Raw genomic sequence first — 55,758 nt, 5'->3', positions numbered from 1 at the left:
GTATGCCCTCGAACACCGGCCGCCATGCCACGGCATATGACGGACGCTCGGTGAATCCCTGGTGAAGGCCTCGGGCGCGGGGGGCGGATACGCGAACCGGGCCCCGGACTGCGGTCCGGGGCCCGGTTCGGGGCGGGGTGGCGCGGCGCCGGGGATCAGGTCCCGTAGCGCCGGTGACGTGCCGCGTAATCGCGCAGGGCCCGCAGGAAGTCCACCTTGCGGAAGGCCGGCCAGAACACTTCGCAGAAGTAGTACTCGGAGTGCGCGCTCTGCCAGAGCATGAATCCGGACAGCCGCTGTTCGCCGCTGGTGCGGATCACCAGGTCGGGGTCGGGCTGGCCGCGCGTGTACAGGTGCTCGGCGATGTGGTCGATGTCGAGGATTTCGGCGAGCTCCTCGAAGGAGGTGCCCTTCGAAGCGTGCTCCAGGAGCAGCGAGCGCACGGCGTCCGCGATCTCCTGGCGGCCGCCGTAGCCGACCGCGACGTTGACCAGTATTCCGCCGCGGTCGAGGGTGGCCTCCTCGGCCTCCTTGAGCACGGACTGCGTGCGGGCGGGCAGCAGGTCCATGTTCCCGACGTGGTGGACGCGCCAGCGTCCGTCCGCGGCGAGGCCGCGCACGGTGTTCTCGATGATCGTCAGGAGCGGGCCGAGCTCGTTCTCGGGCCGGTCGAGGTTGTCCGTGGAGAGCATCCACAGCGTCACGACCTCGACGTCCGACTCGTCGCACCAGCCGAGCAGCTCGGAGATCTTCTCGGCTCCGGCCTGGTGGCCCTGTTCCGTGGTGCCCCCGGAGGCCTTGGCCCAGCGCCGGTTGCCGTCCAGGATCACGCCGATGTGCTTGGGCGCCGCGTCATGGTCGATGCGGCCTTCCACCCGGCGTGCGTAGAGCCTGTACACCAGGTCGCGCAGATTCACGATCTTCCAGCCCCTCCGTGCAAAGCCCCCGTGCGAATTGCGGTCCCCCCTCAAGGCCGCCACATTACTGCGCTTGCGGATGCCTCACCCAACTCGGTCGGTCACAAGTCCGTGATAGGGAGGACAACGTGACTGATACCAATCCCTATCGGGCAGAGCCCTCGCGCTACGACTCCATGGAGTACCGGCGCACGGGCCGCAGCGGCCTCAAGCTCCCCGCGATCTCGCTCGGACTCTGGCACAACTTCGGGGACGACGCGTCTCTGGCGAACCAGCGGGCGATCCTGCGGCGGGCCTTCGACCTCGGCGTGACCCACTTCGACCTGGCCAACAACTACGGGCCGCCCCCCGGCTCCGCCGAGCTGAACTTCGGCAAGATCTTCGCGCAGGACTTCGCGTCCCACCGCGAGGAGCTGGTCCTGTCCACCAAGGCCGGCTACCTCATGCACGCCGGGCCCTACGGCGAGTGGGGCAGCCGCAAGTACCTGCTCGGCTCCCTCGACGCCTCGCTCAAGCGGATGGGCGTGGACTACGTCGACATCTTCTACTCGCACCGCTTCGACCCGCACACCCCGCTGGAGGAGACCATGGGCGCCCTCGCGTCCGCGGTCCAGCAGGGCAAGGCGCTGTACGTCGGCGTGTCCTCCTACACGGCGCAGCAAACGGCCGAGGCCGTGCGGATCCTGCGCGAGATGGGCGTGCGTCCGCTGATCCACCAGCCCTCGTACTCCATGATCAACCGCTGGACGGAGGAGGACGGCCTGCTGGACACCCTGGAGGAGGCCGGCATGGGCTGCATCTCCTTCGCGCCGCTGGCGCAGGGGCTGCTGACCGGCAAGTACCTCAAGGGCATCCCGGAGGGCTCGCGGGCCACCCAGGGCAAGTCCCTGAACCCGGACCTGCTCTCCGAGGACGTGGTGCGCCGCCTGAACGGGCTGAACGCCATCGCGGCCCGGCGCGGGCAGTCGCTGTCGCAGCTGGCCCTGAACTGGGTGCTGCGCGACGAGCGGATGACCTCGGCGCTGATCGGCGCCTCCAGCGTGCGCCAGCTGGAGGAGAACGTGGCCGCGCTGACGGGCGCCGCGCTCACGGAGGAGGAGCTGAAGGAGATCGATGCGTACGCGGTCTCGACGCCCGGGACCAACATCTGGGCCCAGCGGGGGTGACCTGCGGGTTCCCCGTTCCCTCGGGTCCGGGGAGCCGGAGACGAAAAACGGGCCGGTCCGTGGGGGGGATACGGACCGGCCCGAGGGGGGGGTTCCACCATAACCCTTCGTAAAGCCTGCTGCGTGCATTGCCGCGCCACCACTACGCTCCGAATCCGCCGAGGAGCATTCCGGTGAGCGCGCCGGCCGCCATGAAGGGGCCGAAGGGGAAGGGGTCGCGGCCCCGCGCGCGGCCCCGCAGGACAAGGGCGAGGCCGTACAGGGCGCCGTAGAGGAAGCCCAGGAACGCTCCGGCCGCCCATACCCCCCACCCGTACCACCCAAGAGCGACCCCGAGGGGGAGCGCGAGCTTGACGTCCCCGAAGCCGAGCCCGGCCGGGTTGACCGCGAAGAGCACGAGGTACGCCGCCCCGAGCGCGCCCCCGCCCAGCAGCGCGAGCCGCCAGGACCCGGCGGCCCCGGGCAGCAGGGCCGCGACCCCGAGCAGCGCGGCCACCGCGGCGGCCAGCGGCAGGGTCAGCACGTCGGGCAGCCGGTGCACGGCCAGGTCCACCAGGGCGAGCAGGAGGAGTGCGGGCGCCAGCGCGACGAAGGCCGCCGTCTCGGGCCGGGCCCCGGCGGCCGCGGCCAACGCCGCGCAGACCAGCGCGGCGAGTACGGCCGTACGGGTGGCGCCGGGCCCGTAGGCGCGGCCGGAGCACCGCGCGGGCCCCAGCCAGCCGCGCACCCCGCGGCCCAGCGGGTGCCCCCGGGGGCAGCTCGCCCGCCACGGCTCCCCCGGCTCGACGCCGAGCCGGTAGGCCGCCCGCGGCAGGAGCAGCCCGGCGGCCACGCCGTACCCGGCGGCAAAGATGATCACGACCACGCCCATCCCGCCGACCGTAGGCCCCGGCGCGGCGGGGGTCATGGGCCCGGGGACCCATGGCCCGGCCGCCCGCCCCGGCGCAGACTGGTCCCGGCCGGGACCCCGCCGGCCGGGAGCGAGGGGACGCGGATGGCACGGCGTTGGCAGGACGGCCCGGGCACGCTCGGCCTCCCGGAGGGCGGCGCGGTACCGCTGGAGGTGGCGGCCTCGTACCGCGCCCGGACCCGGGGGCTGCTGGGGCGGGACGGGATCGAGGGGGCGCTGCTGCTGACCCCGGCCGGGAGCGTGCACACCGTCGGGATGCGCTTCGCCATCGACGTGGCCTACCTGGACCGGCGGCTGCGGGTGCTGGCGGTGCGCACGATGGTCCCGGGCCGCCTCGGGCTGCCGCGGCCGCGCTCGCGTCACGTACTGGAGGCGGCGGCGGGGGCGATGGCGGGGTGGGGGCTGCGGCGGGGGGTGAGCGTGCGGGTGGAGCGGGGCTCGGAAACGGGCTCGGAAGCGGGCGCGGGCCCGGGCTCGGAAACGGGCTCGGACCGGGGCTGACCGCGGCACTGGGACCCGCCCCCGGCGCACGGTAAGTTGGGACGGTTGGGCATCAGGCGGGGTGCGGGATCGTCGGGGAGCGGCTGTGGCAGAGAACGCGCAGGTCAAGGCGTTGGAACAGATCATGTCCGCGACACACGGCGCCGATGAGGACATCGACTGGCAGGCCGCCGAGGCGGTCTGGGGCACGCGCTTCCCCGCCGACTACGTCGCCTTCATGGGCCGTTTCGGCGCGGGAACCATCAACGGCGAGGCGGCCATCCTGCTGCCGCTGCCCAAGCCCGGGCCGCAGTGGGCCCCGGCCGAGATCGCCGAGGAGACCGCGAACGCCCGCGCCCTGTGGGCGGCGGAGGGCGGCCGGGCCGCCTTCGACATCGACCCGGAGTCGATCCTGGCCTGGGGCGTGGTCGGCGGCGCCGACATCCTCTGCTGGCTGACCACCGACCCCGATCCGGACCGCTGGCCGGTCCTGGTGTGCGGGCGGCACACCGCCGACGTCTTCGCCGTGTACCCGTACGGCATGGCGGAGTTCCTGCTGCGGATGTGCTCGGACGAGTTCGACATGAGCCCCGTCGGCATCACCTTCTGGGACGGCGAGCAGCTCGGCTTCGTGCACTGGCGCAAGGCCCAGCGCCGCTGGCAGGAGGGCCGCAACCCCGAGACGGGCGAGCCGGACCCGTACGCGGGCGAATTCGCCGACTGACGGGCCGCCGGCCCTCCATCGCCGTTTTACGGCCATCCCCGCTCGCCGAGTGCCCACCAAGCCCGTTTCCGGCCGGAAACGGGCTTTTCGGTATGTCTACGCGCGTCCGAATTGTTGATCACATATCGGAAAACACCAGGCTGAAAAGCGTGAGTTGGAGCATTGACCACAAGTTCCGCCCCAATGGAATCAATCCCCTTTCCCCAGGAGAGAATTCCGGCCAACGGGCCGAGTGGGACACCCCGGTCGGGAGCAACTCATAAGTAACGTCGGGCTACAAAAGAAACTCGGGGAAATCTCTCGTGCGACGAAGAACGTTCGGTTCGGCCGCGGGCGCGGTCGTGCTCGGTCTGCTCGTTCCGCTGGCCGGCTGCGGCTCCGGCGCAGGTGGTGGCGGTGACGACGTGACGCTGCGGTTGATCGCCGCCGAATACGGAGACGGTCCGGGCACCAGCTCCAAGTCCTTCTGGGACAAGATGACGGGCGATTTCACCGCCGGGCACCCGGGCGTCAAGGTCGAGGTCACCCTCATGCCGTGGACCGACATCGACCGCGAGGTCAGCAAAATGGTGAAGGCGGGCAAGGCCCCCGACATGGCCCTCATGGGCGGCTACTCCGACTTCGCTGCGCAGGGCAAGCTCTACTCGGCCGAGGAACTGCTGTCGGTTTCCGCCGAGGCGAACTTCCTGGCGCCACTGGCCGAGGCCGGTTCCGTCGGCAACACCCTCTACGGGCTGCCCTTCGTGGCGAGCAGCCGCCTCCTCTTCTACAACCAGAGCCTCTTCACGAAGGCCGGCGTGAGCGCCCCCCGGACCTGGTCGGACCTCAAGAGCGCGGCCAAGGCGCTCAAGGACAAGGGGGTGAAGTTCCCGTACGCGCTGCCGCTCGGCCCGGAGGAGGCCCACGCGGAGGCGATGATCTGGGAGCTGAGCAACGGCGGCGGCTACGCCGACAGCAGCGGCAACTACAGCCTGGCCTCCGACGCGAACGTCGAGACCTTCCGCTGGATCAAGGAGAACCTGGTCGTCCCGGGCCTGCTCGGGCCGGTACCGCCCTCGCAGCTCAACCGCCAGGACGCCTTCGCCGCGTTCCTGCGCGGCGAGGTCGGCATGCTCAACGGCTACCCGTCGCTCCTCCACGAGGCCAAGGCCAAGGGGATCGGCGTGGGCACGGTGACCATGCCGGTCAACGACACCCTGGGCAACGGCGAGACCCCGCCGGCCGTGGGTGTCGCCGACTGGATGATGGCCTTCAAGCAGAACGGCCACCGCGACCAGATCGGCCGCTTCCTGGACTTCGTCTACCAGGACAAGAACCTCAGCGCCTTCGCGGGCCGCTACCACCTGCTGCCCTCCACCATCTCCGCGTCCCGCACCCCCTCCGGCGACGGCCTCGACAAGGGGGACGAGCAGTTCCTCACCGCCCTGCGCGGCGCCCAGCTCTACCCGGTCAACGACCCGTCCTGGGTGACGGTCAGCGACACCATCAAGCGCAACATCGGCCACGCCGTGGACCCGTCGGGCGACCCGAAGGGCGTCCTGGAAGGCATCGCGGAGAAGGCCCGCGACGAATCCAAGCGCCACTGACCCCCGAGCCGTCCACCCCCGAACCGTCCACCCCCGGACCCAGGCACCCCGGGCCCCGCCGCCACCCACCCCGCGCGGCACGACGGCCCCCACGGCACCCCGGCACTCGACCCGAGTCACGCCCCGCCCGCCCGCCCGCCCGCCCGCACAGCGCCCACAAGGCGTCCGCGGCGCCCCGGGCCACCCGATGGCCTCGCCGCACTCCCGGGTCCACCCGGTCGGCACCCCGACGCTGCTGCAGACCGGACCACGGTGCCTAGTGCTGTCCGTTGTTGCCGGAGAAGGCCGTGCGGTACTGCTCGCAGCTGGAGTCCCAGCGCAGGCTGCCGTCGAGGGTGCCGTAGCCGGAGCGGGTGGCCGACCACTCGACCGTGTACTCGCCCGTGTCGCAGGCGATCCGCTTGTCCCCGCCGACCGTGGCGCGGCCGGTGGCCGGGCGGCTCCGGGAGTCGCTGCGGACCTCCGCCGCCTTCGTGCCGTCCGCCCTGCGCACCACCGCGTACAGGGTGATGGGGTGCTTGCCGTTCTTCGTGGTGACGGCCTTCTTCACCAGCGTGGAATCCGACACCGACCAGGCGAATTCGAACTTCGGCTGCCAGGCCAGCGTCTTGGGGTCGGCCTTCTGCGCCTCCCATTCCGAGGCGCCGGGCGGGCCGGGGGCGGTCACCGTCTTGTACTGGACCCCGGGGTGGAAGCGGAACTGCGCCTCCAGCTTGTGCATCTCGTCCTTCGTCCAGCGGGACTTCATCGTCTTCTCGCCGCCGGCCGGGTCCTGGAGGTACGACGCGACCTCGGTCGCCGAGGCCTCCACGAGGGCGGGCGCGAGGGCCGCGGCGGCGGTGGCGAGGGCGAGAGCGGCGATACGGGTGCGCTTCATGCGCTGCCCAACGGGCCCCCGTGGCGGGCCGGAACGACACCGGGCGCGCGTTCACTCGTACGGGAGCGCACGAGGTGACGGACTGCGGCGCGCCAGGAATATGACCCGACCGGGGCCCGTTGGCGCTGCTGGGACCACGCGGTGGTCGACGATCCACGACACAGCAGGGGGACGGCATGGCGGTTCGGGTGAGCGGGACGGTGGCGGTGGGCTGGGAGCCGGTGCGGGAGGAGTTCGCGGCCTTCGCCACGGCCGAGGCCGCCTCCCCCGAGGCCCAGCTGGCCGTGCACCACCGGGGCCGCCTCGTCGTGGACCTGTGGGCGGGCGAGGACACCGACGGGGACACCCTGACCGGCGTGTACTCCATCACCAAGGGCGCGGTGTACCTGATCGTGGCCCTGCTGGTGCAGGACGGCGTACTGGACCTGGAGGCTCCGGTGTCGCGGTACTGGCCGGAGTTCACCGGGGACGGCAAGGAGCGCCTGACCCTGCGCGGGCTGCTCTCCCACCGGTCCGGCCTGATCAACACCCCGGAGGGCTTCACCCTCGACGAGGTCGCGGACGACGCGCTGATCGCGGCCCGCCTCGCCGGGCAGAAGCCGTACTGGGAGCCGGGGACGGGGTACGGCTACCACGCCTTCGTGATCGGCGCGCTGACCGGCGAGGTCGTGCGCCGGGCGACCGGCAGGACCCTGCCGGAGATCTACGAGGAGCGGATCCGCGCGCCCTACGGGCTGGACCTCTACATCGGCCTCCCGGCGGAGCTGGAGGCGCGCTGGAAGCCGGTGCTGGCACAGGTCCCGACGAAGGAGGGGCTGGCGGCGCTGGCGGGCGGCCCGCCGCCGCCGAAGCTGATGGAGACCGCGTTCAACTGGCACATCCGGCCCCCGATGGACCTGGTGGCCTTCGCGAACCATCCCGCGGTGAAGACGCGCGGTCCCGCGTCGGCGGGCGGCATCGGCACGGCGCGCGGTGTCGCGGGGATGTACGCGGCGGCCATCGGCGAGCAGGCCGGGCGGCCCGCGCTGCTCACGCCGGAGACGGCGGCCGAGTTCGCGAGGCTCCACACCCCGGGTGACGACCTGGTGACGCCGGAGAAGGATCATTTCGGACTGGGCTTCGAGCAGCAGCCACAGGTCGGGCCGCAGGCCTTCGGCCACTGCGGAGCCTCGGGCGGTCTGGGCTTCGCCGACCCGGTGACCGAAGTGGCGTACGGCTACACGCGCCGCCGCTTCGGTTTCCCGGGCGGGACGGCTCCGGAGAACGGGCCGCTGACGGCGGCGGTGCTGGCGGCGGCCCGGGCGGCGGCTCAGGGCTGACGGGGGCGGCCTTCAGGCGTCAGGCCTGGCCGGTCTCGAAGCGGCTGATCCGGCCCGCGTCGGTGACCACGAACCGCCAGGAGGTGCGCATCTCACCCCAGGTGGAGTTGCGGTAGTTGACGACGAGGGCGTGCCCGTTGGGCGACTGGGACTCGACGTCCATGTGACCGTCGGAGGCGAAGATCTCCTTGTCGGTCCACTGCTGGACGTCGCGGTCCGAGCCGTCGTCGGACATGGTCGCGTCCGGGGTGAGGACCGCGAACACGGCCTCCCTGTCGCCGGCGTTGACGGCGGTGACGAAGGCGCGGACGGCCGGGTCGTTCAGCTGGTCGGGTGCGATGGTCACGGGGGCCTCCTGGTCGGCGTAAGGACGTACGGGGCGCGTACGGACGTACGGCGAGTACGGACGTACGGGCGTGGGGACGTACGGGCGTGCGGGCGTGCGGGCTCGGGGCGCGCCTACCCGCGGAACCAGGGAACACCGGAGTCGGCGGGCGGGAGCCGATCCTCACCCGTTCGCCACCCCGACGGCGTGTCAGGGGGCCGTCCGGGCCGGGAAGCCGGTGGGGCGGCCCTGTTCCCGCAGCCAGGACAGCACCTGGTCCAGGGCCTCGACGGTCTGCTCGCGGTTGCCGCCGCCGTCGTGGAAGAGGACGGTCGGGCCGCGCCGCAGCTCCTGCTTGACCGCGTTCACGATCGCGGCGGTGCCGGGCTTCCTGAAGTCCTTCGTGTCGACGTTCCAGCCGAGCGGGCGCATGCCCGCGGCGGCGGCGAGCGCCCGGCTCTCGGGGGTGAACGCCCCGCCGGGGGCCCGGTAGTAGTCCACCTGCGCGCCGCCGCCCGCCGCGGCCTCGATGAGCTTCTTCGCGGCCATGATCTGCTGCTTCTGGTACTCCACCGGCTTCTTGTCCATCCCGGTGTCGTGGTCCATGGTGTGGTCGCAGAGCCGGTGGCCGTCCGCGACGACCTGCTTGACCAGGTCGGGGTGCGCCTTGGCCTGCGGTCCGATCATGCAGAACGTCGCCTTCACCCCGTGCTTCCGGAGCACCTCCAGGACCTTCGGGGTCCAGGTCGGGTCGGGGCCGTCGTCGATGGTGATGTTGACGGCGTTCGCGCCCGCTTCGGAGGCGTGCGTGAGGGTGTCGGGGACCGCCCCCGGTACGCCCTCGGGGGCGCCCCCGCCCCGCGGATCCGCCGGGGCTCCGGCCGCGGGAGCTCCTTCCGCCGGGTCCCTCTGGCGGGAGACGTTCTCCTGGTCGTGCCCGCCGCCGTGCCCGCCGTCGTGGCCGTGCGCGGGCGCGGCGATCGTCGCCGCTCCCCACACCGTGGCCGCGACGGCCGCGGCCGCCGCGCCGACGGCTATCCGGGCCCGGATCCCGGGCTTCGTGATGCGTTCCATGAACCGTCCACTCCCCCTTCGCTGTTGAGCGTCTGTGGGGAAGGACGGCGGCCACGGCGGACGGGTTGCGGGCCATTTGGCCTTAAAGTCCGCGTAATGGGATCTTGGTCCTTGATCACCCGATTCCGGAGCCGGCGGAGGAGGCCGGGCGCCGGGACGGGCGCCGGGGGGGCGGGGGCCGCGGGCCGCGGCCCGCGGGAAACGGCAAAAGGCCCGGCCCCCGCGGAGGTGTCCTCCACGGGGGCCGGGCCGGGGCCGTACGGCAGGTGTCAGTGAGCCACGGTGGCCTGCGCGGCCGCGGCCGCCTCGGCGCCCTTGGAGCCGCCCGCCGCGGGACCGGCGCCACGCAGCGGCACCTCCTTGACGAACCAGGCGGCGGCGAAGCCGACCACCGCGATGCCCGCGCCGAGCAGGAACGCGGAGTGCGTACCGGCGGCCACCGCGTGCTGGTACGCCTCGCGCACCACGGGCTTGAGCTGCGCCAGGTGCGCCGCGTCGAGCTGCGCGGAGCCGGACTTGGCGGCGGCCTCCGGGCCGAGCCGGTCGGTCATGGTCTTCGTCACCTGACTGGTGAACAGCGAGCCCATCAGGGCCACGCCGAACGACCCACCGAGGGTACGGAAGAGGGTGGCCGAGGAGGACGCGACGCCCATGTCCTTCATGTCGACGCTGTTCTGCGCGACGAGCATGGTGATCTGCATAAGGAAGCCGAGACCGGCGCCAAGGACCGCCATGTAGACGCCGGACATCAGGCGGCTGGTGCCGGTGTCCATCTGCGAGAGCAGGAACAGCCCGACGACCATCAGGGCGCCGCCCGCGATCGGGAACATCTTGTACTTGCCGCTGTTGGTGGTGACGCGGCCCGCGATGAGCGAGACGACCATCATCGACAGCAGCATGGGCAGGAGCAGCAGGCCCGAGTTGGTGGCCGAGGCGCCCTGGACGGACTGCTGGAAGAGCGGCAGGTAGAGCACGCCGCCGAACATCGCGAAGCCGGTGAGGAAGCCGATCACGGACATCAGGGTGAAGTTGCGGCTGCGGAAGATGTGCAGCGGCATGACCGGTTCGGCGGCGCGGGTCTCGACGAAGAGGAACGCGGCGATGGAGACGAGGCCGACGGCGATCAGACCGATGATCTCGCCGGAGCCCCACGGGTACTCGGTGCCGCCCCAGGTGGTGACGAGGACGGTGGAAGTGATCGCGAGGGTCAGCAGGGCCGCACCCAGATAGTCGATCTTGCCCTGCGTCTTCTTCTTGGGCAGGTGCAGGACGGCGGTGACCATCGCGAGGGCGATCACGCCCAGCGGCAGGTTGATGTAGAAGGACCAGCGCCAGCCCCAGTGGTCGGTGATGGTGCCGCCGATGAGCGGACCGCCGATCATCGCGAGGGCCATGACTCCGGCCATCATGCCCTGGTACTTGCCGCGCTCACGGGGCGGGATGAGGTCGCCGATGATCGCCATCACGCCGACCATCAGGCCACCGGCACCGAGGCCCTGGATCGCGCGGAAGCCGATGAGCTGGCCCATGTCCTGGGCCATGCCGCTGAGCACGGAGCCGACCAGGAAGATCACGATGGACGTGAGGAACGAGCCCTTGCGTCCGTACATGTCGCCGAGCTTGCCCCAGATGGGGGTGGAGGCGGCGGTGGCGAGGGTGTAGGCGGTGACCACCCAGGACAGGTGCTCCAGGCCGCCCAGCTCGCCCACGATGGTCGGCATCGCCGTACCGATGATCATGTTGTCCAGCATCGCCAACAGCATGGCGATCATGAGCGCGAGCAGCACGACGCGCACACTGCGCGGCTTGGGCCCGTCCTGGGCCGACTCCGTCCCCGCTCCGGGCTTCGCCTCTGATGTCTTGCTCATGTCCGTCCCACTCCCCGATGGCGCCCGGGCACTTACTTGCCGCCCGGCTAGTTCACTACACTGGGGAAAGTAGACCCGTAACTAGCCGGGCGTCAAGTAAGTAAATGGAGCGTGCCCCATGTCCAGCAGTCCGCAGCCGCGCCGTGGCAACACGCGCCAGCTCATCCAGGACGTCGCACTGGAGCTCTTCGCCGAGCAGGGGTACGAGAAGACGTCACTCCGGGAGATCGCGGAGCGACTCGAGGTCACGAAGGCGGCGCTGTACTACCACTTCAAGACCAAGGAAGAAATCCTGATCAGCATCTTCGACGACACGACCCGCCCGATCGACGAACTGATCACCTGGGCCGGCGAGCAGCCGCGCACGCTGGAGACGAAGCAGGAGATGCTGCGCCGCTACAGCGAGGCGATGTGCTCGGGCGCCCAGCTGTACCGCTTCATGCAGGAGAACCAGGCCACGATGCGCGAGCTGAGCATCGGAGAGATCGTCAAGAAGCGGATGCTGAAGATGGTCGACCTGCTGCGCACGGACGAAGCCCCGCTGCCGGACCAGGTGCGCTGCGTCAGCGCGATCTTCACCCTGCACGCGGGAATGATGTTCCTCCAGCACGTGGAGGCCGACCCGGAGGAGACCCGGCTGGCCGCCCTGGAGGTCGCGACGGACCTGATCACCCGGGCCCACTCGCACGGGTAGGCCCGGGTCCGCGCCGGTCCGCCGCGCATGCCGGCCGGGTCCGCGGGCTCAGGGGGTGCGCAGGCGGCGTTCGGGCTCGGTGAGGGGGATGTCGTTGATGCTGGCCTCGCGGCGGTGCATCAGGCCGTCCGGGGCGAACTCCCACTGCTCGTTGCCGTGGCTGCGCCACCACTGGCCCGTCGCGTCGTGCCACTCGTACTCGAAGCGCACCGAGATGCGGTTGCCGGTGTAGGACCACAGCTCCTTGCGGAGGCGGTAGTCGAGTTCGCGGGTCCACTTGTCGGCGAGGAAGGCCCGGATCTCGGCGCGGCCGGTGAGGAAGCGGTCCCGGTTCCGCCAGACCGAGTCCTCGGTGTAGGCGAGGGCGACCCGGTCGGGGTCGCGGGAGTTCCAGGCGTCTTCGGCGGCCTGGACCTTGGCCCGGGCGGTCTCCTCCGTGAAGGGGGGCAGGGGCGGGCGGAGTGGGGTGCCGGCGGTGGAGGACGTGGGGGGCGTGGGGGGCGTGAGGGGCGTGGAGGGCGTGGAGGAGGACATGGCGGGGCCTTCCGATGCGGCGAGAGGTGGAGAACGTACGTTCTCACCGTAGAGAACGGGCGTTCTCATCGCAAGCGAAACTGGACTACGCTGCCCCCATGGACGACGAAGAGGCCCGGGCCCGGCTGCTGGACGCGGCGGAGGCGCTGTTCTACGCCGAGGGCATCCAGGCCGTGGGCATGGACCGCATCCGCGCGGAGTCCGGGGTGCCGCTCAAGCGGCTCTACCGGGTCTTCCCCGCCAAGGAAGCCCTGGTCACGGCCTACCTGGAGCGCCGGGACCAGCGGTGGATGGCGAGCCTGCGAGCGGCCGTGACGGCCGGGCCGGAGCCGGTGGCGGCGGTGTTCGACTGGCTGGCCGCATGGTTCACGGAGCCCGGCTTCCGGGGGTGCGCGTTCCTGAACGCGCACGGGGAACTGGGCGCGGGACCGGCCGGGGTGCGGGACGTCGTACAGCGGCACAAGGAGCAGCTGCGGGAGCTGCTGGGCGAGCTGGCGGTGGCGAAGGTGTCGGGGGCGAAGGTGTCGGCGGCGTCGGGGGCCGAGCCCGGGGCCGAGGCCGGGTCCGAATCTGCGTCCGCGTCCGCGTCCGAATCTGAGTCGACACGGCTGGCCGACCAATTGATGGTCCTGGTCGAGGGCGCGACGACGGTGGCGGCCCTGGATCCCGGCCCGGCGCCTGCCCTGCGGGCGCGCGAGATGGCGGAACTGCTCCTGGCGCGGAGCGGGTCCCGCTGACGTCGGTGGCGCGGCCGTGGGCCGGGCCGGCCGGGCGCTACTTGTCGCTGCCGCGCGGGAAGGTGATCTCCACGCGGCGGTTCTTCTTGCGGCCCTCTTCGGTGCTGTTGTCCGCGATCGGGTAGTCCTCGCTGTACCCGCGGATGTCGAAGACGACGCTGGGGTTGGTGACCGTCTTGGCCAGCTCGGCGTGCACGGCCTCGGCGCGCTGTTTGGAGAGCTCCTGGCCGTGCTCGTAGCTGCCCTGGTCGTCGGTGAAACCGAAGACGCGGACGCGCGTGGCCTTCTGCTGGTTGATCTCGTTGGCGATGGCCAATATGCGGGCCGCGGCCTGGGCGTTGAAGACGGCGCTGTTCTCGGGGAAGAGGACCTCCGACTGGAGGGCCATCATGACGTTCTGGTTGGTCTCCTGCCGCCGCTGCTCCCCGCCGAGGTCCTCGACGACCTCGGCGATGTCGAGCACCTTGGCGGGTGCGAGGGTGCCGCCCTGCGGGATCTTGAGCCCGGGGGAGTTCGAGTCGATGGGCACGGGGGCCGCGCTGGACGCCTCGGTCCCGGGGGGTACGGAGCCGGTGGGGGTGGCGCCGGGGGGTGTGGTGCCGGGGGGTGCGGTTCCGGGGGGTGGGCTGGGCGCGTCGTCGGCGTGGGCGCTCGTCGCGCCGAGGATGTGCCCCCCGGCGATGACGAGCGCGGCCACGGCGGTGGCGGCGGCTGCGCGGTGGCGTGTATGTGAGCGTGAGCGTGTGGTCATGGCGTCACCCGGAGATTTTGATGGTGGCCGTGGCGAAGGTGGGGAGGTTGAAGTCGACATCTGTGACGTTCGCGGGCGGTGCGGGGAACTGGGCGAAGAACGGAACGCTTTCTCCAGCACCGATGCGCGTGAGGCCGATCGTGCACAGGCACCTGCCTTCCGTGTCACGAAGCACGTAGTACCGCTTCTTCCCCGCCTTGTCGACCAACGTGACACCCGCCACCGATGCTGCGCTCGCGCTGCGTTCATCTCCACGCCAGGCAGCGGTCTCCACGAAGGCTTCACTGCCGCCGTTCTTGATCTGCCCGTTGACCGTGAGGAACCCAGCTTGATCGCGCGCGACCGAGTTGATCGTCAGCACCGTGCTCGAGGGGCCGTTCACGGTAGCGAGGACCTGGGGAGGTGCCGAACTCTGGCCCCCACTCGGCGCGGACGCCTGTGGGCTACCGCCCGGGGACGCCACAGACGACTTCTGCGACTCCTTCGGCTTGTCGTCACCACCGCCGCATCCGGCCAGCGTGAGGGCCAAAGCCACCGCAGTCACTACGGCCGCTCCCCCGCGGGCCTGCACCGCGTGCCGCATGCTCATGTGTGCCGCTTCCTTTTCTCTCGTTCGCTATCAGTCGACCAGTCGTACGCTGAACAGGCTTCTGGCCAGCGTGCTCCACGGCTTCGGATGAAGAGGGTCGAACTGGATGCTGCCGCTGTCATCACATTCGATCGCTACGGATGGAGGTGTCTGCGCACCCCCGCCGCCCGGCTCAGGTGTGCTCGACGGCGCCGGGCTGGGCTCTGTCGAGCCGGCGCCGAGGTGACAGCGGGGTTCGATCGCGGCGGTGGCCTTGGCCGAACCATGCATGTCTTCGGTACCGGGCACCACCGAACTTCCCACCGTGCCGTTCGTTCGCACCACCACGGCGAAGCGAAGCAGGCTGTGCGTACAGGTCGCCGTTGCGCCATTCACGCTGGCGAAGTCTCCCGCCCTGGCACAGGCCCCGTTGGTGTTCAAGAACGCCCCTTGAAGCAGCCGCTCCCAGTCCCCGGGCTTCAAGGTGGCGAGGTCCAGACCCGGCTGCAGGTTGTCCCTGGCCTGGCGCGCTGCGGCCAATGCGGCCGCATCGGCGGCTCCTTGCGCATCACTCCGCGTAACCGCCGCCTGTGCGATGACGAAGAAGGCGAGCGCAGCAAAGAGCAGGCCCGCCACCACCACGACATAGATGGGGAAGGCCTGCCCTCGATCGCGTCGTCCCGCTGCGATCAACTGCCGCCGGCCTTGATGCTCTCGACAGCCTTGGCGATCTTGTTTGTGATCGCCGTACCAATCCCCGAGCCCACGATCGCGCCGATGATCACTACGACCACCAGGATGATGCCCAGGTACTCGAAGGCCGTCTGGCCGCGGTCCCTTGTCTCGTAGCGCTTGCGGAGTTTCGTCGTGGCCGTGTTCGTCCATCCGCTGACGCGGATCTTCGTCTGCACGGTGGCCTTCAGCAGCGTGCTGTGTGACATAGAGGGGTCCTCCCGGTCCGGTGCCGCTGTCGATTTGCGGACCGTACGGGGTGGGGAGGGGGGAGCCCAAGGGTCCCGGGGCCCAATTGCGGGCCCAATGCGGGTCGTGGCTAGCCATGGCCGGTCACTCCTGGACGGGCGGTTCCGAGCCAGCGGGCTATGGCTTCGCTGCGGGTGCTGCTGTGGAGCTTCGCGAAGATCCGGTTGATGTGGTTCTTGACCGTCTTCTCGCTGATGAAGCAGGTGGCGGCGATCTGCTGGTTGCTCATTCCGGATGCGATCAGGTCCATTACCTCCACCTCCCTCGAACTCAGGCCGAATGCCGCGTGGTTGTGGTGCTGCATAGAAGACTGTGCCACAACTCGTTGCTGTTGCGAAGGGTCTCGGAGGTTTGCGAGCAGGATGCTCGACGGGGTCGAGGTGAAGTTCGCGCGGCCCTCGTGGGCGTCGCGGACCGCCGATGTCAGCTGGTCCGGGGTGAATTCGCCGTGGACCAGGTAGCCCGCGGCGCCCAAGAGGAGGGATTCGCGGATGACTTCGGACTCCCGGCTGTACGTCAGCATCAGTACGGGCGCCAGCTGGACCAGGTGCGGGAGGGCCGAGATGCCGTCCACGCCCGGCATCCGGACGTCCAGCAGGACCACGTCCGGGCGGTGGACGCGGGTCAGGTGGAGGGCGGCGCGGCCGTCGGCGGCCTCCGCCGCCACCGTGAGGTCGTCCTGGGTGGCCAGCAGGGCGGCCAGGCCCGCCCGGACCACCGGGTTGTCGTCCGCGATCAGGACGCGGAGGGGGCGGGGCGGCGGTGTCACGGCGCCCCCCTCTCCGGCACCGGCACCGGCACCGGCACCGTCAAGCGGACCTCCGTGCCCGTCGGGGCCGCGGCCCCGACGCGGAGGTCCGCGCCGATCGCCGCCGCCCGCTCCCGCATGCCGAGCAGGCCGAAGTGGCCCTCCGCCCGCAAAGCGGCGGGCCGCACGTCCACGGCGAGGCCGCGGCCGTCGTCCCGGACCGTGAGGGTGAACAGGCCGTCGGCGACGGACGCCGTCACCGTGGTCCGGGTCGCCCGGGCGTGGCGGCGGCTGTTCTCCAGGGCCTCGGCGGTGATGGCCAGGAGGTGGCGCCGTACCCGCGGGGGATAGTCCGGGAGCCCGGTCGGTGGCGGCGGCGACAGCACCGCCCCGGCGAACTGGCCGGTGCAGCACGCCAGTTCCTCCGCCAGCGGGGCCGCGGGGGCCGCGTCCGCATCCCGCAGGTCGCACAGCAGCTCCCGGGACTCCGCCGCCGCGCGGCGGGCCGCGTGGGCGATCAGGGCGGCCTGGCCGCGCACCGCCTCCGGGTCGGCCGTCCGGCCCAGCGCCTCCGCCGCCAGGGCCAGGCCGTGCAGGGTCTTGGACACCGAGTCGTGCATCTCCCGGGCCAGCCGGGCCCGTTCCTCGCGCACCGCCTCGGCGACCGCCAGCCGGGCCCGGGTCTCCGTCAGGGCCCGGCTCGCCTCCCCGACCCGGAGCAGCAGGCCGCGCAGGCTGGACCCGGCCGCGCCCGCCAGCAGACACAGGGTGGCCAGCAGGTACGCGGCCGGGACGTGGTGCGCCAGCGCGGCCACCACCACCGCCTGGAAGGCCGCGTACAGGGCCGAACCGCGCCACCCCTGGACCAGCCCGGCCAGCAGCGGGGTGCACACCGAGACGAAGCCGAGCGGGGATTCGGGGCTCGCGGTGATCAGCAGCAGGGCGCTGAAGGCCATGTCCACCGCGAGCAGCCACGGGTGGCGCAGCAGCCGGGGGCCGAAGCGCTCCCAGTCGCGGAAGAGGCCGTACGAGAACATGAACACGGTCAGCAGCGCCCCCGAGACCAGCCACAGCGGCAGGCCGGGCGCGGTGTGCGTGAGCGCCATCGGGGCGCCGAGGGCGATCATCACCAGCCGGAAGGCGAAGACCTGGCGGCAGAGCGCCTGAAGCGCGTTGACCTGCAGAGGCAGCGGCAGAGACAGCGGCAGGGACAGCGGCAGGGACGGAGCCGCCTCAGCGGCCCCCCGGCGGCGGCCGTGCGCCCCCCGGACACCCCGGACACCCCGGCCCACCCGGGCCCCCCAAGCCACCCGGGCCACCCGCGCCACCCAGCCGTCCGGCCCCGCGAACGACGGTGCGGACAGTGCGGCCATCGCCTCAGCCACCCCCCAGGATCGCGCCGAAGTCGACGTTCGCGCCGTAGACGAAGCCGCAGACCAGCAGGATCAGCGTCCCGGGCAGCATGAACATCGTGACCGCGAACGTCGCTTTCGGCACCGCGCGGGCGGCCCGGCGGCGGGCGTTCTGGGCGTCGGTGCGGCGCATGTCCTCGGCGATCGCGATCAGCGTGTCGACGATGGGCGAGCCCAGCTCCTCGCCCTGCTGGAGCGCGGTGACGAACTGCGCGACCTGCTCCGAGTCGTTGCGCCGCCGCAGCTCGTCGAAGGCCTGGCGGCGGCTCACGCCCATGTTCATCTGCTGGAGCGTGATGCGCACCTCGTCGGCCCACGGGCCTTCGTACTTGTCCGAGACCCGCTCCAGCGCCTGCCGGAAGCCGAGCCCGGCGCTGACCACGACCGCGAGCACGTCCAGGAAGTCGGGCAGGATCCGCTCGATGTGGTCGCGCCGGACCCGGATCGCCGACCAGAGGCCGGCCTCGATCCAGAACAGCCCGAACGCGACCATCAGCAGCGCCGCGACCAGCTGGCCGTTGATCAGCATCGCGAAGGCACCGAGCGCGCCGAGGAGTCCGTACACCGCGCGGCGCGCCGCGTAGCGGTCGATGGTCAGACCGGCCGGATTGCCCGCCATGTCGATCTGGCGGCGCTTGCGGGCCACCCGGTCCCGGCCCATCAGGCGCAGCACCATCGGTGCCCAGCGGATGCCCATCCGGTCGACGAGCGAGCCGACGGCGGTGGTCCGCGAGGCGCCGACCTCCAGGGCGAGGGCCAGGTCGGTGGGGAGTTTGGTGTCGGCGCGGTAGAGGCGCAGGCCGTGGAAGGCGCCGAAGACGCACAGGCCGACGACCAGGGCCAGTACGGGCCCGATCCAGCCGCTGGTCGCCACCGCGGCCGCCAGGGGAACAGCCATCGAGGAAGTCATCCGGCGGCCCTCACACGTCGATCTTGGACAGGCGGCGGATGAGGACGAACCCCAGGGCGAAGAGACCGAGCGAGACGAGCACCGCGGTCTGTCCGATGAACGCGCCCGTCATCCGGTCCAGCGCGCCCGGCATCATCGCGTCCACCAGCAGCAGCGAGGCCAGCCCGATCGCGGGCACCAGGTACGCCGTCACGGTGACCTGCGAGAGCTGCGTGCGGATCTCGCGCCGCGTCTCCTTGCGCTGCTCCAGGGTCACCGTCAGGTTGCGCAGACTGCCTACGATCGCCCCGCCCGCCCGCGCGGACAGCACCAGCGTGGACACCAGCACGACCAGCTCGCGCGAGGGCAGCCGCTCGGCGATCTCCCCCAGGGCCTCCTCGATGGAGTGCCCGATGGCCAGCCGGTCGGCGACCCGGGAGAGCTCCTCGCCCGCCGGGGCCTCCAGCTCCTCGGCGGCGATGCCGATGGCCGTGCGCAGGGCGAGGCCGGCCTGGGTGGCGTTGGCCAGGATGCGGGCCAGTTCGGGGAGTTGGTTGATGAAGCGTTCGGTGCGCCGGGAGCGCTGCCAGTTCAGGAAGGCGTTGGCCGCCCAGAGCCCGATCAGGCCCGCCACGGGGCCGAAGAAGGGGGCCAGGAAGGCGACGGACAGGAGCCACACCGCGGCGACGGCGGCCAGCATGTAGACGAAGAACTCGCCCGGGGTCAGGTCGAGTCCCGTCGTGGCGAGCTTCAGCTCGATCCGCCGGCCGAGCGTGGTCTTGCGCAGCCTGCGGTCGACACCGCGGAAGCGGCGCGCGCGGCCGGTGGGCGGGGGCTCGCCGCTCGCCGAGAGCCGTTCGACGAGGGCCGCGCGCTGGGCGCGTCCGGCGGCGTACGCGTGTACGCCGAGGACGACCAGCAGGCCGGCCAGCAGGGTGGCTCCGAGGGTGAGGAGCACGAGACTGTTCACAGGACGGTCCGGGGGTCGAGCGGATCCAGCGGATCGTGCGGGTGCAGCGGCTGGTGTGGCGGTATCGACTGGTGCGGCTGGTGTGGCGGTATCGACTGGTGCGGCTGATGTGTCGGGGTCGGCTGGTGCGGCTGATGCGGCTGGTAGGTCTGGTGCGGCTGGAGCGACGGGTACGGGGCGGCGCCGCCCGGCAGCGCGACCCCGAAGGCCTGCGGGACCGGCTGGTTGTTCATGTACAGCCGGTCCGCGATCCGGCGCGGCAGTGGGTAGTACTCGAAGTACCCGAGGACGCGGCCGTCCGGCCCGGGGGGCTGGGCGGCGTACCGGCAGACCGTGGTGATCCGGAACGGTTCGCGGCCGTGCGAGTCCAGGATCGAGATCTCGGTGATCCGGCGCGAGCCGTCGGCGAAGCGGGTCAGCTGGACGACGACGTTGACGGCGCTGTTGATCTGGTCCTGGAGGGCCTCGAAGGGGATCTCGACCTCGGACATCGACGCGAGGGTCTGCAGCCGCATCAGGGCGTCCTCGGAGCTGTTCGCGTGGACGGTGGCGAGCGAGCCGTCGTGGCCGGTGGACATGGCCTGGAGCATGTCGAGGGTCTCACCGCCGCGGACCTCGCCGACGATGATGCGGTCGGGGCGCATGCGCAAGGAGTTGCGGACGAGGTCGCGGATGGTGATGCGGCCCTTGCCCTCGACGTTGGCCGGGCGCGATTCGAGGCGGATCACGTGGGGCTGCTGGAGCTGGAGTTCGGCGGAGTCCTCGATGGTGATGATCCGCTCGCCCTCCGGGATCAGCCCGGAGAGCGCGTTGAGCAGGGTGGTCTTGCCGGTGCCGGTGGCACCGGAGACGATCACGTTCATCTTCGCCTGGACCAGCCCGGACAGCAGGAGCAGCATCTGCTCGTCGAGCGAGCCGAGGCCGATCATCTCGTGCAGGGTGAAGGCGCGCGGGAAGCGGCGGATCGTGAGGGTGGCGCCGGTCAGCGACAGCGGCGGGATGATGACGTTGACGCGCTCGCCGCTGGGCAGGCGCGCGTCGACCATCGGATTGGCCTCGTCCACACGGCGGTTGACGGTGGAGACGATGCGCTCGATGGTCTGCATCAGCTGGTCGTGGGAGGCGAAGCGCAGCGGGAGCCGCTCGACCCGGCCGCCGCGCTCCACGAAGATCTGGTCGGGGCCGTTGACCATGATCTCGGAGATGGAGGGGTCTTCCAGCAGCGGTTCGAGCACACCGAGCCCGAGGGCCTCGTCGACGACCCGGCGGATCAGCTGGGCGCGCTCCACCGTGGAGAGGACGGGCCCCTCGCGGCTGATGATGTGGCCGAGTACGCGCTCCAGGCGCGCCCGGCGCTCGGCGGGCGCGAGGGCGGACATCTCGGCGAGGTCGATCTCCTCCAGCAGTTTGGCGCGGTAGGCGGAGACCAGCCGGCCGTCCTCGCGGGGGGAGTGCCGGTCGTCGGGGGTGTTGACCCGGGAACGCAGGCTCATGGTGCGGTCACCTTCGGGTCGTCGTTGGGCATGACCGCGGTGCGGGTGGCGGGCGAGACGTCGAGCCCGGGCACGATGGAGTTGATGGAGATCGTCACCGTCACCGTCACCGCGTCGGCGTTCTTGGAGACCACGACCTGCGCGCGGGAGGCGAGGCCGCCGCTGATCGCCGCCCTGCCCGCCGCCTCGCCGCCACCGCCGGTACGGGCCTCCACGCGGGCGGCCGTACGGGCCGCGGTGTCGGCCTGCTCGTGGACGTAGCCGATCCAGCCCAGCTGAATCCCGCAGAGCCCGACGAAGAGCACGATGGGCACGAACCCGATGTACTCCAGGGCCACTTGGCCCCGGTCGCCGCGGCCCCTCCTGCGATGGCTCACCATGCCCCTCCTCACCTCGCACTCTCCTTCGCGGATCCGCCCTCGCCGACGATGGGGACCCCGATGTCCAGCCCCGGGTAGAGCACCGGGAGGTTGAGCGTGACGGTCGCCTTGTAGATGTCGCCGGAGGTCCGGCAGCTGGAGGTCATCCGCCAGGCGCCGCCGATGTGCCGGCTCGCCGCGGCCGCGCAGGCGCCGTCGCCGCGGGCCGCGCCCGCGCGGGCCGCCTCGTCGGCCGCGTTGCCCGCCAATGAGAACGCGTAGCCGATCAGGACGCACTCCCACACCGCGGCCACCAGCAGCAGGATCAGCGGGACCGTCCCCAGGAACTCGATGGCCACCTGCCCCCGGTCGCCGCCCGCACGCACCCGGCCCGTGCGGCGCCCCCCGGCGCCCACCCCTCAGCCCTCCCCGGCCCGGCGCCGCCACGGGCTCACCGAGCCGCGGTCGGCGCCCCGCAGCCGGGCCACCCCGCCGGCCGCGCGCACCGCGAGGGCGCCGCCGGGCGCGGCCGCGGGCTCCTCGGCCTCCGGGGCGGTCAGCAGGCCCAGCTCCCCGGCCAGGGTCCACAGGGCCTGCTTGACGGTGGAACGGTTGTCGAGGTCCTGGACCCGGCCCGCGTCCACGACGGCCTGGAGTTCCTTGAAGACGGCCGGGACCGGGGTCCGGGTGGCCCGGGTCTTGGTGATCTTCTGGATGAGCGAGGGCTGTATCTCGGTGTGCTTGGTCCAGCGGTTGACGACCAGGGAGGTCTCCTCCGCCTTGCGGATCTGGAGCCGTTCCCACATCCGCACCATCCGCTTGGCGGCGCGTACGGCGACCACGTCCGGGGTGGTGACCAGGACCGCCACGTCCGCGCTCTCCACGGCGGTGGCGCTCGCCCCGGTCAGCTGGGTGCCGCAGTCGATGACGACGAGGTCGTAGCGGCCGCGCAGGGCTCCGACGATCTGCCGGGTGGCCCGCTCGTCGACCTCCTCGCCGCGCTCCCCCTCGCCGGGGGCCAGCAGCAGCGCGAGCCCGGTGCGGTCGTCGTACACCGCGTCCTGGAGCACGCGCGGCGAGATGTCCTGGATCCCGGCGAGGTCGGCGATGGAGCGCCGGAACTGCACGTCGAGGTACGAGCCGACGTCCCCGGCCTGGAGGTCCATGTCCACCAGTGCGGTACGCCGCCCCGAGGCGGCCGCGGCCAGCGCGAACTGGACCGCGGTGAAGGTGGTGCCCACCCCGCCCTTGGCCCCGGTGACGGTGACCACCCGGCCGCCCGGGCCGGGCAGCACGTCGGGGCCCCGGCCCAGGTGGCGGCGTACGCCCACGGACCACTGGGCGGCGGCCTGGACGCGGGCGGCGAGCTCCTCGTAGGACAGCGGCAGCCCGATCAGGCCGCGGGCGCCGGAGTCCATGGCGGCGGAGAAGAGGCCGGGGCCCGCGCCGGAGCTGACCAGGATGACGCCGACCGCCGGGAAGCGCAGGGCCACCTCGCGGATCAGCTCCAGCGCGGGCACGGGCCCGATCCGCTCGTGGACGAGCACCACCTCGGGCAGCTCGTCGAGGGACTCCCCCGCGAGCCGGGCCAGGGTGTCCAGGAGCGAGGTGGAGTCGGGCACGGGCGCGGCCGGTTCGGCCTCGGGGAGCTGGCTGAGCAGGGTGATGATGGAGCGGGCGGCCTCCGGGTCGCTGACCGCGGGGAGGATTCGGGTGGTCATCCGGGCCTCACTTGTCCCCGTCGAGGGTGTACGTGCGGTCGCTCGGGGCGGGCACCGATTCGGTGCCGGGGGCCACGAGGGCCAGGCGGACGTGCGCCGCGAAGGACTCGGCGTAGGCGACGCGCTGGGTGTCCTTGGTGTTCAGGGCGAAGGTGATCGGGACCACCTCGGCCGGTCCGGTGCGGTTGCTGTCCTTGTCGAGGGAGGTCAGCTTGCCGACGTTGATGACGCGGGCGCTGGCGACGATGATCACCGAGCGGGCGGGGTCGGCCTCCTTGGCCCCCTTGAAGGTGGCGATGATGTTGACCTTGGCCCCGGAGTAGATCTTTCCGGCCACTCCCGTCGCCGCGTCGATCATGATGGCGATCTCCTGCTCACCGGCCTGGAGCTGCGGTTTGTCGACGACCATGTCGCTCTGGAGCAGGGAGCCCTTGCGCAGGGTGGTGAGCGCGATCTTGTCCCGGACCGCGCCGAGATCGCTGACGGCGGTGGTGGAGAGCCAGCGCTTGGGAATCTTGATCTCCTCGAACTGGCCCGCGTTCAGGGGACTGTAGGGCGCTATGTCGCCCTTGGCCCGGTACGCCACGACCTCGGGGCCGACCTTCGAGTTGACGTCGCCGATCACCGCGAGCACCCCGGCGAGGGCGCCGAGGGCGCACAGGACCGACAGGAGCAGCAGGATGACGCCGCGGCGCTGGCGTGAGTTCATGGCCGGGACTACCTCGTCGTTCTTCGTTCGGGCCGGTCAGGATCTGGGGCGGGGCGCGGGGCCGGGTCCGGAGCGGGCTCCGGGGGCGGCCGCGGGTGGTGCGGCGAGCGGGGCGGCGCAGAATCCACAGCGGTCGCCGATGAGTTCGGCCCCGCACCAGCGGCACAGCTCGCGGCGGACCGAGGCGACCAGCTGGTAGAGCATGGCGATGTCGGGGATGGCCGCGGCGAATTCGACGAGCTTGCCGGTGGCCCACCAGGCGGGCGAATCGGCGGGCAGCGGATTCTCCATGACGCCCTGGACCTGCCAGGCCGGGGCGAGTTCGGCGGTGACCCAGTCGGAGGCGAGCTGGCCCCTGGCGAAGGTCAGGTGGGTGGCGAAGCCGGGTCCGGGCGGCAGGACGGCGGCCCCGCCGCCGTGCGCCCCGCCGCCCCCGCCGGAGCCGGGCAGCTTGACCAGGTGGGGCTCGGGGTGGGCGAGTACGGCGAACTGGGCGCCCGGGCTCCAGGACCTCGCGTGCGCCTTGAGGCCGACCGGGACCCGGTCGAGCTTGGCGACGGACCCGAGCAGGGCGCCCGCGTAGATGTAGTGGGAGAGCAGCCGAGCGGCGGACGCAATGATTCCGGGACTGAAATCGCACACGCTCAGCTGGCGCAGCTGACGCACCAGCAGAGCCGCTCCCAGCGGCGGCAGATCGGTGCCGATGAGCGCGATCCGGTCGCTTTCCAGGATGGCCCGTACGGTGTGCAGCCGGCGGACCGTGGCGGTCGGCAGCCAGGACGGCACGACGGCCACGACGTGCCCGTGCCGCTCCAATAAGGCCGTGATCTCGGCGAGCGAGCCCTCCAGATCCAGCTCCTCGGGCGGGTGCAGCACGGCGGCCGCCGGGGTGTGCCGGTCGGGGGCGGGCAGCACCAGATCGGCACTGGTGACAGCGATGGCGGTCGGCACGCGGATCCCCCTGTTCACCCCGTACGCCACGGACGTTCGCGTAGCCGTCGCGTCCGCGCACATGCTGCGCGACCGCAAACGACCGACGCGCTTCCCTCCTGCCCGAGCACCATATCCGCGTCCTCCCTGGCGGGGCAGGGGCTTGCGGATTCCCGTGCCGCGGCCACCGGTCACAGGTGGCCGGAAACCGGGACAACAAGGAACCCGCGGCCGCCCAATTCCGGCCACATCGCAAAGACCCTTGACACGGGGATTGGTCTGGACCAACTTGGCTACCAACTCGACGACGGTGCACCCCACTTGCCCCGCCCTCGCCGCTCTCCCACCGCTTTCCCCCATCCCCGCCGCCCCACTCCCCCCACCGGAGTCCTTCGTGAAACGCATGCGGACGCTCGCCCTGCTGGGCGCCACCACCCTCACCGCCGCCGGGCTGACCGCCCTCACCGCCGGCACCGCACAGGCCGCCGACGTCAACGTCGCCCGCAACGGCGGCTTCGAGTCCGGCCTGTCCAACTGGAGCTGTACGGGGGCCAGCGGCGCGGCCGTCGCCTCCCCCGTCTTCGCCGGCGCCGGAGCCCTCAAGGCCACCCCGGCGGGCCAGGACAACGCCCAGTGCAGCCAGACCGTCACGGTCAAGCCGAACTCGACCTACACCCTGAGCACGCAGGTCCAGGGCTCCTACGTGTACCTCGGCGCGACCGGCACCGGCACCCAGGACGTCTCCACCTGGACCCCTGGCTCCGGCTCGGGCTGGCAGAAGCTGTCCACCACCTTCAGCACCGGCCCGAGCACCACCCAGGTCACCGTCTGGACGCACGGCTGGTACGGCCAGAGCGCCTACTACGCCGACGACTTCAGCGTGTTCGGCCCCGACGGGGGCGGCGGCACCGACCCGGGGCCCTCCGTCCCCGGCGCCCCGGCCGGGCTCGCGGTTTCCGGCCAGAGCCAGAGCGCACTCACCCTTTCGTGGAACGCGGTCAGCGGAGCGAGCGGCTATTACGTCTATCAGGACGGCGCCCGGGTCCAGACGGTCACCGGAGCCACCTCGGCCCAGCTCCAGAACCTGGCCGCCTCGACGACGTACTCCCTCCAGGTGAGCGCGTACAACCAGGCGGGCGAGGGCCCGCGCTCGGCGGCGGTCAGCGCCGCCACGACCGGCGGCGGGGGCGATCCGGGCCCGAACCCGTCCGTGCCCAAGCACGCGCTGACCGGCTACTGGCAGAACTTCAACAACGGCGCGACCGTCCAGAAGATCTCCGACGTCCAGGCGCAGTACGACATCATCGCGGTCTCCTTCGCCGACGCCACCACCACGCCCGGCGCCATCACCTTCGCCCTCGATTCGGCCGGGCTCGGCGGCTACACGGTGGCGCAGTTCAAGGCGGACATCGCGGCGAAGAAGGCGGCCGGCAAGTCGGTCGTCCTGTCGATCGGCGGCGAGAAGGGCACGATCTCGGTCAACGACTCCGCCTCGGCGAACAACCTCGCGAACTCGGCCTACGCCCTGATGCAGGAGTACGGCTTCAGCGGGATCGACATCGACCTGGAGAACGGCCTCAACCCGACCTACATGACCCAGGCCCTGCGCTCCCTGGCCCAGAAGGCCGGCTCCTCCTTCGTCCTGACCATGGCCCCGCAGACCATCGACATGCAGTCGACGCAGGGCGGCTACTTCAAGACGGCGCTCGCGGTCAAGGACATCCTGACCGTGGTCAACATGCAGTACTACAACAGCGGCTCGATGAACGGCTGCGACGGCAAGGTCTACTCCCAGGGCTCGGTGGACTTCCTCACCGCGCTGGCCTGCATCCAGCTGGAGGGCGGCCTCGCCCCCTCGCAGGTGGGCCTGGGCGTCCCGGCCTCGCCCAGCGGCGCGGGCAGCGGCTACGTCTCGCCGACCGTCGTGAACAACGCGCTGGACTGCCTGGCCAAGGGCACGAACTGCGGATCCTTCAAGCCGTCCAAGACCTACCCGGGTCTGCGCGGTGCGATGACCTGGTCGACCAACTGGGACGCCAAGGCGGGTAGTGCTTGGTCCAACGCGGTGGGTCCGCACGTCCACGGGCTGCCGTAGCGGGTACCTGTGGGGGTGGCCGGATCCCGGCCCATGACCGGATACCGACTCTTGACCTGGACATGCCACGGGCGGACGCTGTGCGCGTCCGCACGGCTACCCCCACACTCCCCACCCAGGAGAACGCATGCGGCTCCACGCCCGCCGAAGGGCCGCCGTCACGGCGGCCCTGCTGGCTCTCGCGCTCGGCGCACCCGCCTACGGCATGAGCGCCGCCACGGCCTCACCCCCGCCCACCCCCTCCACCCAGACCCAGGACGAGGCGATCGTCCAGTACCGCATCCACGGCCCCTCCTCGGCCGCCGACCGCACGGCGCTGCTCTCGTCCGGCGTGTCGATCGACGAGGTGGACGACCACACCGTGGTCGTCAGCGCCGACCCCGCGCAGGCCAAGGCCCTGCGCGCCCGCGGCTACGAGCTGACCGCGCTGGCCGGACCGCCGGACCGGTCCCTGCCCGGCATCGCCGCCGCCCCCTTCGACTTCCCCTCGGCCGACTCGAAGTACCACAACTACGCCGAGGCCAACGCGGAGATCGACCAGGACATCGCGGCCTACCCGGGCATCATGAGCAAGCGGGTGATCGGGAAGTCGTACCAGGGCCGGGACATCGTCGCCATCAAGATCAGCGACAACGTCGCGATCGACGAGAACGAGCCCGAGGTGCTCTTCACCGCGCACCAGCACGCGCGCGAGCACCTCACGGTCGAGATGGCGCTGTACCTGCTCAAGGAGTTCGGCTCCAAGTACGGCACCGACCCCCGCATCACCAGCATGGTCAACGGCCGCGAGATCTGGGTCGTCCCGGACCTCAACCCGGACGGCGGCGAGTACGACATCGCCTCCGGCTCCTACCGGTCCTGGCGCAAGAACCGGCAGCCCAACTCCGGCTCCTCCGCCGTCGGCACCGACCTGAACCGGAACTGGGACTACAAGTGGGGCTGCTGCGGCGGCTCCTCCAGCAGCAAGAGCTCCGAGACCTACCGCGGCACGGCGGGCGAGTCGGCCCCCGAGGTCAAGGTCGTCGCGGACTTCGCGCGCAGCCGCGTCATCGGCGGCAAGCAGCAGATCAAGGCGTCCATCGACTTCCACACCTACAGCCAGCTGGTCCTGTGGCCCTACGGGTGGACCTACAACGACACCGCCCCGGGCCTGACGGCGGACGACCTCGCGGTCTACAAGAAGATCGGCACCAGCATGGCCGCGAGCAACGGCTACACCCCCGAGCAGTCGAGCGACCTGTACATCACGGACGGCACGATCGACGACTTCCTGTGGGGCACGCAGAAGATCTTCACCTACACCTTCGAGATGTACCCCGGCGAGTCCGGCAGCGGCGGCGGGTTCTACCCGCCCGACGAGGTGATCGACCGCGAGACCGCGCGCAACAAGGACGCGGTGCTCCAGCTCCTGGAGAACGCGGACTGCATGTACCGCTCGATCGGCAAGGAAGCGCAGTACTGCACCGCGTAGCGCGGTACCGCACCGCCTAGCGCGTCCGGTCCGTCCGGACGTGACGGGGGCGCCCCACCGCCAGGGGGGCGCCCCTCGGTCGTGCGCGCCGTCAGCCGAGGACGGCGAGGGCGTCGATCTCCACGAGCAGGCCGGCGGGCAGGCCGACGTAGACCGTGGTGCGGGCGGCCGGGGCGGCCTTCAGGCCCTGCTCCTCGAAGTACGCGTTGTAGATCTCGTTCATCTCGGCGAAGTGCCCGGTGTCCGTGAGGTACACGCGGATCATCATCGCGTCGTCCCAGCTCGCGCCGCCCGCCTCCAGGACCGAGCGGACGTTCTCCAGCGTCTGCAGGGTCTGCTCGCGCAGCGTGGGCCCGGCAGGCGTCGGCGGCCGGCCGGCGACGGCGGGCAGGAAGCCGACCTGCCCGGCGACCTGGAGGATGTTCCCCTTGCGCACGCCGTGCGAGAACTTCGCGGGCGGGGCGGTGTGGGTGGCGGGGGTGAGGGCCGTCTTCTCGGTCACGGGCACGGTCACTTCTCTTCCTTCATCGGATCGGAACCGGAGTACTCCCGGCTGATGGCCTCGGCGCTGCGCCGGATCACCGGCAGCAGCTCGAGCAGTTCCTGCGCGGTGACCACCACGGTGGGCGCGGACAGCGACATCGCGGCCACGACCCGCCCGTCGGCGCCGCGCACGGGCGCGCCGACGCAGTTGATCGAGTCCTCGTGTCCGCCGAGGTCGGCGGCCCAGCCCTGTTCGCGTACGAGCGCCAGCTCGCGCAGGAAGGCGTCGGCGTCCGGGACCGAGCGGGCCGTGTACCGCGGGTAGTCGACGCGGGCGGCGAGCGCGCGGCGCTCGCCCTCCGGGAGGTCGGCGAGGAGCACCTTGGCGACGGCGGCGACGGTCAGCGGGACGGGCTTGCCGATGCGGGAGTACATGCGGACGGGGTAACGGCTGTCGACCTTGTCGATGTACACGACCTCGTCGTCCTGGTGGACGGCCAGGTGCACGGTGTGGCCGGTGCGGGCGCCGAGGTCGACGAGGTGGGGGTGGGCGATCTCGCGCACGTCCAGGTTCTCGACGGCCTCGGCGGCGAGGGCGAAGAGGTGTGCGCCGAGGCGGTAGCGGCCGTCGGGCTGGCGGTAGACGAGGCCGTGCGCGTGCAGGGTGCGCAGGAGGCGCAGGGCGGTGCTCTTGTGCACGTCCAGCTCGCGGGCGACTCCGCCGAGGTCGGCGGGGCCGCGGGCGAGCAGCGGCAGGATCCCGAGCGCCCGGTCGACCGACTGACTCATCCCACTCCTCCCCGGGGCTCCGCCCCGGACCCGTACTCCCCCCACCCACCGTGCGGGCGCGGCCGATCCGCCCTCCGGGGGCGCCTCACACGCCGGCGAGGCCGATCTTCAGCCCCCCGGCCCCTCACGACGCCACCCGAGCCCACATCAGCCCCGCGGCGTTTGAGGCGCCGCCGGAGGCACGTCCGGCCTCGGCGAGGCCGGAACACGGTCCCGAGCCCACATCAGCCCCGCCGGCGATTGAGGCGCCGCCGGAGGCACGTCCTGCCTCGGCGGGGCGGACAGGGCGGGGTGCCCGGTGGTTGAGGGGGCCACGGGTCACTTTGACCCGTCGTCACCCGGGATGTTAGACAGCGGGAGCCACAACCCGCAACGACCGTTGCAGCACACGCAACGCGAGGAGGCACCCATGGCCCACTCCCCCACGGACACCGTCAAGCACCTGGCCGACGAACCGGTCGACCACCGCTTCAAGGGCCTCCCCCCGGACGCCCAGACCACCGGCCTCACCGTCGGAGACCTGGCCGCCCAGCGCCGCGACCTGCACACCGGCGGGTTCACCACCCCCGTCCTGACCCTGGACGCCGACGCCCTCGCGCACAACCTCGCCCTGCTGGGCCACTACGCCGCCCGCCACGGCCTCGCCTTCGCCCCGCACGGCAAGACCTGCATGTCCCCGCAGCTGTTCGAGCGCCAGCTGGAGCACGGCGCCTGGGGCATCACCGCCGCGATGCCCCACCAGGCCCGCGTCTACCGCGCCTTCGGCATCCAGCGGATCTTCCTCGCCAACCAGCTCGTCGACCCCGCCGCCCTGCGCTGGGTCGCCGCCGAACTCGCCGCCGACCCCGATTTCCGGTTCGTCTGTTACGTCGACTCCCTGCGCGGCATCGAGCTGATGGACCAGGCCCTGGCCGAGGCCGACCGCACCCGCCCGGTCGACGTGGTCATCGAGCTCGGCGCGGGCGAGGGGGCCCGTACCGGCGCCCGGACCGAGGCCGAATGCCACGCCCTCGCGGACGCGGTCGAGCGCACCTCGACCCTGCGCCTGGTCGGCGTCGCGGGCTACGAGGCCGAGGTGCCCGGGGCCGACGCCGCGAAGGTCGGCGCCTGGCTGCGCCGGCTGACCGCGCTCACCACCGCCCTAGACAAGGAGGGCCGCTTCGGCGCCCTCGCCCCGGGCGAGGAGATCGTGCTGAGCGCGGGCGGCAGCGCCTGGTTCGACAGCGTCGCCGAGGTCTTCGCCGAGCTGCCGCCCCTGTCGGCGCCGGTCCTCAAGCTGCTGCGCTCCGGCGCGTACGTCTCCCACGACCACGACTGGTACGGCAAGCTGACCCCCTTCAACCGGGTGCCCGAAGAAGGCGCGCTGCGCCCCGCCTTCCGGCTGTGGGCCCAGGTCGTCTCCCGCCCCTCCCCCACCCAGGCCTTCCTGAACGCGGGCAAGCGCGACCTGGCGTACGACCTCGGGCTGCCGGTGCCCGAGCTGGTGCGCGGGGCCCGCGACGGGGTGGAGCGCCCGGCCGAGGGGGTGCGCCTGGTGAAGCTGTCCGACCAGCACGCCTGGCTGGAGACCGACGGCGCCGGGGACCTGGAGGTCGGCGACCTGGTGGCGCTCACTATGTCCCACCCCTGCACGATCTTCGAGAAGTGGCAGCTGATCCCGGTGGTGGCGGCGGACGGCACGGTCACCGAGTTCGTCCGCACCTTCTTCTGATGGACCTCGTCATCCGCGGAGCCCGGATCCTGGACGGCTCGGGCGGGCCCTCGTACCCGGCCGACGTCGCCGTGCACGAGGGCCGGATCGCCGCGATCGGCCGGATCCGCTCCGGCGGCCGCCGGACCCTGGACGCCGACGGGCTCGCGCTGGCCCCCGGTTTCATCGACATGCACGCGCACAGCGACCTCGCCCTGCTGCGCGATCCGGACCACAGCGCGAAGGCCGCCCAGGGCGTGACCCTCGAAGTCCTGGGCCAGGACGGCCTGTCGTACGCCCCGGTCGACGACCGGACGCTCGGCGAGGTGCGCACCGCCATCGCGGGCTGGAACGGCGACGGCGCCGACCTGGACCCGGGCCTGGAGTGGCGCACGGTCGGCGAGTACCTCGACCGGCTCGACCGCGGGATCGCGGTGAACGCCGCCTATCTGGTCCCGCAGGGCACGGTCCGGGCGTACGCGGTGGGCTGGGACGACCGGCCCGCGTCCGCCGCCGAGCTGGACCGGATGCGGCGGCTGGTCGCCGAGGGCCTGGCGCAGGGCGCGGTCGGGATGTCGTCCGGGCTCACCTACACCCCGGGCATGTACGCGTCGGGCGCCGAACTGACCGAGCTGTGCCGGGTGGTGGGCTCGTACGGCGGCTACTACTGCCCGCACCACCGCTCGTACGGGCGCGGCGCGCTCGCCGCCTACGCCGAGATGGTCGCGCTGACCCGGGAGGCGGGCTGCGCCCTGCACCTCGCGCACGCCACCATGAACTTCGCCGAGAACGCGGGCCGGGCCGGCTCGCTCCTGGACCTGCTGGACGCGGCGCTCGCCGACGGCGCGGACATCACCCTCGACAGCTACCCGTACACGCCGGGCTGCACCACCCTCGTGGCGCTGCTGCCCAGCTGGGCGAACGAGGGCGGCCCCGAGGCGGTGCTGGCCCGGCTGCGGGACGACGCCGAGGCCGGGCGGATCCGGCACGCGCTGGAGGTGACGGGCGCGGACGGCTGCCACGGGGTGCCGGTGGACTGGTCGACGATCGAGATCTCCGGGGTCGCGGACCCGGCCCTCGCGGGGTACGTCGGCGCCCGCCTCGACGGCTGGGACACCGCGCGGGACCTGCTGCTCCGGGACCGGCTGGCGCCGACGGTCCTGCAGCACGTGGGGCACGAGGAGAACGTACGGGCGATCATGCGCCACCGGGTGCACACCGGTGGTTCGGACGGCATCCTGCGGGGCGCGAAGCCTCACCCGAGGGCGTACGGCACCTTCCCGCACTACCTCGGCCGCTACGTCCGCGAGCTCGGGGTGCTCTCGCTGGAGGAGTGCGTGGCGCACCTGTCGGGGCGCCCGGCGGCCCGGCTCCGGCTGCCGGACCGGGGGCTGGTGCGCGAGGGGTACCGGGCGGACCTGGTGCTCTTCGATCCGGACACGGTCGCGGCCGGGTCGACGTACGAGGAACCGCGGGCTGCGCCCACCGGGATCCCGCACGTGCTGATCGACGGACGCCCGGTGATCCGGGACGGCCGCAGGACGGACGTGCTGGCCGGGCGCTCGGTCCGCAGGACCCCGTATCGCGGCCGTTGATCATTCATCTTCGCCACCTAGGATGGCCGACATGTTCGCCTTTGCCCCGGCCCTGCTGTTCCTCGTCCTCTTCGGTATCAGCGCCCGGGAGGACCGGCGGCGCTTTCGCAACGCGGTGTACCTGGGCCTGACCTGCATCGGTTTCCTGCTCGGCCTGCTCGCGCAGCTGCGGCACGCGCCGGGCGGGATCGGCCCGTTCGTCGCGCTGGCGGTGTTCGCGGTCCCCGCGCTCGGGGTGGTGGCCCTGGCCTTCTTCCTGATCGCCAACGGCGTGACGATGGTCCGCAAGGAGGGGCGCAGCCTGGGCAACCTGCTGTCCCTGCTGGCCGGGCTCGGCATCCTCGGGCTGCTCGCCCTGCCGGTGCTGGCGGCGCACAGTGGTTCGGCCAAGGCGGCCGCCGCGACCGTCACGGTGGGCCTGGTCGCGCTGTACGTGTCCTTCCTCTTCCTCTGCTTCCTCGGGTACGCGTACCTGTACGGGCGGATCACGGTGCGCGGCGACGTCGACTACGTGGTGCTGCTGGGCTCCGGCCTGATCGGCGGCGACCGGGTGCCGCCGCTGCTGGCCTCCCGGCTGCGCAAGGGCATGCAGATCCACCGGGCCCAGGTGGCCCGGGGCGGGAAGCCGCCGGTGCTGCTGCCCTCGGGCGGCAAGGGCTCGGACGAGAAGGTCTCCGAGGCGCGGGCGATGGCGGACTGGCTGATCGCGGAGGGCGTCCCGGCCGGGCACCTCCGGCTGGAGGACCAGTCCCGCACGACGGAGGAGAACCTCCTGTTCAGCGAGCGGATCATGGCCGGGGACACCCCGGGCTACCGGTGCGTGGTCGTCACCAACAACTTCCACGCCTTCCGGGCCGCGATGATGGCGCGCAAGGCGCGGGTCAACGGCCAGGTGCTGGGCGCGCCGACGGCCGCGTACTTCTGGCCGAGCGCCACGATCCGCGAGTTCGTCGCGGTGTTCATGGAGCACAAGGTGGTCAACCTGGCCATCTGCGGGACGCTGGCGGCGGGCGGGGCACTGCTGACGCTGGCCGCGTAGCCGGGCCCGCGCGGCCGAGGTGCGCTGGCGGGCGTGGCGCCGCAGGATGGGGCCAGGGGGCAGTGGAGGAGGTACGCGATGGACAGTGAATCGGACCAGCAGCCCAGTCGGCCGGCCAAGCTCTTCTCGGGCGGGGAGCGGCCGTACGACCCCGAAGACCTCGTGATGGCGCGCGGGCAGGACCCGACTCCGGAGCGGCTCGAAAAGGCACGAGAGCTGATGGAGAAGGAGGGCCCGGCGGTCATCGAGCGCTACCTCCCGTAGCCGGCGACCGGCCCCGGGGGCGCACCCGTCCCCGGGGCTTCCGCACGCCCTCCACCTGCGCCTATCCCCCGTGGTGGCACGTAATGCCAGGTCTGCGAAGCTGGAGGCCGGAGCCGCACCCGGCTTCCCCTCCGCACTTCCGCATCGCCGCACCTGCGCACCTCCGCATCTGCGCACTCCCAGAAGGGACCGGGACGACCCCATGCCCCAGGTCAGGCTGACCACCAATTTCGGCGCCATCGTGATCGACCTCGACGAGGAGAAGGCGCCCGCCACGGTGGCGAACTTCCTCTCCTACGTCGACAACGGCCACTACGACGGCACGGTCTTCCACCGGGTCATCCCCGGCTTCATGAACCAGGGCGGCGGCTTCACCCCGGACATGAACCAGAAGCCCACGCTGCCGCCGGTGCGGAACGAGGCGGCGAACGGCCTCAAGAACACCGCCTACACCGTCGCCATGGCCCGGACGAGCGCCCCGCACTCGGCGACCTCGCAGTTCTTCGTGAACACCGCGGACAACGCCTTCCTGGACCACACCTCGCCGACCCCGGGCGGCTTCGGCTACGCCGTCTTCGGCGCGGTCACCGAGGGCCGGGAGGTCGTCGACGCCATCGCCGCGGTCAGGACGGGCCGCGCGGGCGGGCACGGCGACGTACCGGTCGAGCCGGTCCTGATCGAGCGGGCCGAGCGGGCCTGAGGCCGAGCGGGCCTGAGGCCGAACGGGCCCGGCGCCGGACGGACCTGGCGCCGAACGGGCCCGGCGCCGAACGGGCCCGGCTCCGAACGGGCCCGGCGCCGAACGGGCCCGAGCGACGCGGCCGGGGGCGCGCCCGACACGCTCCCCGGCCGCCCCGCACCACGGTCGCCACGGCCAGGGTGACGGAACCGGCGGCGCCTCGTTAGCCGCGCACAACCGCAACGCCAAGTCCGCACCGTGGAGGGCAGGCACGCCATGCAGAAGGCCGACGTCGACTGGGACCACCCCGCAGATCCGCTGGGCGAGCGGGAGCTGGCGCACGTACGCGAGTACGTGGCCACCGGCGGCATCGACGGACACCTCTGGCACGGCGTCCCCACGCTCCTGCTCACCACCATCGGCCGCGTCACCGGCCGCACGGCCCGCACCCCGCTGATCTACGCCGAGGACGAGGGCCGCCTGATCGTCGCCGCCTCGGCCTTCGGCGCACTGGACCACCCCGACTGGTACCAGAACCTCGAAGCGGACCCCGAGGTCCGCGTCCAGACGGACCCGGTCCCCTTCCAGGCAAAGGCCCGCCCGGCCACCCCGGCGGAACGCGAGGCGTACTGGCCGGTGATGACGGCGCTGTGGCCCCCGTACGAGGACGACCAGGCCCGCACGCCCCGCGAGATCCCCCTGGTCATCATCGAGCGCTGCGGGAACGGACCGGCCGCGCCCGGACGTTGGCGGAGCATGAGCGGCGTTCGTCATCGTTGATCCAATGAGAGCGAGAAGCGCCATCACCGCAATGGCGCCCGCCCCTCACCCGCGTGGTGGAATGAACGGACGACCACACGCGGAGGCCCCCTTCATGAGCGACCCGACCAGCTACCGCATGGACCCCGCCGAGCGGCCCGCGCGGCGCGCCGACCGGCCGTTCCGGACGGCCGTGACCATCGGGGTCAGCCTCGACGGGTTCATCGCGCGCCCGGACGGCGACATCGAGTGGCTCACCCTGCGCGGCGCGCAGGCCGGTGAGACGGGCTACGAGGAGTTCATGGCGGGGATCGACACCCTGGCGCTGGGCCGCAACACGTACGAGAAGGTGCTCTCCTTCGGCTTCTGGCCGTACGGGGACAAGCGCGTCGCGGTCCTCAGCACCACGCTGACCACGGACGACCCGCGCGTCACGGTCTACCGCTCGCTGGCGGAGCTGCTGGCCGGGCTGACCGAGCGGGGCGCGCGGAACGTGTACGTGGACGGCGGCAAGATGATCCAGACCTTCCTGCGGGAGGACCTGCTGGACGAGCTGATCATCACCACGGCCCCGGTCCTGATCGGCGAGGGCCTGCCCCTCTTCGGCGCGCTGAAGAAGGACATCGACCTCCAGCTGACCGCCGCCAAGGTCCTGGACGCGGGCTTCATGCAGACGACGTACGCCGTGCTCTGACCCGGAGGTCCGGCCCCCCGGCGGACCCCGGCGTGACGAGCGCAACACCGGCCCGGGCCCTTCCTGTGCGACGCACCCATTCCGCAGGTCGGAACGCGAGTGCGCCCCCGTTTCCAAGGGCGCGGCCCGCCGCCACCCCGCCCATCTCCCGAACCGGGGCAATTCACCCTTCACTCGGCAGGCCGAATACCGCAGCACGGGGGCGCCGGGCCCCGTAAGCTCCGGCCATGCAGGTGATCCAGTCAACGAAACTCGCCAATGTCTGCTACGAGATCCGCGGGCCCGTGCTCGAAGAGGCCATGCGGCTCGAAGCGGCAGGTCATCGCATCCTTAAGCTCAACACGGGCAACCCGGCGGCCTTCGGCTTCGAGTGCCCGCCCGAGATCCTCGAGGACATGCTCCGCAACCTGGGCACGGCCCACGGCTACGGGGACGCGAAGGGGCTGCTGTCCGCGCGCCGCGCGGTGATGCAGCACTACCAGACGAAGGGCATCGACCTGGACGTCGAGGACATCTACATCGGCAACGGGGTCTCCGAGCTGATCCAGATGTCCATGCAGGCCCTGCTGGACGACGGCGACGAGGTGCTCGTCCCGGCGCCCGACTACCCGCTGTGGACCGCCTCCGTGTCGCTGGCCGGCGGCACCGCCGTGCACTACCGGTGCGACGAGCAGGCCGACTGGATGCCGGACCTGGCCGACATCGAGCGGAAGGTCACCGACCGCACCCGCGCGATCGTGATCATCAACCCGAACAACCCGACCGGCGCGGTCTACGACGACGAGATGCTGCGCGGGCTGACGGACATCGCCCGCCGCCACAACCTCGTGGTCTGCTCGGACGAGATCTACGACCGGATCCTGTTCGACGGCGCCACGCACACGCCGACGGCCGCCATCGCGCCGGACCTGCTGACCCTGACCTTCAACGGGCTCTCCAAGAACTACCGCGTCGCCGGTTACCGCTCCGGCTGGATGGCGGTCTGCGGCCCCAAGAAGCACGCCTCGTCCTACATCGAGGGCCTGACGATCCTGGCCAACATGCGCCTGTGCGCGAACATGCCCTCGCAGCACGCCGTGGCCACCGCCCTCGGCGGCCGTCAGTCGATCGTGGACCTGGTGCTGCCGGGCGGGCGGCTGCTGGAGCAGCGCGACACGGCGTACGACCTGCTCACGCAGATCCCGGGCATCACGTGCGTGAAGCCCAAGGGAGCGCTGTACCTCTTCCCGAAGCTGGACCCCTCGGTCTACAAGATCAAGGACGACCGGCAGATGGTCCTCGACCTGCTGCGGGCCGAGAAGATCATGGTCGTGCACGGTACGGGCTTCAACTGGCCCGAGCCCGATCACTTCCGGATCGTCACCCTGCCCAGCGCCAAGGACCTGGCCGACGCCGTGACCCGGATCGGGACCTTCCTGGACGGCTACAGCCAGCACTGACGGGCTACGGCCGGATTCAGCTCAACTTTAGAACGGATCCAATGTAGGATGGTCTCCTGACACCGCAGGAGGCCCCCTCATGTACGAGCCGATCCGCACCAAGTCGGTCCACCGCATGGGCGGCGGCCGCGCCGAATACCCGCACAGCAGCCGCGCCGAAGCGCTGGACAGCCAGCTCGCCGGCCACCTGTCCGCCCTGCTCGCCGTCACCGACGAGCTGGGGCTGGACGAGGCCGCCGACCGGATCTCCGCCGAGGTCGCCCGGTTGCGCGGCCGCGTGCCCACCCGGATCCAGGGCAGGCCCGCCGCCGACGGGGACGCCGACCGCTGCGCCCTGCACCAGCGCGCCCACGACCTCGCCGGCCGCGCCCTCGTCGTCGCCGCCTCGCGCGCCGACACCGCCGTGGCGATCCTCGCCGCCGAGCGCATGGACGCGCACTCCGCCGCCGCCGACCCGGCAGGCGCCCTCTAGACGGCCCCGGTCCGGGGCCGCGGAGGCCTCGGACCGGGTGCCATGCTCCCCGGCCCGCGCGCGTGCGCCGCGGGCCCGTGCGGAAGCCGCCCGCGCGGCCCCTGCCCGCGCGCCGCGCGCCCTTGCCGCCTCCGCCCGCGCGCCGCGCGCCCTCCGCGGGACCCCGCGCGCCTCACCCCGTGGTCGGGGACAGCTCCACCGACGCCACCCCGCACCACGGCACCACGCCCGCGGGCCACGCCGGGCCGACCGCCTCTCCCTGGCCGACCTCGCCCGGCCGCACGGCGGCCACCCGCACCAGCGACTGCACCGGCACGTCGCTCCCGGTGGCGCCGGAGCCCCCGGTACCGCCCTGGCGGAACTCGACGGTCACGACGTACGAGCCCGGCCGCCCGGTCCGGCTCACCACCTCGACCCGGGCCAGCACCCGACGGCTGGCCGGATCGATTCGGCAGCCCGTCACCGCCACGTCCTCGGCCACCGGCCGCGCCGCCGCCCCGGAGGGCTCCGGCCCGCTGCTCGCCCACACGTACAGGGCGAACGGGACGAAGACCAGCCCCGCGGCCACCATCACCAGCGCGGCCAGCCACCCGCTCACTTGCTTCATGGCCGCCTCACGACTGCGCATCCTTGCCTCATGCCACCGATGATTCACCCGCGGTCGAAGTGGGACCACCTGCTCACCTGACGTTCACTCAACCGCGCGCGGAATGTGTGTTTCCGTGAGCACGCTGCCCCCGTGAGACGCATCTTCGGAATCGCCCTGGCGGCCCTCCTGATCGGCGGCGTCATCGCCGTGATCCTCGTGGGCCACGGAGACCCGGGCACAGCGAGCACGGCAACGAGGACCGTGCGGGGAGTCATCGGTTCGGAGAAGGCCGAGTTCTTCAACGACCCCGATGTGGTGAAGGCCCTGGCCGCCAAGGGCTACACCGTCAGGACGGAGACGTCCGGATCCTGGGCGATGGACAAACTGCCCCTGGACCAGTACGACTTCGCCTTCCCCAGCAGCAGTGAGCCCGCCCACGGGATCGAGGCCAAGGCCAAGCTCCAGGGCGCTCAGACCACCCGTCCCTTCTACTCGCCGCTCGTCGTCGTGGCCCGCGCGAACGCCGCCAAGGTGCTCGCCGACAACAAGCTCGTGACCATGACCGGCACGCACACCGGGACCCTGCTCATGGGCCCCTACCTCAAGGCAGCCGCCGAGGACCGCACCTGGCAGCAGCTGCCCGGCGCCGCGGCCGACGCCGAGCTGACCGGCACGGTGTTCATCAAGACCACCGATCCCGCCTCCTCCAACTCCGGCGCCCTCTTCCTCGCCGCGGCCTCCAACGTCGCCAACGGCAACACCGTCGTCTCCGACGACGCGGGCATCAACCGCACGGCTCCCCTGCTGCGCAAGCTGATCGCCGTCCAGGGCGCCCTGCCGCCCTCCACGGACGACCCCTTCCGGGCCTTCGTCAGCGGCGCCGGCGATCCACTGATCCTGGTGTACGAGTCCCAGGTGGCCGCGCTCCTGCTGCAGAAGCAGCAGCCCGCCGACCTCGCCGCCATGGTGGTGCTCTACCCGGACACCACCGTCAACTCGGCGCACAGCTTCGTGCCGCTGAACGACAAGGCCAAGGACCTCGGCGGCCTGCTCGCCACCGACCCCGCGCTGCGGCAGCTGGCCGTCCGGCACGGCTTGCGGCCGCAGGACGGCCTCATCGAGTTCACCACCGCCACCGCCCCGCACACCGACTACCTCAACCAGAAGCTCACCGGAATCCGCCAGGTGAACACGCCCACCGTCACCATCCTGATGACGCTCGCGGCGCGCGCCGAGGCGCAGGGGGACACGCCATGACACTGACACCTCCCGAGGGCCCCGGCGGCCCCGGGGACAGCCCGCTGGTCCTGACCGCCCCCGAGCCCGTCGCCGCGATCCGCAAGGAACAGGCCACCGGTCTCGTGCCGATGGAGGACGGGGTCCGCGACGAGATGGCCCGCCGGGCCGGGGAGTACGTCGCCTCGCTCGCCGGACTCGACGCCCGCTCACCCGAATTCGCGCAGCGCATCGGCGAGATGACCGGGCTCGGCGGCGCCGACATCCGCAGCGCCGCCCAGCAGTCCAACCGGATGCTGGACCGGGCCGTGCGCTCCCTGGGCACCGACGGCGGGGACGCGCAGGCCCGGGTCGCGGGCTCGCTGGTGGAGCTGCGCCGCACCGTCGAGGACCTGGATCCGCGCGAGAGCCCCGCCAAGGGCGCCCGCCGCCTCCTCGCCAAGCTCCCGGGCGGCAACCGGTTCCGGGACCACGTGGCGAAGTACGCCTCCTCGCAGGCCACCCTCAACCGGATCGTCGGCGCGCTGCGCGGCGGCCAGGACGAGCTGCGCCGCGACAACGCCGCGCTGCACACCGAGCGGGCCCGGCTGTGGGAGACGATGGGCCGGCTCCAGGAGTGCGCCGTCCTCACCGAGGCCCTCGACGCGGCGATCGGGCAGCGGATCGCCGAGACCGAGCACACCGACCCGGCGCAGGCCGACGCGCTGCGCGCGGACGTCCTGTTCCCGGTCCGGCAGAAGCACCAGGACCTGCTCACCCAGCTCGCGGTGTGCGCGCAGGGGTACCTGGCCATGGACGTGGTGCGGCGCACCAACGACGAGCTGGTCAAGGGCGTCGACCGGGCCGCGACCACCACGGTCTCGGCGCTGCGGATCGCCGTCATGCTGGCCACCGCCCTCGACAGCCAGCGCAAGGTGATCGAGCAGGTCGACACCCTGCGCGACACCACCGAAGGGCTGATCCGCGGGAACGCGGAGATGCTGGCCACGCAGAGCGGGGAGATCCAGCGGATCGCCGCCGATCCGGCGGTCGGCGCGGAGACCCTGCGCGCCGCGTTCGCGCAGATCTACCGGACCCTCGACACCATCGACACCTTCAAGGTGCAGGCCACCGAGAACATGGCCGCCACCATCGAGTCGCTGACCGGCGAACTCCAGGCGGCGTCGGGCTACCTGGCGCGCACCCGCACCGCGGGCGCCCTCGAAGGGGGCGAGCGGTGAGCCGGCGTACCGCGGTGATCCGCAGACGGCTCGCGGCCGCCGTGGCGCTGACCGCCGCCCTGCTCGGGTCCACCGCCTGCACCTCGGGCGGCTCCTCGGACGGCGCTTCGGGCGGCCCCAAGGCGACGACGTACCGGGACGGCACGCTGCGGGTGCTGGCCTCCAGCGAGCTGGCGGACCTGGGGCCCGTCCTGGACCGGGCGAAGAAGGCCACCGGGGTCACCGTCGAGCTGACCTGGTCGGGCACCCTGGACGCGGCCGAGCAGGTCGCCTCGGGCAAGGCCGACGGGAAGTACGACGCGATCTGGCTGTCCTCCAACGACTACCTGCGGCTGCGCCCGGGGGCGGCCGGGAAGCTCAGCTCCGAAACCCCCGTGATGTCCTCGCCGGTCGCGCTCGGGGTGCGGCCGCAGGCCATGGCCCGGCTCGGCTGGAAGCCGGAGGAGGTCACCTGGTCCGCCGTGCACGAGGCGGTGGCCGCGGGGAAGCTGTCGTACGGGATGACCGATCCGTTGCGCTCCAACTCCGGTTTCTCCGCGCTGGTCTCGGTCGCCTCGGGCCTCTCGGGCGCGCAGGCCGCGCTGACGGACGCGGACGTGGCCCAGGCCACCCCGCGGCTCAAGGAGTTCTTCACCGGGCAGAAGCTGACCTCCGGGTCCTCGGGCTGGCTCGCCACCGCCTACGCCAAGCGCGGTGACGTGGACGCCCTGGTCAACTACGAGTCGGTGCTGCTGTCGATGAACCGGGACGGCAAGACGGACCTGACGGTGATCCGCCCGCGCGACGGGGTGGTCACCGCGGGCTATCCACTGACCCTGCTGACCTCGGCCCCGGCCGGGGCGCGCGAGTCGGGCCGGGTCCTGACCGCGTACCTGCGCGGCCCCGAGGCGCAGAAGGCGATCACCGAGCAGACCTTCCGCCGCCCGGTGGCCCCGGGGGTGGCGCCCGCGGCGGGGCTGGCCGCGGACAAGCGCCGCGAGCTGCCCTTCCCGGGCAGCCTCTCGGTCGCGGACGGGCTGCTGGCCTCGTACGAGAACGTACTGCGCCGCCCCTCGCGGACGGTGTACGTCCTGGACACCTCGGGATCGATGGGCGAGGACAACCGGATCGGCCGGCTGAAGTCGGCGCTCACCGACCTGACGGGCACCGGCACTTCGGGGACGGGGCGGCGCTTCCGGGACCGCGAGGAGGTGACGCTGCTGCCCTTCGGCGACGGAGTGAAGAAGGTCCTGACGCACGTCGTCGAACCGGGGAACCCGGGCAGCGCCCTGGACGCCATCCGCGGCGACGTGAAGTCCCTGGAGCCCGACGGGGGCACGGCGGTGTACGGCAGCCTGAAGGCGGCGTACCAGCACCTGGGGAAGGGCGACGCGGACGCCTTCACCTCGATCGTGCTGATGACGGACGGGGAGAGCGGGGACAGCGCGAAGGAGTTCGAGTCCTTCTACGCGGGGCTACCGGAGGCGCAGAAGCACACGCCGGTCTTCGCGGTGCTCTTCGGCGACTCCTCCCGCAAGGAACTCACCCGCATCACCGAACTGACCGGCGGGCGGCTCTTCGACGCCACTGACGGCACCGGTTCCCTGAACGGCGCCTTCGAGGAGATCCGTGGCTACCAGTAGGGGCGCGGGCGGCGCGGGGGCCCGGGTCCTGGCCTACCTGGAGTCGGCGAAGAACCTGGCGGGCTGCGCCGGAGGCGTGGCCGGGCTGGCCCTGACCGTGTCGGGGGTGGCGGGGACCTTCTGGCCCCTGGTGGTGGCGGGGCTGTACGGCGCGGGCGCGCTGATCGCCCCGCCGGAGGTCGCCGCCGTGCCGCCGGTGCCCGAGGCGGCCGAGGAACTGGGCACGCTGCGCGAGGACTTCGGGCGGCTGCGGGAGTACCTGGCGGGGGTGGACCTGACGCCGGCCGCCGGGGACCGGCTCGCCGGGCTGATGGAGCTGTACGGGGCGATGCTCGACCCCGGCTGGGTGGCGGACGTACTCGCCGGGGACCCGGAGACGGTGCACGCGCTGTCCCGGGGGATCCGGCAGGACGTGCCGGAGTGCGTGGACACCTACAACCGGACCCGCTGGTGGACCCGGCTGACGCCGGGCGGGGAGTCGCCGGAGCAGCACCTGGAGCGGCAGCTGTCGGCGCTGTACGACGAGGCGGAACGCTTGACGGCGGGCCTCCGGGAAACGGAGGCCCGCCGACAGCAGACGCACACGACCTATTTGGAAGGTCGCGGGGAGTCCTAGGTCGGGACATCCCGCGTCGGTCCTCGGCCGGGGACAGCCGGCCTCGGTATGAGGGGGCCACGCGGTGGTGGCCGGGATCACCGGCCCGGGCGGCCGGTGGGGGGAGGGACTAGCCGAGGCGCTCGACGAGCGCGTGGTACTGGTCCCACAGTTCCTTGGGCGTGTGGTCGCCGTAGGTGTTGAGGTGCTCGGGGACCAGGGCGGCCTCGTCGCGCCAGATCTCCTTGTCGACGGTGAGCAGGAACTCGAGGTCGGCGGCCGGGAGGTCCAGGCCGTCGGTGTCGAGGGAGGCCACGGTCGGCAGGATGCCGATGGGGGTCTCGACGCCCTCGGCGGTGCCGTCGAGGCGCTCGACGATCCACTTCAGGACGCGGCTGTTCTCACCGAAGCCGGGCCACACGAACTTGCCCGCGTCGTTCTTGCGGAACCAGTTCACGTAGTAGATCTTCGGGAGCTTGGCCTGGTCCCCATTGGATGTCGCAGTGGCTCCGACATTGATCCAGTGACCCATGTAGTCGCCCATGTTGTAGCCGCAGAACGGCAGCATGGCGAAGGGGTCGCGGCGCAGCTCGCCGACCTTGCCCTCGGCGGCGGCGGTCTTCTCGGAGGCGATGTTCGAGCCGATGAAGACGCCGTGGTTCCAGTCGAAGGACTCGGTGACGAGCGGCACGGCGGAGGCGCGGCGGCCACCGAAGAGGATCGCCGAGATCGGGACGCCCTTGGGGTCCTCCCACTCGGGGGCGATCGTCGGGCACTGGGAGGCCGGGACGGCGAAGCGGGCGTTGGGGTGGGCCGCCGGGGTCCCGCTCTCCGGGGTCCAGGCGTTGCCCTTCCAGTCGATGAGGTGCGCGGGCGCCTCTTCGGTCATGCCCTCCCACCAGACGTCGGAGCCGTCCGGGGTGAGCGCGACGTTGGTGAAGACGGTGTTGGCGTACATCGTCTTCATGGCGTTGGCGTTGGTGTGCTCGCCGGTGCCGGGGGCGACGCCGAAGAAGCCGGCCTCGGGGTTGATCGCGTACAGCCGGCCGTCGGCGCCGAAGCGCATCCAGGCGATGTCGTCACCGACCGTCTCGACGGTCCAGCCGGGGATCGTGGGCTCCAGCATGGCGAGGTTGGTCTTGCCGCAGGCGCTCGGGAACGCGGCGGCGATGTACTTCGGCTCCCCCTGCGGCGGGGTGAGCTTGAGGATGAGCATGTGCTCGGCCAGCCAGCCCTCGTCGCGGGCCATGACGGACGCGATGCGCAGGGCGTAGCACTTCTTGCCGAGCAGGGCGTTGCCGCCGTAGCCGGAGCCGAAGGACCAGATCTCGCGGCTCTCGGGGAAGTGCGAGATGTACTTGGTGGTGTTGCACGGCCACGGGACGTCCGCCTGGCCCTCGGCGAGCGGAGCGCCGAGGGTGTGGACGGCCTTGACGAAGAACCCGTCGGTGCCGAGCTCGGCGAGGACGGGGGCTCCCATGCGGGTCATGGTGCGCATGGCGACGGCGACGTAGGCGGAGTCGGTGATCTCGACGCCGATCGCGGAGAGCTCGGAGCCGAGGGGGCCCATGCAGAAGGGGACGACGTACATCGTCCGGCCCTTCATGGCGCCGCGGAAGATCCCCTTCTCGCCCGCAAAGATCTCCTTCATTTCCGAAGGAGCCTTCCAGTGGTTCGTGGGGCCCGCGTCCTCGGCCTTCTCGGAGCAGATGAAGGTCCGGTCCTCGACGCGCGCGACGTCGGAGGGGTCGGAGGCGGCGTAGTACGAGTTCGGGCGCTTGGCGGGGTCGAGCTTCTTGAACGTGCCCTGGGCCACGAGCTCCTCGCACAGGCGCTCGTACTCGGCCTCGGAGCCGTCGCACCAGACGATCCGGTCCGGCTCGGTGATCGCCGCGATCTCGTCGACCCAGGCGATCAGTTCGGCGTGATCGGTGGGGAGGACCGTCGGGTGGGTGGTGGGAGCCGCGTTGTCGCGCGCCACGATTGCTCCTTGTTGAGGGGTTTGTTTGGTGTTTGCCCCGTGGGGGCTGCGACCCGGATGCTTCGCGCTCCGCTCATCCGGTGCCGACCGCACTCATCTGATCATCGGGTGCATGTGCGCATATGTCCAGGGGGCCTCTCACGTGAGCATCACCACTCGTGTCAATCTTCGGCAAAGGGCGCCAACCGAAACCTACGGAGGCGTAGGTAGCATGAGGGGCATGACTTCTGACGCCGCTGCCGTGGCTGGACCCACGGCTGGACCCATGGCCGCACCCATGGCCGAAGCCGAGGCCAAGCCGCTGATGCGCGGCTGGCTGCACACCGGGATGTTCCCCGCCGTGGTCGTCGCGGGCCTGGCACTCATGACCTTCACCGACTCGACCAAGGCCCGGGTGGCCTGTGGGGTGTACGTCCTCACGGCCTGCCTGCTCTTCGGAGTCAGCGCGGTCTACCACCGGGGCACCTGGGGGCCGCGCGGCGAGGCCATCCTGCGCCGCCTCGACCACGCCAACATTTTTCTGATCATCGCGGGGACCTATACCCCGCTGACGGTGCTTCTCCTCCCGGCCTCCTCCGGACGGACCCTTCTGTGGGCGGTCTGGATCGCCGCCGCGGCCGGGATCGCCTTCCGGGTCTTCTGGGTCGGCGCCCCGCGCTGGCTCTACACGCCCTGCTACATCGCCATGGGCTGGGCCGCCGTCTTCTTCCTCCCCGACTTCATGCGCTCGGGCGGCATCGCGGTCCTGGTACTGGTGATCGTCGGCGGACTCCTCTACAGCGTCGGAGGGGTCATCTACGGGATGAAGCGCCCCAACCCCTCCGTCCGCTACTTCGGCTTCCACGAGGTCTTCCACTCGCTGACCCTGGTCGCCTTCGTCACCCACTTCGTCGGCATCGCGATGGCGGCCGCCCAGCACGCGTAGGGCGCGTCCCCGGCGCCCTCCCTCAGGGAGCGGCCGTACCCAACTGGGCGGCCAGCTCCGCCGGGTCCGTCGTCGGCAGCGCGCAGACGAACCGGCGGCACACGTACGCGGTCGGCAGGCCGCGTACGAGTTCCCGCCCGGCCAGCAGCGGGAACTCCCCGACGCTCCCGTCCGCCTTCCCCGGCAGCCCGGCCGCCACCACCGCGCCGGGCGCCGTCCCCAGCAGCGCGGCCCGGTGCAGCGCGGCCGTCGCCCGGTCCCCGGGGTCCCCGGCCACCGCCACCTCGCGCGGCCCGTCCAGCAGGGCCTCGACCACCGCCAGCCCCTGCCCGATGAAGCGCGGGGCGCGCGGCCCGAGCGCCGCGACCACCGCGAGCGCGCGCTCCGCCGCCGTGCGGTGCGCCTCCGAGCCGGTGTGCGCGGCGTACGACAGGAGCGCCCCGGCGGCGGCCGTCCACCCCGAGGGCGCGGCGGTGTCGGTCGGGTCCTGCGGGCGCCGGATCAACTGCTCGGCGTCGTGCGCGGTGTCGTACAGCGAACCGTCCTCGGCGGTGAACCGGTCCAGCACCAGATCCACGAGGAAGCCGGCGAACTCCAGCCAGACCCCCTCCCCCGTGACCGCGGCCAGCGCCAGGAACCCCTCGGCGACGTCGCCGTAGTCCTCCAGCACCCCGGCGTTGACCCCGGCCCTGCCGTCCTTGCTGGTACGGGCCAGGCGCGCCCGGCCGTCCATGTGGACCCGGACGAGCAGGTCCGCGGCCTCGGTGGCCCGCTCGACGAGGTCGGGCCGGTCGAAGTACGCCCCGCACTCGGCGAGGGCGGCGATGGCCAGCCCGTTCCAGGCGGCCACGATCTTGTCGTCGCGCCCGGGAGCGGGCCGCTCGGCGCGCGCGGCGAGCAGCCGCGCCTTGATCCCGGCGATCCGGTCGGCGAGCGCGGCGGCGTCGGGGCCGGTATCGGTATCGGCGTCCGCGTCGGGGGCGGTTTCGGCGTCGGTGCCGGTGCCGGTGCCGGTGCCGGTGTCCGCCTCGCCGTCGGCTCCCTCGACGGCGCCCGCCGGCAGTTGCAGCACCGAGGTGCCGTGCTCGAAGGTGCCCTCCGGGGTCACCCCGAAGAGCACGGCCGCGAACTCCCCGTCCGCCTGGCCCAGTACCTCCGTCAGCTGCTCCGGCGTCCAGGCGTAGTACGCGCCCTCCACGTGCTTCCCGGTCGCCGGGTCCTCGCTGTCCGCGTCCAGCGCCGAGGCGTAGCCGCCCTCGCGGGTCCGCAGCTCCCGGACCATGAAGTCGGCGGTCTCCAGCGCGACCCGCCGGGCCAGCGCGGAGCCGGTGGCCCGCCACAGGTGCGCGTACGCCCGGCACAGCAGCGCGTTGTCGTAGAGCATCTTCTCGAAGTGCGGGACCACCCACTCCCGGTCCACGGAGTAGCGGGCGAAGCCGCCGCCGAGCTGGTCGTAGATCCCGCCCCGCGCCATCGCCTCGCAGGTCTGCTCGGCCATCTGGAGCGCGCCCTCGGCCCCGGTGCGCGCGTGGTGGCGCAGCAGGAACTCGATGACCATGGACGGCGGGAACTTCGGCGCCCCGCCGAACCCGCCGCGCGCCTCGTCGTACTCCCGGGTCAGCCCGAGCAGCGCCCCGGCGGACACCTCGGCCCCGGGCAGCCCGGCCTTGCCGTAGTCCAGCTCCCGCCCGGCCAGGTCGCGCACCACCCGCTGCGCGACCTCGGCCACTTCCTCGGGCCGCCCCACCCAGGCGCCGCGCACGCCTTCGAGCACCTGCATGAAGGACGGCATCCCGTGGCGGGGCTCGGGCGGGAAGTAGGTCCCGAAGTAGAAGGGCTCTGCGTCGGCGGTCAGGAACACCGTCATGGGCCAGCCGCCCTGGCCGGTGGCGGCCTGGACGGCCTCCATGTAGACGGCGTCGATGTCGGGCCGCTCTTCGCGGTCGACCTTGATGTTGACGAAGTGCTCGTTCATGTAGGCGGCGGTTAGTTCATCTTCGAAGCTTTCAGAGCTGAAAACATGGCACCAGTGACAAGAGCTATAGCCAACGCTTAGCAGAACGGGCACGCCCCGCTCCCGCGCCTCGGCAAAGGCCTCCGGCGACCAGGGCCACCAGTCGACCGGATTGTCGGCGTGCTGGAGGAGGTAGGGCGAGGTCTCGTTCGCGAGGCGGTTCGACATGGCGCCCATCCTGCCGCACCGGCCTCGCGCCGCCACGTGACGGGGCCATCAGGCGTCTGGTTCAGCGCCCCGGATGCGGTCGGCCCATTTCCAGACCGGAACGACCCGCGAGTAGTCCCAGGCCGGGCAGCCCTTCCTCCCTGGCCGGATCACAAGACTCGTGAAGACCGAGGCGATCACCCTCCTCTTCTCGTCGAACCTCATCTCGCCGGAATGCCAGCGCAGTCTGATCGGCTCCGGGAGCCGGACCTTCCCTCGTCCGTGCGCGGGAAAGAGCGACCGAGCGATGGCGTCCTCCACCAAGGGGCCGCTGATGGCGCACCTCCCGCAACCGCGGCCGGCCGCCCCGTTGCAGATGTAGTTGTACGGGCTCTTACGGCTGCGCGTGCTCTTGCAGCCACCCATGGGCTGATCACATGTGCCGCCACCCGCAACCTCGGCGCCACAGCGCAGAAATCCGCTGGCGAGGTACTTCGGCCCGGCTTTCCGGCCGGTCAGTCGCGGACTGAGGGGGCCCCGATGCATGTACAGACTGCCCGCCGAGAACGTCGCGCAGGCCGCCGTCCACTCCTCCGGAGTGACGATGGCCTGCCATGCCCCCACCAACGGCTCACCCGTTTCAGGATCCATCAGCAACTCGCCCCGATTGGCGCGGAAGCCGCACACCCTCGGAGCCGTGATGACCTGGGCGACCGTCTGAGGGTTCGGCCGCCCCCCACGTGTTCCGGTGATACCCAGCTCACACCACTCCCGCGCCACCTCGCCGATGGGTTTTCCCGCGATGCGATCCTCGATCGCCTTGCGTACGAGCCCGGACTCCACCGCATGCAGCGTCTGCCGGTCCTCCTGCCAGCCGAACGGTCTGGGGCCACTGTGCGGGAGCCCGTCCATGGCTCGTGACCAATGCCAGTCCTGGACCCTGCGGCTGCGCATCCGCCCTTCCACCACCGCCTCCCGAAGGGATTCCGCGCCCCGCAGGAGCCCGGCCTTGCTGTACGGATCGCGCAAGCCGTCCCGGTCGACGTACACCCGGCCCGGCGCGGAAGTCAGCGCGGCCATGTAGCGGATGAAGTCCTCTGATCTCCGGTAGAGACGGTCGTCCGCGACGGCAACCACGCCCGCCAGCGGTCCGGCGGTGAAGGCGTGTCCGCGGTGGAGGTCTGCGAGCAGTTGCTCGAAGGCAGGCCGGTCCCGGTCGTCCTTGGTGGCGCTGCACGCGTTGTCCGTGTACGTCGCCACGACGACGCAGCCGTGCTCCCGGGCCGTGCGTTCGTTGATCCGGTGCTGGTGGCGCACGCCCCGCGCATCGCGCTCGCGTGAGTCCTGGGACGTGCGGGCGTACGAGGCCACCGGCACGAGACCGCCTTCGGCGGTGTGAGGTATGGAGTCCACGTCTTTCTCCCGATCGACTGCTCTTGCGATGCTCGGCTCAACGCACGAGCAGGCGGTCGGTTACGCGGGCCGCGTCATTCCAGGAGCAGCGGGGCCGGGTCCGTCAGCCACGCCACGCGCGAGGCCGCCTTTCTCACGCGTCGTTCCACGGGGGGTGATTGTCGGTCATCAGCGGAGGCGATGATTCGTCAATTCGGTCTCCCCACTCACCCGTTACCTCTGATCTCGCTCAGATTCACTCGCGCTCCGGGCCGTCGCGCAGGACACTTGGGGCTTCGCGGCGGGCTCTTCGAGGAGGATGCGCATGCGGGTCAGTCATCGTGGTGAGGCCGAGCGTCTGCTGGTGCGGGCCGTCGACGAGGAGCTGTTGCGGTCCGGGGCGGCCGGTGACAAGGCCGCGCTGCTCGCGCGGGGGCGGGAGGCCCTCGACGCGCTGGCCGCCAGTGCCGCCGACGAGTACGGGGCGTACGTACGGGCCCTCGACGAGGCCGCGGCCGGGGAGTACTCGCTGCGTGAGGCGTTCCGGCGGCAGAGCACGTCGACGGCGATGCTGGCCGCCGCGGTGGCGGCGGCGGCCGCCTTCGGGACGGATCTCGCGCTCGACGCGGCTCCGGTGACCGCGGCGGCCGCGGGGGCCGCCGCGCTGGTGGCGGGCGGCCTCGCGACGGTCGCGAAGGTGACCGGCACCCACCTGCCGGCGGCGAGCCGCCGGGCCGGGGCGCTGGGTCAGCCCGGCGGCCCCGAGCAGCTCCGGCTGCAGTGGCTGTCCGCGCTGGAGGTGCGCGGCATCCGGCCGTTCCTGGAGCAGCAGCGACAGGTGACGGTGGCGGCGCGGACCCAACGTCCGGCCAGGCCGCCGCAGCAGCGCGGGTCGGACCGCAGCGCCGAGGCACGGCAACGCCGGATGCTGGAGCAGTCGTTCGGGCAACTGCCGGAGCCCGCCGGGCCGTTCGCGGGGCGGCAGGCGGAGATCGGGCAGATCGCGCAGTGGGTGCGGGCGGCCCGGGCGAACACGCAGACCCGCCCGGTGGTGGTCGTCCTGCACGGCGAGCCGGGCGTGGGGCGCACGGCGCTCGCGGTGCGGGCGGCGCACCAGCTGCGGGACCAGTTCCGGGGCGCCTGCGTGGTGGCGCTGAGCGGGAGCGGCGGCAGCGGCGAGGCGCCGCTGCCGACCCGGGAGGCGTTGCTGCACCTGCTGAACCGGCTGGGCGCGCCGCGCGAGCAGCTGCTCTTCCGGGAGCGGTCCTCGGCGGACCAACAGGTGCGCAGACTGGCGGAGTTGTACCACCAGCACCTCCAGGGGATGCCGGTGACGGTGGTGCTGGACGACGCGGCGGACGCGGCGCAGGTGCGCACGCTGGTGCCGGAGCGTTCGGACAGCCTGGTGCTGGTGACGGCGCGGGAGGCGCTGGAGCTGCCCGCGGACACCCCGGCGTGGGTGCACCACCTGGCGGTGGAGCGGCTCGGGGCGGCGGAGTCCGCGGAGGTGGTGCGGGCGGGCGCGGAGGCGGCGGGCGTCGGTCCGTACGCGGACGAGGTGACGGCGGGGCTGCTGGCGCTGGGCGCGGGGCTGCCGCTGGCGCTGCGCGTACTGGCCCCGCTGGGCGGCGTGCGCGCGGGTGAAGGGGGCCTGCTGGAGCGGGCGTTGGAGCTGGCGTACGTACGGCTGCCGGAGGACCGGCGGCGGCTGCTGCGGCGGCTCGCGCTGGCCGGGCGGGCCTCGCTGGGGGCGGCCGCGGCCGCGGCGCTGATCGGGGCCGACCAGCCGGAGGGGGTGCGGCTGCTGCGGGAGCTGGCGAAGGCGGGCCTGGTCGACCACGTGCGCGGGGAGCGGTACCGGATGCACGACGCGGTGCGCGCGTTCGCGGCGGCGCGGCTGGCGGCGGACGAGGAGCGGGCGTCGGCGACGGCGGCGCACGAGCGGCTGATCCGCAACTACGCGCAGCTCGCGGACTCGGTGATCCGGATGGTCGACGGGAAGATGTCGACGCGGGCGAACCACTTCGGCGGCCACGGCTTCGCCTCCCTGGACGCGGCGCTGCGCTGGCTGGAGGAGGAGTCGAGCTTCATCACCTCCGCGCTGCGGCAGTCGGAGGGCGTGGACCAGCAGGCGGTGCTGGACCTGCTGGGGGCGCTGTGCGACTTCTGTCTGCTGCGGGGGGACCTGTACCGCCTCGGCGAGATCAACGAGCTGGCGCAGACGGTGGATCAGGGCAAGTTGGTGCGTTCGGTGCAGTGGCGCACGGGCATCGCGGCGCGCCAGCTCGGCGAGCTGGACAAGGCGCGTACGACGCTGACGTCGGTGGTGGACCAGTACATGGAGGCGCACCAGGAGGCGGGCGCGGCGATGGCGCTGGTCTCGCTGGGGATCACCCTGCACCACCAGGGGAACCTGCCGGAGGCGGCGGCGCGGATCCGGGAGGCCATCGCGCTGCAGGAGCCGCCGGAGCTGGCGGGCGACCGGGCGTGGGCGCTGCACGCGCTGGCGGCGGTGGAGCGGGACCTGGCGCACCTGGCGGAGGCGCTGGCGCTGCTGGAGCGCTCGCTGGTGCTGCACCGGGAGAACGAGAGCGTGCACGGCGAGGCGTGGGCGCACTTCCAGCTCGGCCAGGTGTGCCTGCGGATGGACGACGTACCGCGCGCGGAGGCGGAGCTGCGGCTGGCGCTGGAGCTGTACGGGCGCACCCACGACGGCCGCGGCAAGGCGTGGGCGCTGACGCAGCTCGGGCGGGCCCGGGTGGTGGACGGCGATCCGGTTGCGGCGGTCGAGCAGCTGCGGGAGGCGCTGGCGCGGCACCGGGAGGCGGAGGACGCGCGGGGCGAGGCGTGGACGCTGTACTACCTGGGGCAGGCGCTGGAGGAGAGCGGCGAGCGGGACCCGGCGGTGCGGGAGCTGGAGCGGGCGCGGACGATGTTCTCGCGGATGCGGGACGTGTACGGGCTGGCGTGCGCGCGCCACCATTCGGGGCGGGTGACCCGGGACCAGCGCGCGGTCCAGACCGGCAACCTGCGCAATTCGGGGTTCGCGCGGCAGCTGCTGGTGGACGCGCGGGCGGACTTCCGGCGGATCGGGCTGGCCCACGGGGAGGGCTGGACCTGCCTGGAGCTGGCGGTGGTGGACGCGGGCAACGGGCGCCTCGCCCAGGCGGTCGGGCTGTGCGAGGAGGCGGGGCGGCTGTTCGCCTCGTACGGGGACCTGCGCGGCGGGGACTGGGCGCGCTTCCTGCGCTGCACGATGCTGGCGTACGCGACCCCGGGCCCCGAGGGCCTCGCGGCGGCCCGGGCGGAGCTGGCGGCCCTGGTGGCCGAGCCGCACCCGGCGCGGGACGGGAAGCTGGAGGACTGCCTGGAGCCGTACGGGGTGATCCTGGCGCGCGGGGTGGACCCGGCGGAGGGCTGGCAGGCGTGGCGCCTGTCGATGGTCCCGGACCGGCACTCGCGGGAGATCATGGGCGTCCCGGTACCGGCCCCGTCGGCGTAGGCGGGGGCCGGGGGCGCAGGCGGCGGCGGGGGCCGGGGGCGCAGGCGGGGGCGGGGGCGGGGCCGGGGGCGCAGGCCCGGGCATGGACGCCTACGCGATCGCGCGCTCAGGGCGCGCGGAACCCGCCGTCCCGCCCCTCGCGGGGGCCGGGCGGCGGGTGCGCCGGGGCCTCGGGGAGGCCCGGGGTGCCTCTAGGAGGCCCGGGGTGCCTCGGTCGTCGCGGCGGGGGTCCCGGCCGCCGCCGGGTCGGGTGCCTCCTCGAAGGTGACCCGTCCCATGTGGCGGTTCATCGACTTCATCAGGAACCACACGCCCACGGCGAGGGCCGCGAACACGATGAAGCCGAGGAGACCGGGGGTCACCTTGTTCTTGTCGAAGGTGTCACCCGCCAGCGGAAGGAGCTGGGTCAGTGCTGCCTGCGTAGCGCTCATAGCTACGCATTCTCCCGGATGCCCGCGAAGAGGTCGGACTCGGGGAGGGAAGTGTCGACGAGCGACTTCGCCAGCTCGTACTCCTCCGTGGGCCAGACCTCCTTCTGGAGGTCCATGGGCACGCGGAACCAGCCGCCGTCCGGGTCGATCTGCGTGGCGTGCGCGATGAGCGCCTTGTCGCGGATCTCGAAGAACTCCCCGCACGGTACGTGCGTGGTCAGGGTCCGCTCCTTGCGCTCGAACTCCTTCCAGCGCTCCAGCCACTCGCCGTAGGGCGATTCCATGCCGCGCGCGAGGAGCGCCTCGTGCAGGGCGATGGTGCGCGGCTTGTTGAAGCCCTGGTTGTAGTAGAGCTTGAGCGGCTGGTACGCCGGGCCGAACTCGTCCTCGGGGTACTTCTCGGTGTCGGCCGCGCCCTCGAAGGCCACCATGGAGATCTGGTGGGTCATGATGTGGTCGGGGTGCGGGTAGCCGCCGTTCTCGTCGTACGTGGTGATGACCTGCGGCCGGAAGGCGCGGATCTGCTTCACCAGCTCACCGGCGGCCTCGTCGACGTCCGCGAGCGCGAAGCAGCCTTCGGGCAGCGGCGGCAGCGGATCGCCCTCGGGCAGGCCGGAGTCCACGTAACCGAGCCATTCCTGCTCGACGCCGAGGATCTCGCGGGCCTCGTCCATCTCCTTGGCGCGCACCTCGTGGATGTTCTCCTCGATGTACTTGTCGCCCTGGAGCTTGGGGTTCAGGACCGAGCCGCGCTCGCCGCCGGTGCAGGTGACGACCAGTACGGGCACCCCCTCGGACACGTACTTGGCCATGGTGGCCGCGCCCTTGCTCGACTCGTCGTCGGGGTGGGCGTGGACGGCCATCAGTCGAAGCTGCTCGGTCAAGACAGGATCCTCTTTGGGTCGGGCGTGGCCTTCTATATTGACTCCTCCCCCTCAGCACACTTCCTGCGAGGGGTATTCCTGGCTCACGCTGCCCGACGGACCGGCGGTCCCCCGGGTCTTGTGCGATCAGCGCCAGCCGGGGCGAGACCAGCCCGGACGAGCATCACGCGCGCGGAGTTCCGGTCCCTCGGAGAGACCGCTCCGCACGCATCGCAGGTATACGTGCGTTCCGACAACGGTAGTGCGCGCTGCCCAGCACGCCGGCCAGTCAGCCGTCTGTCCAGCCCGCCCGGCCCGCAAGCCTCCCCAGACCTGTGTGCCGTCCTGGACTGCTCGACGCACTGATTCCAGACCCAGCGGCACCGATCCCATTCCGACAGCGACGCCGCCGATGCGGTGGACGACACGCGCAGCCGATAGGTGTACCGGGCGTACCCGGCGCCCTCCTCAGATGGTGTCGCCATGGTGTCAAAATAGCACTTGCATGCCACCATTCAGGCATGAATTCCGAAGTGCGCGTCACTCTCCGGCTCCCCGCAGACCTGCACGCCCGCCTAGCCGCTCACGCGGAACGCGAGCGGCGGTCGCTCAACGCCGATCTCGTCTACCTGCTGGAGGGCGCCATCGGCCCTGGGGGCACGGAGGCGGATTCGGGCCGCCCCGCGCGAGCGGCGCGCGGGAACCCCGATTCCACTCCCGCCTGAAGGGCGTGGGATCCTCCAGTGGTCAGGCGAACGAATCGCGGACCGTGAGGTTCCGGCCCCTCTGGAGAGGAACGATCATGAGCACGGTGCGCGAGGGACTGCCCGAGGGCCGTTACGGCCGGTCGGCGGACGAGCGGACCGACCGGAAGCTCAAGATCCTGGGCGCGGTGCTCGGGGCGGTGCTGGTGGGCGTGGTCGGCTGGATCGGCTGGGACTACGTCGGCGGCCAGACCGTCAGCGGGGAGATCATCAAGTTCCAGGTGGTCTCCGACACCGAGGTGAAGGTGCACCTGGAGGTCCGCAAG

General features: G+C 72.1%; 55 protein-coding genes and 1 pseudogene (1 of these 56 cut by a window edge). 26 read left to right on the top strand and 30 right to left on the bottom strand.

The genetic code is table 11. The features are described 5' to 3' along the window. Window positions 1–155 precede the first annotated feature (155 nt). Entirely contained in the window at window positions 156–917 is a 762-nt protein-coding gene (locus ABT084_RS05795) for an isoprenyl transferase (protein ID WP_351038450.1), read from the bottom strand. A 128-nt stretch (window positions 918–1,045) separates the two neighbouring features. On the opposite strand from ABT084_RS05795, the gene mgrA reads away from it, so the two are divergent. Beyond that, window positions 1,046–2,083, top strand: coding sequence for an L-glyceraldehyde 3-phosphate reductase (gene mgrA, locus ABT084_RS05790; protein WP_351038448.1), 1,038 nt, complete (start codon window positions 1,046–1,048; stop codon window positions 2,081–2,083). Window positions 2,084–2,225: 142 nt separating this feature from the next. Here mgrA and ABT084_RS05785 read toward each other — a convergent pair whose 3' ends face one another. Beyond that, window positions 2,226–2,954 (bottom strand): prepilin peptidase, encoded by a 729-nt coding sequence (locus ABT084_RS05785; RefSeq protein ID WP_351038446.1) that lies wholly within the window; start codon window positions 2,952–2,954, stop codon window positions 2,226–2,228. A gap of 123 nt (window positions 2,955–3,077) precedes the next feature. Between ABT084_RS05785 and ABT084_RS05780 the strand changes: the two genes are divergently transcribed. The 3 genes from ABT084_RS05780 to ABT084_RS05770 all read left to right on the top strand — a co-directional run bounded on the left by ABT084_RS05780 (window position 3,078) and on the right by ABT084_RS05770 (window position 5,783). Further along, a complete protein-coding gene (locus tag ABT084_RS05780) occupies window positions 3,078–3,494 on the top strand; it encodes a DUF192 domain-containing protein (protein WP_351038444.1) in 417 nt (138 codons plus the stop codon). Between the two features lie 85 nt (window positions 3,495–3,579). Then, window positions 3,580–4,197, top strand: coding sequence for an SMI1/KNR4 family protein (locus ABT084_RS05775; RefSeq protein WP_351038443.1), 618 nt, complete (start codon window positions 3,580–3,582; stop codon window positions 4,195–4,197). Window positions 4,198–4,499: 302 nt separating this feature from the next. Further along, window positions 4,500–5,783, top strand: a complete 1,284-nt coding sequence (locus ABT084_RS05770) for an extracellular solute-binding protein (protein ID WP_351038441.1) — start codon at window positions 4,500–4,502, stop codon at window positions 5,781–5,783. 256 nt (window positions 5,784–6,039) lie between these two features. Here ABT084_RS05770 and ABT084_RS05765 read toward each other — a convergent pair whose 3' ends face one another. Beyond that, the gene (locus ABT084_RS05765; RefSeq protein ID WP_351038440.1) at window positions 6,040–6,660 is read right to left on the bottom strand and encodes a hypothetical protein; all 621 of its coding nucleotides are present in this window, start codon (window positions 6,658–6,660) and stop codon (window positions 6,040–6,042) included. Between the two features lie 176 nt (window positions 6,661–6,836). Between ABT084_RS05765 and ABT084_RS05760 the strand changes: the two genes are divergently transcribed. After that, window positions 6,837–7,979 (top strand): serine hydrolase domain-containing protein, encoded by a 1,143-nt coding sequence (locus ABT084_RS05760; protein WP_351038438.1) that lies wholly within the window; start codon window positions 6,837–6,839, stop codon window positions 7,977–7,979. Window positions 7,980–7,998: 19 nt separating this feature from the next. On the opposite strand, the gene ABT084_RS05755 is transcribed toward ABT084_RS05760, so the two are convergent. The 3 genes from ABT084_RS05755 to ABT084_RS05745 all read right to left on the bottom strand — a co-directional run bounded on the left by ABT084_RS05755 (window position 7,999) and on the right by ABT084_RS05745 (window position 11,246). After that, a complete protein-coding gene (locus ABT084_RS05755; RefSeq protein WP_351038436.1) occupies window positions 7,999–8,325 on the bottom strand; it encodes a nuclear transport factor 2 family protein in 327 nt (108 codons plus the stop codon). A gap of 189 nt (window positions 8,326–8,514) precedes the next feature. Beyond that, window positions 8,515–9,378 (bottom strand): polysaccharide deacetylase family protein, encoded by an 864-nt coding sequence (locus ABT084_RS05750; RefSeq protein WP_351038434.1) that lies wholly within the window; start codon window positions 9,376–9,378, stop codon window positions 8,515–8,517. A 269-nt stretch (window positions 9,379–9,647) separates the two neighbouring features. Then, entirely contained in the window at window positions 9,648–11,246 is a 1,599-nt protein-coding gene (locus ABT084_RS05745; protein ID WP_351038432.1) for an MDR family MFS transporter, read from the bottom strand. A gap of 118 nt (window positions 11,247–11,364) precedes the next feature. Between ABT084_RS05745 and ABT084_RS05740 the strand changes: the two genes are divergently transcribed. Further along, window positions 11,365–11,940, top strand: coding sequence for a TetR/AcrR family transcriptional regulator (locus ABT084_RS05740; protein ID WP_351038430.1), 576 nt, complete (start codon window positions 11,365–11,367; stop codon window positions 11,938–11,940). A gap of 48 nt (window positions 11,941–11,988) precedes the next feature. Here the strand turns inward: ABT084_RS05740 and ABT084_RS05735 are convergent, their stop codons facing one another. Beyond that, on the bottom strand, window positions 11,989–12,474 hold the full coding sequence (locus ABT084_RS05735) for a nuclear transport factor 2 family protein (RefSeq protein ID WP_351038428.1): 486 nt from the start codon (window positions 12,472–12,474) through the stop codon (window positions 11,989–11,991). A 98-nt stretch (window positions 12,475–12,572) separates the two neighbouring features. Here ABT084_RS05735 and ABT084_RS05730 point away from each other — a divergent pair, with 98 nt between their 5' ends. After that, complete coding sequence (locus tag ABT084_RS05730) at window positions 12,573–13,211, top strand: TetR/AcrR family transcriptional regulator (protein WP_351038426.1); 639 nt, start codon at window positions 12,573–12,575, stop codon at window positions 13,209–13,211. Between the two features lie 37 nt (window positions 13,212–13,248). Here ABT084_RS05730 and ABT084_RS05725 read toward each other — a convergent pair whose 3' ends face one another. From ABT084_RS05725 to ABT084_RS05660, 14 genes are all read right to left on the bottom strand, one after another. Beyond that, window positions 13,249–13,962 carry an OmpA family protein gene (locus ABT084_RS05725; RefSeq protein ID WP_351038424.1) on the bottom strand — a complete coding sequence of 238 codons (714 nt, stop codon included), beginning with the start codon at window positions 13,960–13,962 and terminating at the stop codon, window positions 13,249–13,251. Between the two features lie 4 nt (window positions 13,963–13,966). Continuing rightward, the gene (locus ABT084_RS05720; RefSeq protein WP_351038422.1) at window positions 13,967–14,551 is read right to left on the bottom strand and encodes a hypothetical protein; all 585 of its coding nucleotides are present in this window, start codon (window positions 14,549–14,551) and stop codon (window positions 13,967–13,969) included. Window positions 14,552–14,581: 30 nt separating this feature from the next. Continuing rightward, window positions 14,582–15,223: a pilus assembly protein TadG-related protein gene (locus ABT084_RS05715; protein WP_351038421.1), complete on the bottom strand. Its 642-nt coding sequence runs from the start codon at window positions 15,221–15,223 to the stop codon at window positions 14,582–14,584. Further along, window positions 15,220–15,471: a hypothetical protein gene (locus tag ABT084_RS05710; RefSeq protein WP_502968840.1), complete on the bottom strand. Its 252-nt coding sequence runs from the start codon at window positions 15,469–15,471 to the stop codon at window positions 15,220–15,222. The genes ABT084_RS05715 and ABT084_RS05710 overlap by 4 nt, the downstream gene beginning before the upstream one ends. Window positions 15,472–15,581: 110 nt before the next feature. Further along, window positions 15,582–16,280, bottom strand: coding sequence for a response regulator (locus ABT084_RS05705; protein WP_351038419.1), 699 nt, complete (start codon window positions 16,278–16,280; stop codon window positions 15,582–15,584). Further along, window positions 16,277–17,632 (bottom strand): sensor histidine kinase, encoded by a 1,356-nt coding sequence (locus ABT084_RS05700; RefSeq protein ID WP_351038417.1) that lies wholly within the window; start codon window positions 17,630–17,632, stop codon window positions 16,277–16,279. Before ABT084_RS05700 ends, ABT084_RS05705 begins: the two co-directional genes overlap by 4 nt. 4 nt (window positions 17,633–17,636) lie before the next feature. After that, window positions 17,637–18,527, bottom strand: a complete 891-nt coding sequence (locus tag ABT084_RS05695; protein WP_351038591.1) for a DUF5936 domain-containing protein — start codon at window positions 18,525–18,527, stop codon at window positions 17,637–17,639. A gap of 64 nt (window positions 18,528–18,591) precedes the next feature. Then, complete coding sequence (locus ABT084_RS05690) at window positions 18,592–19,530, bottom strand: type II secretion system F family protein (protein WP_351038415.1); 939 nt, start codon at window positions 19,528–19,530, stop codon at window positions 18,592–18,594. Further along, on the bottom strand, window positions 19,527–21,023 hold the full coding sequence (locus ABT084_RS05685) for an ATPase, T2SS/T4P/T4SS family (protein ID WP_351038413.1): 1,497 nt from the start codon (window positions 21,021–21,023) through the stop codon (window positions 19,527–19,529). The genes ABT084_RS05690 and ABT084_RS05685 overlap by 4 nt, the downstream gene beginning before the upstream one ends. Next, window positions 21,020–21,403 (bottom strand): TadE/TadG family type IV pilus assembly protein, encoded by a 384-nt coding sequence (locus ABT084_RS05680; protein ID WP_351038411.1) that lies wholly within the window; start codon window positions 21,401–21,403, stop codon window positions 21,020–21,022. Before ABT084_RS05680 ends, ABT084_RS05685 begins: the two co-directional genes overlap by 4 nt. A gap of 8 nt (window positions 21,404–21,411) precedes the next feature. Further along, window positions 21,412–21,798, bottom strand: coding sequence for a TadE/TadG family type IV pilus assembly protein (locus ABT084_RS05675; RefSeq protein ID WP_351038409.1), 387 nt, complete (start codon window positions 21,796–21,798; stop codon window positions 21,412–21,414). 3 nt (window positions 21,799–21,801) lie between these two features. Continuing rightward, window positions 21,802–23,103, bottom strand: a complete 1,302-nt coding sequence (locus tag ABT084_RS05670) for a CpaE/TadZ family protein (protein ID WP_351038407.1) — start codon at window positions 23,101–23,103, stop codon at window positions 21,802–21,804. 7 nt (window positions 23,104–23,110) lie between these two features. Beyond that, the gene (gene cpaB, locus ABT084_RS05665) at window positions 23,111–23,812 is read right to left on the bottom strand and encodes a Flp pilus assembly protein CpaB (RefSeq protein WP_351038405.1); all 702 of its coding nucleotides are present in this window, start codon (window positions 23,810–23,812) and stop codon (window positions 23,111–23,113) included. 36 nt (window positions 23,813–23,848) lie between these two features. After that, window positions 23,849–24,763, bottom strand: a complete 915-nt coding sequence (locus ABT084_RS05660; protein WP_351038403.1) for a hypothetical protein — start codon at window positions 24,761–24,763, stop codon at window positions 23,849–23,851. Between the two features lie 382 nt (window positions 24,764–25,145). On the opposite strand from ABT084_RS05660, the gene ABT084_RS05655 reads away from it, so the two are divergent. Beyond that, window positions 25,146–26,837 carry a chitinase gene (locus ABT084_RS05655; protein ID WP_351038589.1) on the top strand — a complete coding sequence of 564 codons (1,692 nt, stop codon included), beginning with the start codon at window positions 25,146–25,148 and terminating at the stop codon, window positions 26,835–26,837. 127 nt (window positions 26,838–26,964) lie between these two features. Beyond that, the gene (locus ABT084_RS05650; RefSeq protein WP_351038401.1) at window positions 26,965–28,308 is read left to right on the top strand and encodes a M14 family metallopeptidase; all 1,344 of its coding nucleotides are present in this window, start codon (window positions 26,965–26,967) and stop codon (window positions 28,306–28,308) included. Window positions 28,309–28,399: 91 nt separating this feature from the next. On the opposite strand, the gene ABT084_RS05645 is transcribed toward ABT084_RS05650, so the two are convergent. Both ABT084_RS05645 and ABT084_RS05640 read right to left on the bottom strand, forming a co-directional pair. Further along, window positions 28,400–28,810: a RidA family protein gene (locus ABT084_RS05645; protein ID WP_351038588.1), complete on the bottom strand. Its 411-nt coding sequence runs from the start codon at window positions 28,808–28,810 to the stop codon at window positions 28,400–28,402. A gap of 8 nt (window positions 28,811–28,818) precedes the next feature. After that, complete coding sequence (locus ABT084_RS05640) at window positions 28,819–29,580, bottom strand: IclR family transcriptional regulator (RefSeq protein WP_351038399.1); 762 nt, start codon at window positions 29,578–29,580, stop codon at window positions 28,819–28,821. 409 nt (window positions 29,581–29,989) lie between these two features. On the opposite strand from ABT084_RS05640, the gene ABT084_RS05635 reads away from it, so the two are divergent. The 9 genes from ABT084_RS05635 (at window position 29,990) to ABT084_RS05595 (ending at window position 38,211) form a co-directional block, all read left to right on the top strand. Beyond that, on the top strand, window positions 29,990–31,291 hold the full coding sequence (locus ABT084_RS05635; RefSeq protein ID WP_351038397.1) for an amino acid deaminase: 1,302 nt from the start codon (window positions 29,990–29,992) through the stop codon (window positions 31,289–31,291). Beyond that, window positions 31,291–32,865, top strand: coding sequence for an N-acyl-D-amino-acid deacylase family protein (locus ABT084_RS05630; protein ID WP_351038395.1), 1,575 nt, complete (start codon window positions 31,291–31,293; stop codon window positions 32,863–32,865). Before ABT084_RS05635 ends, ABT084_RS05630 begins: the two co-directional genes overlap by 1 nt. A gap of 31 nt (window positions 32,866–32,896) precedes the next feature. Further along, on the top strand, window positions 32,897–33,904 hold the full coding sequence (locus ABT084_RS05625) for a YdcF family protein (RefSeq protein WP_351038394.1): 1,008 nt from the start codon (window positions 32,897–32,899) through the stop codon (window positions 33,902–33,904). Window positions 33,905–33,982: 78 nt separating this feature from the next. Continuing rightward, window positions 33,983–34,168: a hypothetical protein gene (locus tag ABT084_RS05620; protein WP_351038393.1), complete on the top strand. Its 186-nt coding sequence runs from the start codon at window positions 33,983–33,985 to the stop codon at window positions 34,166–34,168. A 202-nt stretch (window positions 34,169–34,370) separates the two neighbouring features. After that, on the top strand, window positions 34,371–34,868 hold the full coding sequence (locus ABT084_RS05615) for a peptidylprolyl isomerase (RefSeq protein WP_351038391.1): 498 nt from the start codon (window positions 34,371–34,373) through the stop codon (window positions 34,866–34,868). A 255-nt stretch (window positions 34,869–35,123) separates the two neighbouring features. Beyond that, window positions 35,124–35,627: a nitroreductase family deazaflavin-dependent oxidoreductase gene (locus ABT084_RS05610; protein WP_351038390.1), complete on the top strand. Its 504-nt coding sequence runs from the start codon at window positions 35,124–35,126 to the stop codon at window positions 35,625–35,627. 94 nt (window positions 35,628–35,721) lie between these two features. Continuing rightward, on the top strand, window positions 35,722–36,300 hold the full coding sequence (locus tag ABT084_RS05605) for a dihydrofolate reductase family protein (RefSeq protein ID WP_351038388.1): 579 nt from the start codon (window positions 35,722–35,724) through the stop codon (window positions 36,298–36,300). 227 nt (window positions 36,301–36,527) lie between these two features. Beyond that, on the top strand, window positions 36,528–37,739 hold the full coding sequence (locus ABT084_RS05600; RefSeq protein ID WP_351038386.1) for a pyridoxal phosphate-dependent aminotransferase: 1,212 nt from the start codon (window positions 36,528–36,530) through the stop codon (window positions 37,737–37,739). Between the two features lie 79 nt (window positions 37,740–37,818). Beyond that, a complete protein-coding gene (locus ABT084_RS05595) occupies window positions 37,819–38,211 on the top strand; it encodes an SCO4983 family protein (RefSeq protein WP_351038384.1) in 393 nt (130 codons plus the stop codon). Window positions 38,212–38,383: 172 nt separating this feature from the next. Here the strand turns inward: ABT084_RS05595 and ABT084_RS05590 are convergent, their stop codons facing one another. Then, window positions 38,384–38,818, bottom strand: coding sequence for a hypothetical protein (locus tag ABT084_RS05590; protein WP_351038383.1), 435 nt, complete (start codon window positions 38,816–38,818; stop codon window positions 38,384–38,386). A 132-nt stretch (window positions 38,819–38,950) separates the two neighbouring features. On the opposite strand from ABT084_RS05590, the gene ABT084_RS05585 reads away from it, so the two are divergent. Genes ABT084_RS05585 through ABT084_RS05570 form a run of 4 tightly spaced genes read left to right on the top strand, consistent with a single transcriptional unit; the run spans window position 38,951 to window position 43,494 of the window. Beyond that, window positions 38,951–40,057: a hypothetical protein gene (locus tag ABT084_RS05585; protein WP_351038382.1), complete on the top strand. Its 1,107-nt coding sequence runs from the start codon at window positions 38,951–38,953 to the stop codon at window positions 40,055–40,057. After that, the gene (locus tag ABT084_RS05580) at window positions 40,054–41,256 is read left to right on the top strand and encodes a toxic anion resistance protein (RefSeq protein WP_351038381.1); all 1,203 of its coding nucleotides are present in this window, start codon (window positions 40,054–40,056) and stop codon (window positions 41,254–41,256) included. The genes ABT084_RS05585 and ABT084_RS05580 overlap by 4 nt, the downstream gene beginning before the upstream one ends. Beyond that, window positions 41,253–42,878 carry a substrate-binding and vWA domain-containing protein gene (locus ABT084_RS05575; protein WP_351038380.1) on the top strand — a complete coding sequence of 542 codons (1,626 nt, stop codon included), beginning with the start codon at window positions 41,253–41,255 and terminating at the stop codon, window positions 42,876–42,878. The genes ABT084_RS05580 and ABT084_RS05575 overlap by 4 nt, the downstream gene beginning before the upstream one ends. Next, complete coding sequence (locus ABT084_RS05570; protein WP_351038379.1) at window positions 42,865–43,494, top strand: hypothetical protein; 630 nt, start codon at window positions 42,865–42,867, stop codon at window positions 43,492–43,494. The genes ABT084_RS05575 and ABT084_RS05570 overlap by 14 nt, the downstream gene beginning before the upstream one ends. A 109-nt stretch (window positions 43,495–43,603) precedes the next feature. Here ABT084_RS05570 and ABT084_RS05565 read toward each other — a convergent pair whose 3' ends face one another. Continuing rightward, on the bottom strand, window positions 43,604–45,454 hold the full coding sequence (locus tag ABT084_RS05565) for a phosphoenolpyruvate carboxykinase (GTP) (protein WP_351038378.1): 1,851 nt from the start codon (window positions 45,452–45,454) through the stop codon (window positions 43,604–43,606). Between the two features lie 211 nt (window positions 45,455–45,665). On the opposite strand from ABT084_RS05565, the gene trhA reads away from it, so the two are divergent. After that, on the top strand, window positions 45,666–46,379 hold the full coding sequence (gene trhA / locus ABT084_RS05560; RefSeq protein ID WP_351038377.1) for a PAQR family membrane homeostasis protein TrhA: 714 nt from the start codon (window positions 45,666–45,668) through the stop codon (window positions 46,377–46,379). 22 nt (window positions 46,380–46,401) lie between these two features. Here trhA and ABT084_RS05555 read toward each other — a convergent pair whose 3' ends face one another. Beyond that, complete coding sequence (locus ABT084_RS05555) at window positions 46,402–48,561, bottom strand: thioredoxin domain-containing protein (RefSeq protein ID WP_351038376.1); 2,160 nt, start codon at window positions 48,559–48,561, stop codon at window positions 46,402–46,404. 48 nt (window positions 48,562–48,609) lie between these two features. Then, complete coding sequence (locus ABT084_RS05550) at window positions 48,610–49,911, bottom strand: recombinase family protein (RefSeq protein WP_351038375.1); 1,302 nt, start codon at window positions 49,909–49,911, stop codon at window positions 48,610–48,612. 346 nt (window positions 49,912–50,257) lie between these two features. On the opposite strand from ABT084_RS05550, the gene ABT084_RS05545 reads away from it, so the two are divergent. After that, window positions 50,258–53,434 carry a tetratricopeptide repeat protein gene (locus ABT084_RS05545; RefSeq protein WP_351038374.1) on the top strand — a complete coding sequence of 1,059 codons (3,177 nt, stop codon included), beginning with the start codon at window positions 50,258–50,260 and terminating at the stop codon, window positions 53,432–53,434. A 191-nt stretch (window positions 53,435–53,625) separates the two neighbouring features. On the opposite strand, the gene ABT084_RS05540 is transcribed toward ABT084_RS05545, so the two are convergent. The 3 genes and pseudogenes from ABT084_RS05540 to ABT084_RS37945 form a co-directional block, all read right to left on the bottom strand. After that, entirely contained in the window at window positions 53,626–53,865 is a 240-nt protein-coding gene (locus ABT084_RS05540; protein WP_351038373.1) for a hypothetical protein, read from the bottom strand. Between the two features lie 2 nt (window positions 53,866–53,867). Then, on the bottom strand, window positions 53,868–54,749 hold the full coding sequence (gene mca, locus ABT084_RS05535; protein WP_351038372.1) for a mycothiol conjugate amidase Mca: 882 nt from the start codon (window positions 54,747–54,749) through the stop codon (window positions 53,868–53,870). An 83-nt stretch (window positions 54,750–54,832) separates the two neighbouring features. Continuing rightward, window positions 54,833–55,000, bottom strand: a pseudogene (locus tag ABT084_RS37945) (RNA-guided endonuclease TnpB family protein); the annotation flags it as partial. A gap of 249 nt (window positions 55,001–55,249) precedes the next feature. Between ABT084_RS37945 and ABT084_RS05530 the strand changes: the two are divergent. Both ABT084_RS05530 and ABT084_RS05525 read left to right on the top strand, forming a co-directional pair. Then, complete coding sequence (locus ABT084_RS05530) at window positions 55,250–55,453, top strand: toxin-antitoxin system HicB family antitoxin (protein ID WP_351038371.1); 204 nt, start codon at window positions 55,250–55,252, stop codon at window positions 55,451–55,453. A 77-nt stretch (window positions 55,454–55,530) separates the two neighbouring features. Beyond that, a protein-coding gene (locus ABT084_RS05525; protein WP_351038370.1) for a DUF4307 domain-containing protein crosses the window boundary here: on the top strand, window positions 55,531–55,758 show its 5' portion. 189 nt of this gene lie beyond the right edge of the window; only the first 228 of its 417 coding nucleotides appear in the window; its start codon is at window positions 55,531–55,533; its stop codon lies off the right edge, out of view.

This window comes from Streptomyces sp. NPDC002138 (genome assembly GCF_040296485.1).
Classification (GTDB): domain Bacteria; phylum Actinomycetota; class Actinomycetes; order Streptomycetales; family Streptomycetaceae; genus Streptomyces.
The sequence above is the reverse complement of the archived record's forward strand: the minus strand, read 5'-3'. Positions and strand labels throughout refer to the sequence as shown.

What these genes read in the sequence shown, in the direction of transcription:
- ABT084_RS05595 (WP_351038384.1), top strand. Translation starts at nt 37,819, where the DNA reads ATGTACGAGCCGATCCGCACCAAGTCGGTCCACCGCATGGGCGGCGGC.
- ABT084_RS05620 (WP_351038393.1), top strand. Translation starts at nt 33,983, where the DNA reads ATGGACAGTGAATCGGACCAGCAGCCCAGTCGGCCGGCCAAGCTCTTC.
- ABT084_RS05640 (WP_351038399.1), bottom strand. Translation starts at nt 29,580, where the DNA reads ATGAGTCAGTCGGTCGACCGGGCGCTCGGGATCCTGCCGCTGCTCGCC.
- ABT084_RS05615 (WP_351038391.1), top strand. Translation starts at nt 34,371, where the DNA reads ATGCCCCAGGTCAGGCTGACCACCAATTTCGGCGCCATCGTGATCGAC.
- ABT084_RS05650 (WP_351038401.1), top strand. Translation starts at nt 26,965, where the DNA reads ATGCGGCTCCACGCCCGCCGAAGGGCCGCCGTCACGGCGGCCCTGCTG.
- trhA (WP_351038377.1), top strand. Translation starts at nt 45,666, where the DNA reads ATGAGGGGCATGACTTCTGACGCCGCTGCCGTGGCTGGACCCACGGCT.
- ABT084_RS05630 (WP_351038395.1), top strand. Translation starts at nt 31,291, where the DNA reads ATGGACCTCGTCATCCGCGGAGCCCGGATCCTGGACGGCTCGGGCGGG.
- ABT084_RS05785 (WP_351038446.1), bottom strand. Translation starts at nt 2,954, where the DNA reads ATGGGCGTGGTCGTGATCATCTTTGCCGCCGGGTACGGCGTGGCCGCC.
- ABT084_RS05720 (WP_351038422.1), bottom strand. Translation starts at nt 14,551, where the DNA reads ATGAGCATGCGGCACGCGGTGCAGGCCCGCGGGGGAGCGGCCGTAGTG.
- ABT084_RS05635 (WP_351038397.1), top strand. Translation starts at nt 29,990, where the DNA reads ATGGCCCACTCCCCCACGGACACCGTCAAGCACCTGGCCGACGAACCG.
- ABT084_RS05700 (WP_351038417.1), bottom strand. Translation starts at nt 17,632, where the DNA reads ATGGCCGCACTGTCCGCACCGTCGTTCGCGGGGCCGGACGGCTGGGTG.
- ABT084_RS05530 (WP_351038371.1), top strand. Translation starts at nt 55,250, where the DNA reads ATGAATTCCGAAGTGCGCGTCACTCTCCGGCTCCCCGCAGACCTGCAC.
- ABT084_RS05735 (WP_351038428.1), bottom strand. Translation starts at nt 12,474, where the DNA reads ATGTCCTCCTCCACGCCCTCCACGCCCCTCACGCCCCCCACGCCCCCC.
- ABT084_RS05610 (WP_351038390.1), top strand. Translation starts at nt 35,124, where the DNA reads ATGCAGAAGGCCGACGTCGACTGGGACCACCCCGCAGATCCGCTGGGC.
- ABT084_RS05555 (WP_351038376.1), bottom strand. Translation starts at nt 48,561, where the DNA reads ATGTCGAACCGCCTCGCGAACGAGACCTCGCCCTACCTCCTCCAGCAC.
- ABT084_RS05685 (WP_351038413.1), bottom strand. Translation starts at nt 21,023, where the DNA reads ATGAGCCTGCGTTCCCGGGTCAACACCCCCGACGACCGGCACTCCCCC.
- ABT084_RS05605 (WP_351038388.1), top strand. Translation starts at nt 35,722, where the DNA reads ATGAGCGACCCGACCAGCTACCGCATGGACCCCGCCGAGCGGCCCGCG.
- ABT084_RS05750 (WP_351038434.1), bottom strand. Translation starts at nt 9,378, where the DNA reads ATGGAACGCATCACGAAGCCCGGGATCCGGGCCCGGATAGCCGTCGGC.
- ABT084_RS05730 (WP_351038426.1), top strand. Translation starts at nt 12,573, where the DNA reads ATGGACGACGAAGAGGCCCGGGCCCGGCTGCTGGACGCGGCGGAGGCG.
- ABT084_RS05670 (WP_351038407.1), bottom strand. Translation starts at nt 23,103, where the DNA reads ATGACCACCCGAATCCTCCCCGCGGTCAGCGACCCGGAGGCCGCCCGC.
- ABT084_RS05540 (WP_351038373.1), bottom strand. Translation starts at nt 53,865, where the DNA reads ATGAGCGCTACGCAGGCAGCACTGACCCAGCTCCTTCCGCTGGCGGGT.
- ABT084_RS05760 (WP_351038438.1), top strand. Translation starts at nt 6,837, where the DNA reads ATGGCGGTTCGGGTGAGCGGGACGGTGGCGGTGGGCTGGGAGCCGGTG.
- ABT084_RS05655 (WP_351038589.1), top strand. Translation starts at nt 25,146, where the DNA reads ATGCGGACGCTCGCCCTGCTGGGCGCCACCACCCTCACCGCCGCCGGG.
- ABT084_RS05680 (WP_351038411.1), bottom strand. Translation starts at nt 21,403, where the DNA reads ATGGTGAGCCATCGCAGGAGGGGCCGCGGCGACCGGGGCCAAGTGGCC.
- ABT084_RS05725 (WP_351038424.1), bottom strand. Translation starts at nt 13,962, where the DNA reads ATGACCACACGCTCACGCTCACATACACGCCACCGCGCAGCCGCCGCC.
- ABT084_RS05710 (WP_502968840.1), bottom strand. Translation starts at nt 15,471, where the DNA reads ATGTCACACAGCACGCTGCTGAAGGCCACCGTGCAGACGAAGATCCGC.
- ABT084_RS05580 (WP_351038381.1), top strand. Translation starts at nt 40,054, where the DNA reads ATGACACTGACACCTCCCGAGGGCCCCGGCGGCCCCGGGGACAGCCCG.
- ABT084_RS05600 (WP_351038386.1), top strand. Translation starts at nt 36,528, where the DNA reads ATGCAGGTGATCCAGTCAACGAAACTCGCCAATGTCTGCTACGAGATC.
- ABT084_RS05625 (WP_351038394.1), top strand. Translation starts at nt 32,897, where the DNA reads ATGTTCGCCTTTGCCCCGGCCCTGCTGTTCCTCGTCCTCTTCGGTATC.
- ABT084_RS05780 (WP_351038444.1), top strand. Translation starts at nt 3,078, where the DNA reads ATGGCACGGCGTTGGCAGGACGGCCCGGGCACGCTCGGCCTCCCGGAG.
- ABT084_RS05745 (WP_351038432.1), bottom strand. Translation starts at nt 11,246, where the DNA reads ATGAGCAAGACATCAGAGGCGAAGCCCGGAGCGGGGACGGAGTCGGCC.
- ABT084_RS05765 (WP_351038440.1), bottom strand. Translation starts at nt 6,660, where the DNA reads ATGAAGCGCACCCGTATCGCCGCTCTCGCCCTCGCCACCGCCGCCGCG.
- ABT084_RS05545 (WP_351038374.1), top strand. Translation starts at nt 50,258, where the DNA reads ATGCGGGTCAGTCATCGTGGTGAGGCCGAGCGTCTGCTGGTGCGGGCC.
- ABT084_RS05740 (WP_351038430.1), top strand. Translation starts at nt 11,365, where the DNA reads ATGTCCAGCAGTCCGCAGCCGCGCCGTGGCAACACGCGCCAGCTCATC.
- cpaB (WP_351038405.1), bottom strand. Translation starts at nt 23,812, where the DNA reads ATGAACTCACGCCAGCGCCGCGGCGTCATCCTGCTGCTCCTGTCGGTC.
- ABT084_RS05590 (WP_351038383.1), bottom strand. Translation starts at nt 38,818, where the DNA reads ATGAAGCAAGTGAGCGGGTGGCTGGCCGCGCTGGTGATGGTGGCCGCG.